At 42.6% G+C, this 41,086-nt stretch carries 37 protein-coding genes and 1 tRNA gene; 14 read left to right on the forward strand and 24 right to left on the reverse strand.

The genetic code is table 11. The features are described from left to right. Positions 1–256 precede the first annotated feature (256 nt). The 12 genes from P2W82_RS09155 to P2W82_RS09210 all read right to left on the reverse strand — a co-directional run bounded on the left by P2W82_RS09155 (position 257) and on the right by P2W82_RS09210 (position 11,422). Positions 257–1,258 carry a bestrophin family protein gene (locus tag P2W82_RS09155; protein ID WP_336515572.1) on the reverse strand — a complete coding sequence of 334 codons (1,002 nt, stop codon included), beginning with the start codon at positions 1,256–1,258 and terminating at the stop codon, positions 257–259. A gap of 73 nt (positions 1,259–1,331) precedes the next feature. Beyond that, the gene (locus P2W82_RS09160; protein WP_336515573.1) at positions 1,332–1,856 is read right to left on the reverse strand and encodes a class I SAM-dependent methyltransferase; all 525 of its coding nucleotides are present in this window, start codon (positions 1,854–1,856) and stop codon (positions 1,332–1,334) included. A gap of 52 nt (positions 1,857–1,908) precedes the next feature. Further along, positions 1,909–2,505: an MmcQ/YjbR family DNA-binding protein gene (locus tag P2W82_RS09165; RefSeq protein ID WP_336515574.1), complete on the reverse strand. Its 597-nt coding sequence runs from the start codon at positions 2,503–2,505 to the stop codon at positions 1,909–1,911. Next, complete coding sequence (locus P2W82_RS09170) at positions 2,495–3,046, reverse strand: GNAT family N-acetyltransferase (RefSeq protein ID WP_336515575.1); 552 nt, start codon at positions 3,044–3,046, stop codon at positions 2,495–2,497. Before P2W82_RS09170 ends, P2W82_RS09165 begins: the two co-directional genes overlap by 11 nt. A 45-nt stretch (positions 3,047–3,091) precedes the next feature. After that, on the reverse strand, positions 3,092–5,329 hold the full coding sequence (locus tag P2W82_RS09175) for a transferrin receptor-like dimerization domain-containing protein (protein ID WP_336515576.1): 2,238 nt from the start codon (positions 5,327–5,329) through the stop codon (positions 3,092–3,094). A 232-nt stretch (positions 5,330–5,561) separates the two neighbouring features. After that, positions 5,562–7,010, reverse strand: coding sequence for an NAD(P)(+) transhydrogenase (Re/Si-specific) subunit beta (locus P2W82_RS09180; RefSeq protein ID WP_336515577.1), 1,449 nt, complete (start codon positions 7,008–7,010; stop codon positions 5,562–5,564). A gap of 29 nt (positions 7,011–7,039) precedes the next feature. Then, positions 7,040–7,354, reverse strand: a complete 315-nt coding sequence (locus P2W82_RS09185) for an NAD(P) transhydrogenase subunit alpha part 2 (protein WP_336515578.1) — start codon at positions 7,352–7,354, stop codon at positions 7,040–7,042. Between the two features lie 3 nt (positions 7,355–7,357). Then, positions 7,358–8,428, reverse strand: coding sequence for an NAD(P) transhydrogenase subunit alpha (locus tag P2W82_RS09190; RefSeq protein WP_336515579.1), 1,071 nt, complete (start codon positions 8,426–8,428; stop codon positions 7,358–7,360). Between the two features lie 60 nt (positions 8,429–8,488). Then, complete coding sequence (locus tag P2W82_RS09195) at positions 8,489–9,286, reverse strand: O-methyltransferase (protein ID WP_336515580.1); 798 nt, start codon at positions 9,284–9,286, stop codon at positions 8,489–8,491. 28 nt (positions 9,287–9,314) lie between these two features. Further along, positions 9,315–9,830, reverse strand: a complete 516-nt coding sequence (locus tag P2W82_RS09200; protein WP_336515581.1) for a dihydrofolate reductase — start codon at positions 9,828–9,830, stop codon at positions 9,315–9,317. Between the two features lie 353 nt (positions 9,831–10,183). Then, the gene (locus P2W82_RS09205) at positions 10,184–10,978 is read right to left on the reverse strand and encodes a thymidylate synthase (protein ID WP_336515582.1); all 795 of its coding nucleotides are present in this window, start codon (positions 10,976–10,978) and stop codon (positions 10,184–10,186) included. 72 nt (positions 10,979–11,050) lie between these two features. Then, a complete protein-coding gene (locus P2W82_RS09210; RefSeq protein WP_336515583.1) occupies positions 11,051–11,422 on the reverse strand; it encodes a hypothetical protein in 372 nt (123 codons plus the stop codon). A gap of 179 nt (positions 11,423–11,601) precedes the next feature. Between P2W82_RS09210 and P2W82_RS09215 the strand changes: the two genes are divergently transcribed. After that, on the forward strand, positions 11,602–11,931 hold the full coding sequence (locus P2W82_RS09215) for a single-stranded DNA-binding protein (protein WP_336515584.1): 330 nt from the start codon (positions 11,602–11,604) through the stop codon (positions 11,929–11,931). A 542-nt stretch (positions 11,932–12,473) separates the two neighbouring features. Here P2W82_RS09215 and P2W82_RS09220 read toward each other — a convergent pair. The 3 genes from P2W82_RS09220 to pafA all read right to left on the reverse strand — a co-directional run bounded on the left by P2W82_RS09220 (position 12,474) and on the right by pafA (position 16,380). Continuing rightward, on the reverse strand, positions 12,474–12,938 hold the full coding sequence (locus P2W82_RS09220; RefSeq protein WP_336515585.1) for a RidA family protein: 465 nt from the start codon (positions 12,936–12,938) through the stop codon (positions 12,474–12,476). Between the two features lie 276 nt (positions 12,939–13,214). Further along, positions 13,215–14,699 (reverse strand): S41 family peptidase, encoded by a 1,485-nt coding sequence (locus tag P2W82_RS09225; RefSeq protein ID WP_336515586.1) that lies wholly within the window; start codon positions 14,697–14,699, stop codon positions 13,215–13,217. A 55-nt stretch (positions 14,700–14,754) separates the two neighbouring features. After that, complete coding sequence (gene pafA, locus P2W82_RS09230; protein WP_336515587.1) at positions 14,755–16,380, reverse strand: alkaline phosphatase PafA; 1,626 nt, start codon at positions 16,378–16,380, stop codon at positions 14,755–14,757. 165 nt (positions 16,381–16,545) lie between these two features. Here pafA and P2W82_RS09235 point away from each other — a divergent pair, with 165 nt between their 5' ends. Further along, on the forward strand, positions 16,546–17,802 hold the full coding sequence (locus tag P2W82_RS09235) for an aminotransferase class I/II-fold pyridoxal phosphate-dependent enzyme (RefSeq protein WP_336515588.1): 1,257 nt from the start codon (positions 16,546–16,548) through the stop codon (positions 17,800–17,802). Positions 17,803–18,132: 330 nt separating this feature from the next. On the opposite strand, the gene P2W82_RS09240 is transcribed toward P2W82_RS09235, so the two are convergent. Next, the gene (locus tag P2W82_RS09240; protein WP_336515589.1) at positions 18,133–18,669 is read right to left on the reverse strand and encodes a thioredoxin family protein; all 537 of its coding nucleotides are present in this window, start codon (positions 18,667–18,669) and stop codon (positions 18,133–18,135) included. A gap of 50 nt (positions 18,670–18,719) precedes the next feature. Here P2W82_RS09240 and P2W82_RS09245 point away from each other — a divergent pair, with 50 nt between their 5' ends. Next, on the forward strand, positions 18,720–19,280 hold the full coding sequence (locus tag P2W82_RS09245; RefSeq protein ID WP_336515590.1) for a UbiX family flavin prenyltransferase: 561 nt from the start codon (positions 18,720–18,722) through the stop codon (positions 19,278–19,280). Between the two features lie 178 nt (positions 19,281–19,458). Here the strand turns inward: P2W82_RS09245 and lolA1 are convergent, their stop codons facing one another. The 5 genes from lolA1 to P2W82_RS09270 all read right to left on the reverse strand — a co-directional run bounded on the left by lolA1 (position 19,459) and on the right by P2W82_RS09270 (position 24,973). Beyond that, complete coding sequence (gene lolA1 / locus P2W82_RS09250) at positions 19,459–20,127, reverse strand: outer membrane lipoprotein periplasmic chaperone LolA1 (protein WP_336515591.1); 669 nt, start codon at positions 20,125–20,127, stop codon at positions 19,459–19,461. A 100-nt stretch (positions 20,128–20,227) separates the two neighbouring features. Then, on the reverse strand, positions 20,228–22,762 hold the full coding sequence (locus tag P2W82_RS09255) for an FtsK/SpoIIIE family DNA translocase (RefSeq protein WP_336515592.1): 2,535 nt from the start codon (positions 22,760–22,762) through the stop codon (positions 20,228–20,230). 98 nt (positions 22,763–22,860) lie between these two features. Next, positions 22,861–23,268, reverse strand: coding sequence for a DUF423 domain-containing protein (locus P2W82_RS09260; RefSeq protein WP_336515593.1), 408 nt, complete (start codon positions 23,266–23,268; stop codon positions 22,861–22,863). Further along, positions 23,249–23,785 (reverse strand): shikimate kinase, encoded by a 537-nt coding sequence (locus P2W82_RS09265; RefSeq protein ID WP_336515594.1) that lies wholly within the window; start codon positions 23,783–23,785, stop codon positions 23,249–23,251. Before P2W82_RS09265 ends, P2W82_RS09260 begins: the two co-directional genes overlap by 20 nt. A 6-nt stretch (positions 23,786–23,791) precedes the next feature. Beyond that, positions 23,792–24,973 carry an acyl-CoA dehydrogenase family protein gene (locus P2W82_RS09270; RefSeq protein ID WP_336515595.1) on the reverse strand — a complete coding sequence of 394 codons (1,182 nt, stop codon included), beginning with the start codon at positions 24,971–24,973 and terminating at the stop codon, positions 23,792–23,794. Positions 24,974–25,067: 94 nt separating this feature from the next. On the opposite strand from P2W82_RS09270, the gene P2W82_RS09275 reads away from it, so the two are divergent. The 7 genes from P2W82_RS09275 (at position 25,068) to P2W82_RS09305 (ending at position 31,551) form a co-directional block, all read left to right on the forward strand. After that, positions 25,068–25,730 (forward strand): DNA alkylation repair protein, encoded by a 663-nt coding sequence (locus P2W82_RS09275; protein ID WP_336515596.1) that lies wholly within the window; start codon positions 25,068–25,070, stop codon positions 25,728–25,730. A gap of 166 nt (positions 25,731–25,896) precedes the next feature. Then, positions 25,897–27,261 (forward strand): amidohydrolase family protein, encoded by a 1,365-nt coding sequence (locus P2W82_RS09280; RefSeq protein ID WP_336515597.1) that lies wholly within the window; start codon positions 25,897–25,899, stop codon positions 27,259–27,261. A 385-nt stretch (positions 27,262–27,646) separates the two neighbouring features. Continuing rightward, a complete protein-coding gene (locus tag P2W82_RS09285) occupies positions 27,647–27,937 on the forward strand; it encodes a hypothetical protein (protein ID WP_336515598.1) in 291 nt (96 codons plus the stop codon). Further along, positions 27,937–28,818: a fructosamine kinase family protein gene (locus P2W82_RS09290; RefSeq protein WP_336515599.1), complete on the forward strand. Its 882-nt coding sequence runs from the start codon at positions 27,937–27,939 to the stop codon at positions 28,816–28,818. The genes P2W82_RS09285 and P2W82_RS09290 overlap by 1 nt, the downstream gene beginning before the upstream one ends. 97 nt (positions 28,819–28,915) lie before the next feature. Beyond that, on the forward strand, positions 28,916–29,494 hold the full coding sequence (locus P2W82_RS09295) for an RNA polymerase sigma factor (protein ID WP_336515600.1): 579 nt from the start codon (positions 28,916–28,918) through the stop codon (positions 29,492–29,494). Next, positions 29,487–30,944, forward strand: a complete 1,458-nt coding sequence (locus P2W82_RS09300) for a porin family protein (protein ID WP_336515601.1) — start codon at positions 29,487–29,489, stop codon at positions 30,942–30,944. Before P2W82_RS09295 ends, P2W82_RS09300 begins: the two co-directional genes overlap by 8 nt. Positions 30,945–30,957: 13 nt before the next feature. After that, the gene (locus P2W82_RS09305) at positions 30,958–31,551 is read left to right on the forward strand and encodes a c-type cytochrome (protein ID WP_336515602.1); all 594 of its coding nucleotides are present in this window, start codon (positions 30,958–30,960) and stop codon (positions 31,549–31,551) included. Between the two features lie 3 nt (positions 31,552–31,554). Here the strand turns inward: P2W82_RS09305 and P2W82_RS09310 are convergent, their stop codons facing one another. Continuing rightward, entirely contained in the window at positions 31,555–31,941 is a 387-nt protein-coding gene (locus P2W82_RS09310; protein ID WP_336515603.1) for an SET domain-containing protein, read from the reverse strand. Positions 31,942–31,991: 50 nt separating this feature from the next. Here P2W82_RS09310 and mgtE point away from each other — a divergent pair, with 50 nt between their 5' ends. From mgtE to P2W82_RS09325, 3 genes are all read left to right on the forward strand, one after another. Continuing rightward, positions 31,992–33,383: a magnesium transporter gene (mgtE, locus tag P2W82_RS09315; protein WP_336515604.1), complete on the forward strand. Its 1,392-nt coding sequence runs from the start codon at positions 31,992–31,994 to the stop codon at positions 33,381–33,383. A 109-nt stretch (positions 33,384–33,492) separates the two neighbouring features. Next, positions 33,493–35,328: a glutamine--fructose-6-phosphate transaminase (isomerizing) gene (gene glmS, locus P2W82_RS09320; RefSeq protein WP_336515605.1), complete on the forward strand. Its 1,836-nt coding sequence runs from the start codon at positions 33,493–33,495 to the stop codon at positions 35,326–35,328. A gap of 72 nt (positions 35,329–35,400) precedes the next feature. Next, on the forward strand, positions 35,401–37,620 hold the full coding sequence (locus P2W82_RS09325) for a DUF4954 family protein (protein ID WP_336515606.1): 2,220 nt from the start codon (positions 35,401–35,403) through the stop codon (positions 37,618–37,620). 890 nt (positions 37,621–38,510) lie between these two features. Here P2W82_RS09325 and der read toward each other — a convergent pair. Together der and era are read right to left on the reverse strand one after the other, a co-directional pair. Next, positions 38,511–39,815, reverse strand: coding sequence for a ribosome biogenesis GTPase Der (gene der / locus P2W82_RS09330; protein WP_336515607.1), 1,305 nt, complete (start codon positions 39,813–39,815; stop codon positions 38,511–38,513). Positions 39,816–39,852: 37 nt separating this feature from the next. Then, positions 39,853–40,722 (reverse strand): GTPase Era, encoded by an 870-nt coding sequence (gene era / locus P2W82_RS09335; protein ID WP_336515608.1) that lies wholly within the window; start codon positions 40,720–40,722, stop codon positions 39,853–39,855. A gap of 73 nt (positions 40,723–40,795) precedes the next feature. Here era and P2W82_RS09340 point away from each other — a divergent pair. Then, positions 40,796–40,867: transfer RNA gene (locus tag P2W82_RS09340), tRNA-Met, on the forward strand. The last annotated feature ends 219 nt before the right edge of the window (positions 40,868–41,086 follow it).

The following is a 41,086-nucleotide window of genomic DNA, read 5'->3' on the forward strand; positions in this document are numbered from 1 at the left end:
TCGTTGTTCGTTGTTCGTTGTTCGTTGTTCGTTGTTCGTTGTTCGTTGTTCGTTGTTCGTTGTTCGTTGTTCGTTGTTCGTTGTTCGTTGTTCGTTGTTCGTTGATTGCAGATCGTAGAGACGCGATGCATCGCGTCTCTACGATCTGCAATCAACATAGGGCATTTTCCGTTTCGCTTTATTCTGTATTCCCTTTTTCCTGTTTTCGGTTTTCAGTTCCAGTTTTCCTCCTGCATTCTGTATTCTCCTATTCTACTTACATCAAAATACTATTCACCGGCTGTATGGGTGGCGGCAATTCTGTTTCCCCCAGCATTTCACGCAGATCGATCTCAATGGTACGACTCATAGAAGTAATTGGAACATCGTTTGCACCGCCTTCAAAAGGATTTTCGGTAGCCTGTCCTACTCTCTCCAGTGTTGTAAATACCCAGGAAACAATTATACTGAAAGGTACTGCCATCCAGATCATTTTTTCGCCATGTTTACTGAACTCATTCAGCATTCCTAACGGCAACATAAACACGAAAAGACGGATAAAGAACCTGCTGATGGTAGAAAACTGACGGGGATATGGAAAGTTCTTGATTCGCTCACAACGGCCCTGGTGATCGTACAATTCTTTCAACACACTTTCAAGTTGAGTATACCTGAATTCTGAAACACTTCCTGCATCTGATAGTGCACGCAGCTGCGCTGACTGCATACTGATAATCTGCGCAGCTTTGTTTTTCCTGGCCATGATGAAATCTCTTTCCACTTTGGAAACGAAATTTAAAAGCACATCGGCCATTTCAGTCTCTTCTTCTTCCACTCTATAATTCCTGCGATAATCTTTGAATGCACCTATATCATGGTTCTCCCAGGTTTTCTTTTCGCGCAGCTGAAACCTTAAGGCAGTAAGCCATGCAATATGGCGATAGATCATCTGATGATGAATTTCCCGATCAGTAAGCGGATTATCTGTACTGATAAAATCCCTCGCCATAATTCCCCAGGTGCGACTGCTGTTGACAATACTGCCCCATATCTGTCTTGCCTCCCATAAACGATTATAAGTGGCATTATTTCTAAAGCCGGCGATAAATGCGGCTGCCGTACCCAACATGGTAATCGGGACCCACGGAATAGCAAGCCAATGCCATCCTGCAAAAACATATAAAGCTGTAGGAACAACGGCAAGGATTACCAGTCCGAGTATATCCCGCTTGGTCCATGCCAGGAACTCTCCAAGCCTGTAAGATTTACCTGCATGCATATTGAATACAGTTAGTTCAGATTCTGTGAAAATATCAACAAAAAACTAAAATGCAGCGATCGGGAAACATACATCAGGGGCGCAACAGCGCACTATAAATTCTCGAACGATTATAAACGGATGGTTTGTCGCCGATCATTTTTATCATATGATATCCAAATGGATGGAAAAGATCCGCAAGTTCTGATTGAGGCAACGGATACGGCACCCAACGGCTGGCAACATAAAGATCATATTCCACAATCACGAATGGAGCCCCTGGCTTCACCTGCTTCATCAGCTTTTCCAGGCAACTCATTTTATCACCGATAAAATGCAATGCATTTGCGATGATAACGCCGTCCAATGGCGGCAGATCCAGATCCTCTGATGCAAAATCTTTGTGTAACAGTTTTATTTCAACATTGTTCGATGGTTTTGCTTTCAGCAACGGCACATGGTTTTTTTCCACGGCATACACCACAGTTCCCGGTTTCTGCAATTCTGCAATGGCAAAACTAAACAGACCGGACCCAGCACCAAGGTCAGCCCATACACTGGGATGATTTATCCTGATTTCAGGTGTGTCGATGAGTTGTATAGCTTCGCTGAGTTCCAAAAGTTGAAAGTTGAATGTTGAAAATGAACGTTTCTTTTGTCAATTCCCCGTATTATTTTCCAGACCTGCCCTTCTTTTTTTGGATAGCTTTCAAAGTGCTTTTATCTATCGCCTTGACTTTTGTTTTACCGGGTTTTGCCTTTATACTTTCAACTTTCAACTTCGAACTTTTAACTTCCGGCTTTCGACTGGTGGCTTTTGACTTCTGACTTTTGCCAACAGACTTCTGATTCCCCATCTTATTCGGCTGTTCCCTATTGCCTCCTGGATTCTTACTATTGCCTCGCTGTTGATGCCCGACTGCTATCCCAGCTTCTGTTTTCGCCTTCGCTGTCATTTTTGAAACAACAAGCCCGTAAGATTTTGCAAGATGATTTTTCAATTGTGTTGCAGGCAATCCTTTCATGTTTTTATGCAACACCCAATGACTTTTTGCAAGATATGGAGCCGGAACAAAACCATCCTGGTGGATGAGTTCATCAAATTCAACAGGGTCGGTTTTGAAACCGATAGTCACTGGAACTGCATCAAGACTGATCATGCAAAAGATTTTTTCCCCTGCCATCAGGCAAAGATTGTCGCCCCATTTGATATCCTCGCGAATACCAGGAAAAGACTTGCAGAATTTTTGTATATCTTCAATTTCCATCTTTAGTTTTTTTTAGCAGACCGAAAATTTCAGTATCAAGAAATTGTCCGTCAAAAAAGAAACTCTCTTTAAAATATCCTTCACGCACAAAACCGGAACGCTCAAGAATCTTTCTTGAATTATCATTCGCAGGATTAATTCTCGCTTCGATACTATGTAATCCCATCTCTTCAAAACCATGTTTGATCACCACATCAATTAACTTTCGCATAATTCCTTTACCCCAGAAATCGGGATGTAACATATAACCAATCTCTCCGCGGAAATGCTCAGGTAACATCCGGTAATAACCTATCGTGCCAATCAAACGCCCATCAGGCTTATGGATGATTCCCCAGGCTTTTGTTCTGTTCATATGGAACTCCTGTTGCATTCCCCGGATCATCGCCATCACTTCATCTATGGAAACTGGTTTTGCCTTGTTGATGAATTTCATCGCCGCTTCATTTGTCCGGAGTTCGAACATTGCAGAGGCGTGATGTGGTTTAATTGCAGTTAAAAGGAATTCATCAAGCTCAATATCAGGAGGAAATTTTTCCAAGAGAATTAGTTTCAGGTGATTGTTCGTTGTTCGTTGTTCGTTGTCTTATTTCAGAACAGCATTTGCTTTCTCAATTTCTGCAGTAAATGCTTCGATCACTCCAGACAACAACCCGATTTGTTCCTGCGCTTCAGCCCAGTTTTTTTCTTCGATCGCTTCACGAACGCCCGGCAATGTTTTAACACCATAACCTGTAAAATAACCAGGCGCGTAAATCAGATGTCTGTACCACGGCCGGCGCGGAAGTCCTTTGTCCAGCAACAAACTCTTTTCAGCCTGGAAAAGAATATTATTCAATTCATTTCTTTTTGCTTCCGGTAGTTGTTCCGCTTTTGCAGATAACTTCTTATAACTGTCTGCTGCTGTTTTAAACTGTACCATTGCATTATCCAATCTGCTGAAATTGAAAAAAGGAACCTTCGCGGAAACTTCTGCAGCTACATAAGGTTCTTTCGGATCCCGGGCCAGGTCATATAATTTTTCCGCTGCCATGGCTATATCATGCTCCGCATCAATACGTATATTGTCTGCAAGCGTTTTTACTTCGCCGACATAACCATTGATAGTCGAATACAAAGTTGTAAAATCAGCAGGAATAATATCTGCATTAGCAAGGCGCAAAACCATTCTTCCCGCGGTTGACGCTAACGCTGCGCCATAGGCGAAACCTGGATCTTTGAAACGTACAAAATGATCATAGCTGTCGTAAATAGAATGATATTCACCACCGGATCCTTCACCACCAAATCCAATATTGAAAGAAGGTATTCCCAGGTGCTGAAAGAATGGCGAATAATCTGAGCCGGCACCTAACGCAGAAAGTTTTATTGTTTTATTGCCCATGATTCGGGTGCGTTTTGCTCTGTCGCCCAAAACCATTTCTACTGCATACCTGCGATCACGAATGCTTACTCCTGTTTGCGGATCCTTTACTACACTAATGATTTCATTAAAAAAAGGTTCGAACGCATGCGAGCCGCCTCCATGGATAAAACCACGACTGTTTCCATCGGAATTGATATAGGCCACTGCTTTCTTCTGCAATTCAGATGCATGATCTTCAACCCATTCCGTGCTACCCAGGAGTGCCTGCTCTTCACCATCCCATCCGCAGAAAATAATTGTACGTTTAGGCTTGAAACCTTGTTTTGCAAGAATGCCAATTGCTTTTGCTTCACTCATCACAGCCACCATTCCGCTGAGTGGATCAGCAGCTCCGTTTACCCATGCATCATGGTGGTTGCCGCGAATGATCCATTCATCCGGTAGCTCAGAACCTTTCAACGTTGCGATCACATTATAAACGGGTTTCAAATCCCAGTTGAAAGCCAGTTTCAAATGAACTTTTGCTACACTCGGGCCCATATGGTAAGTTATTGGTAATCCGCCACGCCATTCATCAGGTGCTACCGGGCCTTGCAATGATTCCAGTAAGGGTTTCGCATCTTCCCAGGAAATCGGCAACACCGGAATCTTCATGATCGTCGGAGATTCGGCAACGGACAGACGTTTCGCATCCGGTGTTGAAGCAAAGCCTGGTGTCGTGGGGTCACCTGGCGTTACAGGCATATCCATAACAGATCCGCGCTGCGCTCCATCTCCGGGACGATAAGGCCCTTTCGGGTAGGCATCACCGGCACCATATCCATCATCGAGAGGATCAGAATAAATCAGGCAACCGATAGCACCATGAAAAGCGGCTAGCTTCGGTTTAATTCCGCGCCACGATCCACCATATTTAGCTATCACAATTTTCCCTTTTACACTGATACCAGCTTTTCTCAAAACTTCATAATCAGCAGGAACTCCGCGATTCACAAATACCAGTTCAGCAGTTACATCGCCATCTGCCGAATAAGCATTATATGTCGGTAACTGTTCAGATTTCTGACCGCTGGTGCGATCTTCTTTTAATGTCGACTCTTCAAGTTTTGCAGTGAATTTTTTAGTGCCGAGCAATTCGAGCAATCTTGTTTTCGGAGTCGGAAATAAAACCTGGTAACTTGACAATTCAGTGTCATATCCCCATTCCCTGAAAAGTTTAGCCATGTAATCGGCATTGATCTTATCCTGCGATGAACCAAGATGATGAGGACGTGATGAAAGAAATTCCATCCACACCTGCTGATCTTTGGGACTGATCAGCGAGTCCATTGCTTTTTCGAGTTTTATTTCCGTGGACGCGGAAGTCGGATTAAAACCGGAAATTTTTTCCTGTGCGCTGACACTTGCAGGCGCCAGGCCGGATAAAGAAAATGCAGACAGCAAAATAAGTTTTCTCATTTTTCAGAAAGGTTTTGAATAGAAATTGAAAAGATGGCGAGCAATCGTTGAGTAAAGTTTCTGAGTACTGAACTGTTTCTTTTATGAAGCAGGACAAAAGTTCGGTGGCGACTTCCAATTTCCGGATTCGTTTTGGCCGGGCAGAAGTCAGTGGTAACCACACATCACCATGATGTCCGACATACACTACTGACTTTTAGCATCTGATTCACTTTTCCTGATATCGCTTACCTTATAAGTTTCTCACTTCCGCCAGCAGATCCTGCAGCACTTTCTTTGCATCACCGAACAACATTGAAGTCTTGGGTTGAAAAAACAGCTGGTTTTCTATACCTGCATATCCTGGTTTCATGCTTCTTTTATTGACGATCACGGTTTTTGCCTCCTCCACTTCAAGAATCGGCATTCCAAAAATTGGTGATCCGGGATCGGTTTTAGCTGCAGGATTGACAACATCGTTTGCACCCAGCACAAGTACAACATCTGTGGTTTTTAATTCGTCATTGGCCTGTTCCATTTCCAGCAGTTTATCATAGCTCACATCTGCTTCTGCAAGTAATACGTTCATATGACCGGGCATACGACCAGCCACCGGATGTATCGCATACTTTACTTCAACACCTTTTGCTTCCAGCGTTTTTTCGAGTTCATGACACACGTGTTGTGCCTGCGCTACCGCTAAACCATAACCGGGAACAATCATGATCCTGTTTGCATAGGCCATCACCATCGCCGTATCACTCAGTGAAATTTCTTTGTAAGCACCACCGCCCTGTTGTGCAGCACCTGCGCTTCCGTTTGCACTTCCGCCAAATGAACCGATTAATACATTCAATAAAGAACGATTCATCGCCTTACACATCAGGATCGTAAGCAAGGTTCCGGCTGCACCAACTAATATACCACCTGTAAGCATTACTTTATTGTCGTACAGGAAACCACCACAGGCGGCTGCAACACCGGTGAATGAATTCAACAGAGAAATTACCACGGGCATATCAGCACCGCCAATGGGCATCACAAATGAAATACCGTAGATGACTGACAAGGCAACAATCGCATAGAAATACAATACTGTTTCCTCCGGACTTGCAATAAGTATAAATGCTGCAAGACCAAAAATTAAAATGATCAGCAGGTTATTGATGATGTGCTGGCCTTTAAAATTGAAGTCTTTTATCCTGCCATTTAATTTTCCCCAGGCAATCATACTTCCGGAAAATGAAACAGAACCAATGATCAAGCCCAGCAGAATAATCAGCAAAGTGGTTTTATCAACGTTGCTGAAGAAAGAAAAGCCATCTGAAGCGTATGCTGCTTCTTTAAATCCATGGACGAGATGATTAAATTCGACAATAGATATCAACGCAGCACATGCACCGCCCATTCCATTGAAGAGGCTCACCATCTCCGGCATCGCGGTCATCTTCACTTTTTTCGCAGCAAATATCCCTATGATCGATCCGATGACGAGTCCACCAAAAATCCAACCGTAATTATGTAAACTGTTTCCATTTTCATCACGATAAAGAAATATCGTTCCGAAAATGGCCAGCGCCATACCAGCAGCAGCGATCGAATTACCGCGCCTCGCCGTAGCAGGATTCGACAATAACTTTAATCCGAAGATAAAACTCACGGATGCCAGCAGATAACAGACGGTCAGTATGTTCAATTCCATTTCTTAATTTTTATCGGCTGAAACTGAGGCTATGCTTTTTTCTTTTTCTTAAACATTTCCAGCATACGGTCTGTCACTACAAAACCACCCACTACATTCAGTGTGCCGAGAACAACAGCAATAAATCCAAGTATAATGGCTGCCCAGTTTCCAGGTTCTGCCTTTCCCATGACGATGATTGCACCAATGATCACGACTCCATGAATTGCATTTGCACCGCTCATCAATGGCGTATGCAATACACTCGGCACATGACCGATCACTTCAATTCCTACAAAAATCATCAGGATAACTATGTATATCATCTGCTGATGTCCGGCGATCCAATGAAGAAAATTTTCCATGGTTTATAATTTTGCCATTGCTCCTTTTACCAGGTCATCATCAACCGCGGTATTCAGTTTCCCTTCTTTGTCGATGATCAGTTGTAAAAAGTTCAGCACATTTTTCCCGTATAATTTACTTGCATCATAAGGCATTGTTGCAGCAAGGTTGCTGTTTCCAATGATGGTTACTCCCTGGTAGCGAACTGTCTCATCATTCTTTGTAAATGGTGTGTTGCCACCCGTTTTCGCGGCGAGATCAACAATCACAGAACCTGAGCGCATCTGTTTCAGCATATTTTCAGTGATCAGTATCGGCGCTTTCTTACCAGGAATTTGTGCAGTTGTAACAACTATATCCGATTTCGCAATGGCTTCGCCTATGCGTTGCTGTTGTTTCGCTTTGTATTCGTCTGACTGATCAACTGCGTATCCCCCGGCTTTGGTTGCATCTGCCGCCCCATCCACTTCCACAAAACGTGCACCCAGGCTCATCACTTCTTCTTTGACAGCCGGCCTTGTATCAAACACTTCCACCACTGCACCTAACCTGCGTGCAGTGGCGATTGCCTGCAAGCCGGCTACACCGGCACCGAGTATCAATACTTTTGCAGGAGGAATACTTCCAGCTGCAGTCATAAACATGGGGAAATAACGGGAATAGTTAGCCGCAGCTTCAATCACTGCTTTGTATCCGGCAATATTTGCCTGGCTGCTTAACACATCCATACTTTGCGCACGCGTGGTTCTTGGCAGCAGATCAAGACTGAAAACCGTAACTCCATTTCCGATCCAGCTACTAACATGTGTTTTATCAAACAATGCCTGGTAAACGCCAATAAGTACAGAACCTTTTGCCGGAAGTTGTGGTGGAGGGTTTATGGAGAGTATCACATTTGCACTGGAAGCAATTTCGGCGCCGGAATGAATGGTTGCGCCGGCTTTAAGATAGTCATCGTCACTGCAGAATGCACTGACGCCAGCGCCGTTTTCTACCCATACCGTAATTCCTTTTTTAACCAATGCAGCAACAGCCTCCGACAGCAGCGACACACGGGTTTCTGGTACAGATTCTTTCAGAACACCTATGATCATGAGGATATTTCGGGTTTAGAACGGAAGATAAGTAAAAATAAAAAAGCAGCCGCCATCAGATCAGTAACGGATTACGAAATGCTGCTTTTCCTTAAAATCCGGATTAAAAAATACCAGTCCTATAAAAAAAAGATCAATAGTACAGGTAACCGATGGAAAGCCTTTTATCTCTTCCCAGGCTTTTTCCATTCCTTCACTCCAGTGTATATCATCAAAAATAAAAATTGATTTTTCACTAAGATGGTCCAAAGCCTGGTTGAAATAATGCATTGTTGGCTGGTATCGATGGTTACCGTCAAAAAATACCAGCCCAGGATGACCTGCAGTTTTTAATGCTTCCGAAAATGTATCATCAAAATTACCCGTAATTATCTTAACGTTTTCTAATCCCAGCGCAGCCATATTTTTCCTGGCTACATCGGCAATGCGCGGAGCGCCTTCCAGACTGATTACATTTGACTTCTGCGATGCGCTGGCAAGATATGCCGTGGTAATTCCCAATGAAGTACCGAGCTCAACAACCGGTGTACTGTTATAATACCTTACAATTTTAAAAAGTAGCTGCGCATATTTTTTCGGCTTAGCAGCGAGTCTCGCGATCTCCGCAATTTTCCGCTTTTTTTTTGTTCCATTGACTGAACCCGCACCGAAATCGTCTACTTCAATAATTTCATTGGAAAGCAACAACTTTTTACGCAAAGATTCTATCGAACTGAACTCCGCATATTCACGCTTATCATTTAACAACTTTACAATGAAATTGTAAACAAAAGGAGAATGCGTTCCATGACCTTTCCCGTTGGAAGCACTAAGCCAATACCTGATATACTTTAAAGCGATAATAAAGGGAGGGTGCATGTTTACGTTTTACGTTGAACGTTATACGTTAAACGACCAAGGTTGAACGTTCCCAGGTTTCGAAACTATAATCGTATGCGTGTTTATCATCCTTATAGCAGTCGATTCTGGATTTGAGAGACCATTCTTTTTCAATAAACCCTTCGAAATGAGCATCGGCATCTGGGAACTTTGCATGAACACGTGTGAGATAGATTTTATCAGCTAACGGTAAGGCCTGCGTGTAAATTTCCCCTCCCCCAATTACATATACTTCATTGCAATTCGTTTCACGTGACCTTATTAATGCGGACTCTAATGTATTTGCCACCCAGACTCCCGGCCGGTTAGCCTGCCAGTCGCGTTGACGTGTCACCACAATATTAAATCTTCCCGGAAGTGGTTCTCCGGCAAGCGCTTCAAAAGTTTTACGACCCATGATCACGGGCATCCCCCAGGTCGTGTTTTTAAAGAAACGCATATCATTCGGCAGATGCCAGAGCAATTGGTTATTCTTGCCAATGGCATTGTCTTCGGATGCAGCTAATACTAAAGAAACAATCATTAAAAGGAATGATTAATCAACAAATATATTTTTTTTGGTTTAAATCGAGTCTGGAAACAGCAAGACAGGAGGCAGGCGTAATAAGGCAGGGGATTTGGGGAGGAGAAAGCAGTAACAAGCATTCTGTAACATATCACTGCAACTGAGCTTTGAGCAGGCTTTTTGAAAAATGTAAACCTTTTAATAAAATGTTTAGACGTCAGAAAGACAATCGCGAAACATTCTCCCCTGATCATTTTTTTTGCTCACCGAGTTATTTAAAGTGCCAGGCAGGTTTGCTGATGCTATGAAATTGACGCCTGTAACTAAAAATTACTACCTACATCTCCTGTTACCTCACTACGGCCTCCCCACTATACAGCAACTGGCGCCTTTATCGCCGGGTGACTCACATAATTTTCGATAGTAATATCCTCAAACTTAAAACCGAAAATATCTTTTATTTCAGGATTTAATTTTAATGTAGGGAGAGGGAGAGGTTCTCTTGAAAGCTGAAGGTTTGCCTGGTCCAGGTGATTATTATAAAGATGAACATCACCGAAACTATGAACAAAATCTCCTACGCCTAAATCGCAAACCTGCGCTACCATATGCGTGAGTAATGCATATGAGGCAATGTTGAAGGGAACTCCGAGAAATGAATCCGCAGAACGCTGATACAGTTGACAGGATAACTTTCCGTTGGCAACATAGAATTGAAATAACGAATGGCAAGGCATCAATGCCATTTGTGGAAGTTCACCGACATTCCATGCGCTCACAATCAATCGTCTGCTATCAGGATTTCTTTTTATTTCATTGATGAGCCAGCTGATCTGGTCGATTTTTTTACCATCTGCGCTTTCCCAGCTGCGCCACTGCTTACCATACACCGGCCCCAGTTCACCATTTTCATCAGCCCATTCGTCCCAGATACTAACGCCATTTTCTTTCAGGTACCTGATATTGGTTTCTCCTTTCAGAAACCAGAGAAGTTCGTGTATGATACTCCGGGTATGGAGCTTTTTCGTGGTAACCATTGGAAATCCTTCTGAAAGATTGAAACGCATCTGGTATCCAAAAATGCTTTTGGTACCCGTACCGGTGCGATCGGATTTTTCTGCTCCATGATCGATGATATCAGCCAGAAGTCTCAGATATTGCTCCATCCGGTAAAATTACCAAATTGGCAACGAATAGGGAAGTTGATAAAAATGAATGTGTAAAAGCGGTGGAGAAGATTAAGATACAGAATTCTCCTCTCTTTTCACCACCACGACTTCGTCACCCTGCAGTAATATTCCGTACTCATATGAAAAATAATAAAGAGCTCCCGACTTACTACTGAATTGATGTGTATGATAATTCAACCGAAAGCCATGATTGATCAGGGATTGTTTTCCCACTTTTGAGTGGGATTTATTCCTGTTGAAAATATTCTCGAGGATTCGACGGTTTTGTTTTAAGATGTTATTGATCTTCCGGATCGAGTTATTTGCTTTCCCATTCAATAGATTATTATAGGCATTGCGGCATTGGTCGTCACAGAATTTTTTGTCTGCGCGACCTTTTATTTTATCTCCGCAGTTAAGACACGACCTTTCTTCTTTCATAAATTGAAAATACTATACTGATTTTCCGTTTACAAGTTGTTTTCATCGTTTATGATCGGGAATAAATGGTTAAAAACCGGTTAAATACTCATGGATAATTCAACTTTGTTTCATCATCATCGGGGCCCTGGTGATGCTTTACAAAAGCGAATTATAAATGATGTAAGAAAATGAAAACGATGAAAGAGGCAGTGAACAAAGTGCAGTTAGCGGGGAATCTGGGGCGTGATCCGAGGATCAGCGAGTATGGCAACCAGAAAAAGATGGCGCGGTTTTCAATTACGACGGAAGAGTACAAGACGAATCAGTTGGGTGAAACCATTCGGGAACTACAGTGGCATAATGCGGTAGCCTGGGGAAAGACGGCATTGCTTGTTGAGCAGTCGTTGACGAAGGGGAAACATGTTGTGATCAATGGACGTTTATCGAGTAAAAGCTATGTTGCTAAAGATGGTACCAAAAAATACGCGACGGATATTGTCGTTAGCGATTTTGTTGTGCTGAGTTAATGAGTGTTCCCGACTGGTATTGAAGGAATTTGGAGTTTGAAATGTTTTGTAGGTAGATTGATGGCTGTGGGAAGGCTATATGCTGGTAGGATTCGGTGTGATTGACTGAAACTATAGTTGCAAAATAAAATCAGGTCTGCATTCTTTCAATTACCGGTCGGGTTCACTTTTTTAAAAGTATTTAATCTTTCAAAATGAAGGGTATTCAAGTGATGGAGTTGGCACTTAACGTCTGCTGTTTGTTGTGAATCCTGGTGGATATTGAATTACTTAAATATTTTGATGCCAGTGTCTGTATCAAGGTTAAAATCTAAGCGTAAAAAACCTTGGTTGGCTCCACATCAGATTTATTCGTCGAATTTTTTATACTACAATCCAGTAAATAACTCCTCTTCAATGGACAACGATGAACGAAAAACCTGCCTTTGCCTCCTGCCTGTCCGGTAGGCAGGGCAGGCAGACGAAAAACGCCGCCTGCCTCAATTAATCATCAAGATTACATAGAGATATTATGAACGATTTTTAATGAATTGAGGACCGATCTATTCTGGAACAATAAAAGTTGCTTCGATTTCAATCAATATGTCATCACGGAAAAGTCCGCTAACCTTTACAAGTGTGCTCGCAGGTGGCGTTGAGGTATTGATAAATTTGTTTCGCACTTCTCTGACAGGCTGGATTTCCTGTCCATGCAGAATAAAATAATTCAGCTTCACCAGCTGATTCATATTTCCACCTATTTCCGTAATCGAACTTTTGATATTTGCAAAAACCTGTTCAGTCTGTTTCGCAATATCTGCCTTGCCAACGAGATTGCCGTCCTTATCGAGAGCGACCTGGCCGGAAAGAATTACCATTTTGCTGTTCCCAAGATCAATGATGGCAGAATGCGAATAACCATTTGGTTTATGGATCGTGAGAGGATTTAAAAACCGAACTGACTGATTATTTTGCGCACTGGCAAAAAATGACAAACAAATCAGGAGACTGAAGACAATACATTTCATAACATAAAAATTGAATTACAAATTAAAAGCACGGTAGATTAAATAGGGAGAATTTAATCAGATTTTGGGGTCAAATTCAATTCGGAAATCCAACAGGATTATTCTGGAATTGAAAATTGGCGAAGTTTTTTGATGAAGGTATTTAGGTGGATCGGAACTCCGGAAAAGTGCTGAGCCTAACGATTGTGCAGCATATTGATCTATGAATTGAGCTTTCATTGCCTGGAAGCCATAAGATCTTTGACAAATTGGGACGAATCAGAGAATAATCCGAAATCAATTCAGATTTTTCTTAATCATTTTTTCTGCAAGATCCATCTCCGGATCCTTTCCCTTGATGATATCCCGGATTGTTTTTGATACGAATAGATCAGGTCGGACACATTGATCACGGACATTTGATTCCGGATCTGTGAGGTATAATCTGTATTGAGAAATCATTACCAGCATGCCGGTATTTGGAAGCCGAAAATACGAATAACCGCGACCGGATCCACCGTTAATAGTACCTGGTGCTTCTTCACCAATCAACACACCCCTTCTATTATTTTTTATCAGCGCAGCAAATTGTGGTGCTGCGGAAACTGTCAGCCCATCAATCAACACATAAACATTTCCCCTAAAATTATTTTCCTGCGGATGCTGAAAATCTAAACCGAAAAATCTTTGTTCACCAGCATTACTATCGCGTGTACGATATTTTTCAAGCTCTCGGACATATTCATATCTGACTCCTGCAATACTATCTATCCCGTAGTTAATCCTGTTGGTATCCATTGCGTACAAAAAGCGAAATGGCCGATCACTTAACCATGAGTACAAATACGCCGCATTTGCACTTTCACCACCTCCATTGTTACGAATATCTATGATAAGATTTTTAACTTTTACTTCGTTGATCCTGGAAAATGCCGAATCAATAAATTTTTTAAACATCAGCCCTGCTGATTCCAGTACATCGTTCTGAAACCATTTGATAGTGAGTACAGCATTTTTATTTTGATCATCTACAGAAAGAGATAAAAATGGCTCCTGTACAAAAAGGGATTTTATAGCAGGAAAATGCTTCTGGTTTTTTGCCCGGTTTTGCCGGATGACTGCAAATGGTAATGCATCAATATTTCGCGTGAATTTATTTTTGCTTTCGCTTAAAATTTCCAGCCTGATTTTCCTGGATTCCCCGTATGCAATGGAATGAAGAAATGCGAATCGTTGCTCTATCCGTTTGGTCTTAAAAGTCTGGTTGCTGCCTTCAGCCGAAAAATACTTTTTCATTTCGCCAATTACATCTGAGGCCTTCCTGTCATTGATTTTCAGAATTCTGTTTCCTAACCCGACTGAACTATCCTTGGTGTTATCGCTGACGACAAAAATCTTGTTATCTATTATTCTGATGTCAACAGGAATTAAAAGTGAATTGCTTGCCACTTCTGAATAGAATTCATCGGGCAATTCGATTGTTGTATGAAGGTCTCCAACGGAACTTAAAAGCGGAGAAACAAGGCTGTAAAAACCTGAAACCGAATTGACCTTGCTCAGATTTGAAGAGACAGTATTAAAACCCGTTTCAAACTGTTCCGAAGTTTGATAACGGTATAATGCGGGATGCACTAGTTGAAGACTATCTTTAATTATCGCCAGGTCTTGCAGTAATTCCTTTGTGGTAAATTTCTTATTTAATAGAGATGCATCAGAGTTCTGTGCACTTAGAAACTGCGCCTGAAATAACAAGAATGAAAAAAGTATAATCTTTATATACATCGTATTTCCATAGTGTTTTCGCAGAGCTGGTAAAAGTCAGGGATTGCGAAAAATACTATTTAATCACTTCAGGAATTACTTTTCCTATATTACCATTGGGCATCTGTATATGAAGCAGGGCTGCGATTGTCGGTGCAATGTCAGTCATATGTACTTCACGATATAACTTACCGCCACTGTTCACTCCCCAACCCATAAAGAGAAGAGGAATGTGAGAATCATAGGGATAAGGGGTTCCGTGAGTAGTACCTGTCTTTCCGCCATAGAAATATCCCGGTTTTAACAAGACCTGAATCTCACCACCCAGCTTCGCATTGTATCCTTTGGAAAACATTTCTTTTACTTCAACAGGAAGGCTTACTTCTCCCGCTTCCTGGTTATCGAATGCCAGTAATACGTCGGGCATTTTATTAAGCTCTGCGATAAAGGCAGATTTTACTTCAGCATAATTGAGTTTTGCACTATCGATAATTCTTCTGTCGAGATAGAACTGCATGTTTTCAAAAGCCTGAACCAGATTCTTTATCCCGTATTTTTTCTGCAATGCGATTTCAGCTTCTGTTTCAGCGTAAGGCAAAGCCTTTCCAGGAATTTTATGTTCCTGGAGGAATGTCGGCACATGTGCAACGGCATGATCAGCAGTGATGAAAAAAGTATATTGACCCTTTCCTACTTTGGCGTCAAGAAAACTGAAAAATGCTGCGAGATCTTTATCAAGGCGCAGGTACACATCTTCAACCTCAACAGAATTCGGACCGTACTGGTGACCGACATAATCCGGAGATGATATACTCACTGCTAAAAAATCCGTGATATCATCCGCGCCTAACTGTTCATTCACCAATGCAGATTTTGCAAACTCCAGCGTCATCGTTGAACCGTGAGGTGTTGCAGATATCAACCCATAATTTTTTCCCGCCAGAAGAGAAAGTTTATGCGGGAAAGCAGGTTTGGGTTCAAAACTGAATTTACCCTCTGAAGGACTATCATCTCTGTCACTCTGGACATAAGTTTCGACAGGATACAACGTATTCCATTCGAGTTTGTATAAGGAATCAACAATCTTTCTGCCATTAAAGCCTTTCACCCAATTTGGAATATCAGGCATATAAAAAGTACTGGAAACCCAGTTGCCGGTGGTGGGGTCATACCAGTAAGCGCCATTGGCGGAATGACCTGCAGGTAAAATACCGCCACGATCTTTTATCGCGACACCAATCACTTTCGATCTAAAATTAGTGGCCAGCCTGAGTTCGTCTGTTATTGTTGTTGTCCAAAGATTTTTTGGCGACATCGGCTGACTCTGCGGCCCGCCGCCCACGATTTTCACATCCTGATCCTCCACGCAGTACATCGATCTGCCCAGGCTGCGGTCATACCATTCGTTTCCAATAATACCATTGATTGCCGGTACTGATCCCGTGTATACTGAAGCATGACCCGCTGCGGTCAGGGTCTGCGCATAAGGAATCATCGTATTCTGGCAGTTAAAACCCTCACTCATCAATCTTTTAAAACCGTTTTCGCTGTAACGGTCATAATACCGGTACAAATAGTCCCACCGCATCTGGTCAACCATAAGACCCACAACGAGTTTTGGCCTGGCAATTTGTTGAGCATGCAATACAGTGATACTTAATATGAATGTGGAAAAACCAGCGAGGAAGAATTTGCTGCGCATAGTATTCGATTTGAAGCCCGATTATCATTCAAATTTATTGGAATTCCTGAAGCACTGCTAAAAAGAACTAAAACTGTTACTTACGCACATACATTCAGGAGTAGTAAAAGGTTGCCTTAAAAGCTTTACATTTGCGGCAATTTTTAATCGCAATTTGTCCGTTTTATGGCTGATATTTTTGAAAGATTACTAAAGAACTATGGTCCGATCGGACAGCACCGTCGTGCCGCACATGGATATTTTGCTTTCCCCAAACTGGAAGGCCCCATCGGAAGCCGGATGCTGTTCCGTGGCAAAGAAAAAATTGTCTGGAGTCTTAATAATTACCTTGGCCTGGCTAATCATCCTGAAGTGAGAAAAGCCGATGCCGAGGCTGCCGAAAAATTCGGCCTCGCATTACCCATGGGCGCCCGGATGATGAGCGGAAACTCCAATTACCACGAACAACTCGAACGCGAGCTGGCTGCATTCGAAATGAAAGAGGATGCTATCCTGTTGAATTTCGGTTACCAGGGCATGGTGAGCCTGATCGATGTTCTTTGTAATCGTCATGATGTAATCGTTTATGATGCGGAAAGTCATGCGTGTATTATCGACGGCTTGCGCATGCATCCAGGCCATCGTTATGTTTTTAAACATAATGATGTTGAGGATTTTGAAAAACAGCTTCAACGCGCGACTACGCTGATCGAGAGACAGCAGAGCGGCGGTATCCTGGTGATTACTGAAGGCGTTTTCGGAATGGCAGGAGATCAGGGTAAACTGAAAGAGATCTGCGCTTTAAAAGAAAAATATACTTTCCGTTTATTGGTGGATGATGCACACGGTTTTGGAACTCTTGGCAAAACAGGAGCCGGTGCCGGAGAAGCGCAGGGTGTACAGGACGAAATTGATTTGTATTTCTCCACGTTCGCTAAGTCAATGGCCTCTATCGGGGCATTTGTTGCGGGACCAAAAGATATCATCGATTATATCAGGTATAATATCCGAAGCCAGATTTTTGCGAAATCATTGCCTATGCCATTGGTACTGGGCAATCTGAAAAGACTGGACCTGCTCCGTACACAGCCTTCCCTCAAAGACAAACTTTGGGAAAATGCTACCAAGCTTCAACAGGGTTTAAGGGAAAAAGGATTTGATATCGGTAAAACCGATTCAGTGGTAACTCCGGTTTATATGAGCGGAGGTGTGGAAGAGGCAACCGTAATGGTTTCAGACCTGAGAGAGAATTATAACATATTCTGTTCAATAGTTGTATACCCGGTAATTCCGAAAGGACATATCATTTACAGACTGATTCCGACAGCTTCTCATACAGATGAAGATATCAGGCTCACGTTAATAGCGTTTGAGGAAACAAAACAGAAACTCGATGCCGGCACCTATAAAAGTGTGGAAATTCCACACATGGCCGAAGTTTAAGGTTGAACGTTAAAAGTGGATACGTTGAACGTAAGCGTTTGTGGGTGCTAACAGACATCCCCAAACGCTTTTTTATTTGCAATTGCTTTGTGAAAACGAAAATTACGAGAGAAAGAAAATGTGGCAGTCGAAACTTTTTTTGTGGTCATTCCTTCTGGCGAAAAGATCAGCGAATCACCTTGACCTGGCCGACTGTTCACTGCTGCCTCCTGCCTCCTGTCTTCTGCCTAAAAAAAAAGAGGCCAGGATAGAAATCCAGCCCCGTTTTAAATCCAATATCCTATGAAAAACCGAATCTATAACGGGGGCTGTTAACGTTTTATTGTATTTCTATTTCCAAACTGACACAAATTTTTTCTGATAGTCCATAAATGGAGTTTTTCCATAATGTCCGTCACCAAAATATTTCACCAGCATCTCCATATCTTTTACTTCAAGATAACCGGGAATTGCTTGTGGTGTACTTCCATCCGGGGGAAGAATGACCGTTGTTGGAAATGAAAGCTGACCTTGCGTCAATGCAAGTGCGAAGTCGTTGACGCGGACCTGTGAATTATAATTGAAACTTTTTCCGTTCCAAAGCAAAGTTTCTTTCGTTTCCGCATCGAGTTTTACCGCATAAAAATTTTCGTTGATATATTTTGCAACCTGTGCGTTGGAATATGTTTTTTTATCCATCACTTTACACCAGCCACACCAATCGGTATACAAATCGATCAAAATCGGTTTCTTACTGGTTTTTAATTTTGTTTGCGCCTGTTGAAGACTGATCCAATCCAGTTTCACTTTTTCTGCGGATGGGTTGTTGAATGAACTGTTCAGCACCACCACCACAATTACCAATATCACATGGGAAAGTTTTTGCATAGTATTTTGTTTATTTACATTGATTTCAACACAAAATTATAACGAATTTGATGCGCAAAATTGTAGTCGCAGTTACCGGTGCGAGCGGGGCAATTTATCCGAAATTACTTCTCGACAAGCTCCAGTTGATTCAGAATCAATGGAATGAGCTAAACCTGGTAGTTTCTGACAATGCCCGTGAAATCTGGAAACAGGAATTGCCTGAAGCTGATTTTTCGCAATATCCATGGAAACAGTTTGCCAAAACTGATTTTAACGCCCCTTTTGCTTCCGGATCAGGTCAGTTTGATACGATGATTGTTATTCCCTGCTCGATGGGCACCCTTGCCCGGATCGCAGGCGGCATCTCCAACGATCTCGTCACCAGGGCGGCAGATGTCATTCTAAAAGAAAGAAGAAGACTGATCTGCGTCATCCGCGAAACCCCTTACAGTCTCGTTCATATTAAAAATATGGAAGCAGTGACAATTGCCGGTGGAATTATATGCCCCGCAACACCTTCTTTCTACAGCAAACCTCAGACGCCGGAAGAAATCGCACAGACGGTTGTTGATCGCGTTATTGATTTGTGCGGATTTCAGCAGGAGACTTTTCGGTGGGGAGAGTTTTAACGTTCAACGTGGGACGTTGAACGTTAAAGGCAGTCGTTTGCGGAATTTTAGTGCTTCAAACCTTAAAGAGAAATTACTAAAAAAAACAGACCATGAATTTCTGCATTCATGATCTGTCCTTGAAAAAATATCTCCTTTTGTCAGGATATCACTTGCCGCTTAGGCTTACGTTTCACGTTTAACGTAAATCAATCACTTCCACGCCCGGAAATTTTTTCGCATCAAAAACAAAAGTTTCGTCAGCGATCGGAGCATTTGTACTCAAAGAATTAATGGTATAGATGTACCTGTTTCCATTTTTTTCGAATACCCTGGTTGACATAATCGTCTTGGTTGCCTTATCTACTTCCACCAGTACTTTGAAAAATGGTTTTGTTTTATCAATAGGAGTAAGCTCAACCACCTGGTACACTTTGTTGCCTCGTTTTACATCATCATTGGTGACATAGAGAAAATCGTTGTCGTAAAAATTAGAGAACAATTTCTGAGGTGTGATATTTCCTGCACTTTCGTCAAGTTTGGAAACCTGTACTTCGTTTGCACTTTTGTCCAGCGTCCATACATTTTTTGAATCACAGAAAATCTCCTGACCGGTGATATCTACTTTGTATTTCATTCCCTTCATCTGCAACACACCGGATTTTGACCCCTGGGTTTTACCAGCTGCGTTCTCGATTTTTAAGGCGAAATTGGCTTTAACTGTTTTATAACTTTTGAATTTAGTGCTCACCTCATCAAGGATTTTTTTCGCTTCGGGATCACTCTTGCCCATGCCTTTTGGAGTCTGCGCGAAAGATAAACTACTGATCAGTAACAGGATAAAGGATAAGATTGGGATTTTTTTCATTACGAGTTTTATTTATGATAAATAGCAAATTTCATATGACATACTATAGACGAAAATCAAACCAAAAGATTAATCAGGTACCCAATCTTAACATAAAATTTTAAGCCATCGTTTGAAGATACTGATCCAGCTCCATTTCGGATTTATACAGTACATCTCTTACTTTACTTCCCTGGCTTGGCCCTACAATACCTGCCGCTTCCAACTGATCCATCAACCTTCCGGCACGGTTATATCCCAACTTCATCCTGCGCTGCAATAATGAAGTTGATCCCATCTGGCTCTGCACAATTAAACGCGCTGCATCTTCAAACAGCGGATCTCTGTTCTGGATATCAAAATCCTTACCCTCCATTTCTTTCTCATCAACATATTCCGGTAACATAAACGCCTGCGGATATCCACGTTGTTCAGCGATATAATCAGCCACCTTTTCTACTTCCGGAGTATCAACGAAAACGCACTGCAACCTGGTGATTTCACCATTATAAGAAATCAACATATCTCCCCTTCCGATCAATTGTTCTGCACCACCGGTGTCAAGTATCGTTCGACTGTCAATCTTCGATGACACTTTAAACGCGATACGTGCAGGGAAATTGGCTTTGATCGTACCGGTGATGATATTTACTGAAGGACGCTGTGTTGCAATGATCAGGTGAATACCTACCGCACGCGCGAGCTGTGCAAGACGGGCAATGGGCATTTCCACCTCCTTACCCGCCGTCATGATCAGATCAGCGAACTCGTCAATCACGAGTACTATAAATGGCAAAAACTGATGCCCCTTTTCAGGATTCAGTTTTCTTGCTGCAAACTTTTCATTATACTCCCTGATATTACGACAACCCGCTTCTTTCAGCAGATCATATCGATTGTCCATTTCAATACACAGGGCGTTGAGCGTATGCACCACCTTTTTTGTGTCCGTGATGATCGCTTCCTCTTCGCCTGGAAGCTTGGCAAGAAAATGTCTTTCGATCGTACGGTATAAACTCAACTCTACTTTTTTCGGATCCACCAATACAAACTTGAGTTGTGAAGGATGTTTCTTATAAAGCAGCGAAACAAGAATTGCATTTACACCAACTGATTTACCCTGCCCGGTAGCACCGGCCATCAGCAAGTGCGGCATTGTTGCAAGATCAACAATGAAGTTTTCGTTGTCGATACGTTTGCCCAATGCAACCGGCAATGAGAAATTATTATGCTGAAATTTTTCCGAAGCGAGCAGTGTTTTCATGCTTACAATATTCTTCTTCACATTCGGAACTTCAATACCAATGGTACCTTTACCCGGAATAGGCGCGATAATCCTGATACCTAATGCAGAAAGACTTAGCGCGATATCATCTTCCAGGTTTTTGATACGTGAAATACGAACACCTGCAGCCGGAACAATTTCGTAGAGGGTAACGGTGGGGCCTACTGTCGCCAGGATTTTTTGAATGGCGATATCGTAATTCTTCAGCGTATTGATGATCTGATTTTTGTTGGCTTCCAGCTCTCCGGGATCCATTACTATTTTTTCACCGGAATACTGTTCAAGCAGATCAATCGGTGGATATTTATAATCACGCAGATCAAGCACAGGATCGTAAGGCTCCATCTTCACAGGTCTTGCAGGAAGAGCTATTTCATCATCTTCATCCTCTTCTTCTTCATGTGTGGGTTTTATTTCCAATGCAAGAATTCCCGGTTCTTCTTTTGGAACAAATGGTGTATGCTCAGCTGGCAAAACCGGTTCCGGTTTGAGTTTCTTTTTTGGAAGACCGATGATCGGTTCCCGCTCACTTTCTTTTTCAACAAGCAACATGGGACCTGATTCGGCTTCCGCTGGCTCCTCTTCTTCTTCTGGCCATTCTACAGGCTCTTCTGCTTTAGGTACAACCTTCAGTTTATTTTTCTTATTGGTGGCGGAAACTGGTGTTTTCAATAGATCTTCTTCTTCAGGTACCGCAGCAGGAACAGCAGGAGTTGCCGTTTTCTTCGTTGCCATCCAACCTGTAAATTTCTTTTTATCCGGTACATTGAACACCGGATTAAACCTCCATATGATATAAGAAAGCAATGCAACGAAAATCAATGCAGCTGTACCTACACTGCCAATAAATCCGGTCAGCCATTTGCTGATCATTTTTCCTATCTCACCGCCCCAGTTAAATGAAAATGAGCTCATAAAAAATGCTGCGCTCACGCTCACAATTAACAAACCCGTGATCAGGTATTTCAGATTCCGGGGAATGGAAAAAATCTTTTTATTGAATAAAAGATTGGCTCCCGTTACAAAGAAAAACGTGCAGAAAAAATATGATGCAACACCAAAGCCTTCGTACATGAACACATGCGAAATATATGCACCGAAGGCGCCAAGGAGATTTGCAATTTCAATTTTGTTGGGAAGAAGTATACTGATGCCGGAACTCGTCACTTTATCCTGGTCTTTTGCCCAGGTAAACAGGTATGATGTAAAGGCTACAAATAAAAAAAAGCTGAACAGAAGGAGAAACGCACCGACAATCTTCCTTGTCCTTTCGTCCTGAATGAAAGATCTCCACTCTACCTTTTCCAGTTCTTCATTGGTCAGTTTTCCTGGATCGGGTTTTTTCTTATCGGATTTTAAGCGATTGGCCATATGCAACAAACCTAGTTATTTTCAAGGAACTGGCTAAGACGCGCAGTACGAATGGCCAAAATTAGGATTTCTTTAGTGGGCTATAAAATTGACAGGCATTATTCTTTTTCCATATTCTTCACTTTCGGAATGCCGAGGAAAAAGGAGATCCAACCGGCTACAAGCAATATACCGCCAATGGGCGTCAGAAAGCCAAATCCACCCAGCCCTACTTTTTTTGTTGATTCAAGAAATGTAAGTAGATACAATGAACCGGAAAATAGAATCATACCTGAAACGAAAAAGTATCCCGCCCATTCCATCTTTTTATTCGGATAGCGTTTGTACAAAATACCAAGTGCAAGGAGAGCAAGACTATGATAAAACTGGTAAGTCACACCAGTCTGGTAGCTTGTAAGACTTTGACCTTCCGGTAGTAATTTTTTTAATTCATGAGCTCCGAATGCGCCGAGCAGCACACTCAATGCTGCGAAAACAGTTGCGGTTTTAATCAGGTTTCTGTGCATGTAAAATCAGGTTAATAAACGCGGGTACCGCAATATTCGTATTTTTTAATTCAAGTTTTGCCATGCTATAAAATTCTTGCCTTTCATCAATCTTTGACTTTATAAAGTCTTTTAATCCGTTGTCACTTAGGCTTTGGAGTAATGGCCGGTGAGCTCTTTCCGGTCTCAGTCTTGCTTCAAGCTCGTCGATGGAAGGGTTAAGCCAAACTGTAATTCCGTGCTGATTCATCCATTCCATATTATCATGAAAACATGGCGCCCCTCCACCTGTTGCAACAATTGAACTGAACCTGGTTGTGCCTTCATGCCGGTCACGACTAACCGATCTCAGCATGTCGGCTTCCAGTTGCCTGAAATACTCTTCGCCTTGCGCTGAAAAAATTTCCCTTATGGTACGCCCCTGTTTTCTTTCAATCTCACGATCAAGGTCAAGCCAGGGAATTCCCATTTCCTTTGAAAGCTTACCGGCCCAGTAGCTTTTCCCGGAACCCATAAAACCGATCAGGAAAATCTGCATCCCCGCTTATTTAAAAGCGTTAAAACCGGTGACGTCCATACCAGTAATCAGCAGGTGCACATCATGAGTACCTTCATAAGTGATCACACTTTCGATATTCATCATATGACGCATAACCGAATATTCACCAGTGATACCCATACCTCCCAACATCTGTCTCGCATCTCTTGCCGCATTCTGAGCAACTTCACAACCGTTTCTTTTTGCCATACTTACCTGCTGTGGTGTTGCTTTTCCCTGGTCCATTAAAACACCGACACGCCAGTTTAATAATTGTGCCTTCGTTATTTCGGTGATCATTTCGGCCAGCTTCTTCTGCTGCAACTGAAACCCTCCGATCGGCCGATCAAACTGTACACGCTCTTTCGAATATCTCAATGCAGTATCATAACAATCCATTGCAGCGCCAATGGTTCCCCAGGCAATACCATAACGCGCCTTTGTTAAGCATCCCAACGGCCCTTTCAATCCCTTCACAGTAGGAAATATATTTTCTTTCGGAACCTTCACGCGGTCAAAAACCAGCTCTCCGGTTGCAGATGCACGAAGACTCCATTTGCCATGGGTCGCAGGAGTGGTAAATCCCTCCATCCCCCGTTCTACAATCAACCCGCGAATATCTCCTGCTTCGTCTTTGGCCCAAACAACAGCCACCTGCGCATATGGAGCATTGCTGATCCACATCTTACTTCCATTCAACTCATAATGGTCACCCTTGTCCTTTATATTGGTAAGCATTCCCGCCGGGTTACTGCCATGATCAGGCTCAGTTAATCCAAAACAACCCAGCCATTCACCGCTTCCAAGCTTTGGCAGATATTTTTTCTTTTGTTCCTCACTTCCATATGCATATATCGGATACATCACTAAAGACCCCTGGACAGAAGCCGTGGAACGAACACCACTGTCTCCCCGCTCAAGTTCCTGCATCATCAATCCATAGCTGACATAGTCCAAACCGCCTCCACCATATTCCACTGGAATCGTCGGTCCAAACACACCCAGTTCTCCCATCTGCTTTATGATCTGCTCGGGAAACGCTGCACGCTGAGCATAATCTTCGATGATGGGTGAAATATCTTTCTTTACATAATTACGTACGGTTTCCCGGATGAGTTTTTGTTCGTCAGTGAATAAATCGTCAAGATTATAATAGTCCGGGCTCTGAAACTGATCTTTTAACGCCATGGGGTTCTGATTTGATTTATGGAAGCCCCGCAAAGATAAGCAACCGCCGATAGTGTTGATTTATCAGCTATTTTAGAGACTGGCTCCACCCGTTATGCATCCATATCTTTTATCAGCAGAGAATGCATTCAGTAAAAAAACAAATCCGGCAAATGCAGCCGCTGCAAAGGCTTATCTGCGCAATCAATTTGATTTTTTTGGGTTGAAAACCGATCTGCGAAGAGAAATCACCAAATCTTTATTCAAAAAAGAATTACCAGGTGCAGAAGAAATACCCAATATCCTTAGGCAGGCGTGGGAACACCCGATGCGCGAAATGCAGTATTTCGCGATCGAGCTCGCAGCCTGTTATAAAAAAGAATGGCCGGAAGAAATGATTGTCCATTTCGAAAAAATGATCCTTGGCAAAAGCTGGTGGGATTCTGTTGATGCCATCGCGTCCCAGCTTACGGGTCCGTATTTCAAAAGATATCCTGAACAGGTAATTCCGGTTACCTCTGTATGGAACAAATCAGGAGACATCTGGCTGCAAAGAAGCAGTCTGATTTTTCAGCTGTTGTACAAAAAAGAAACCGACACTACACTGTTGAAAAAATACATTCTGCAACTGAGGAAATCAGATGAATTTTTTGTCCAGAAAGCCATTGGCTGGGTACTTCGACAATATGCCCGAACCAACCCGGAATGGGTGAAAATGTTTGTTGAGCAAACACAACTACCTGCACTCAGCAGAAGAGAGGCATTAAAACATTTTTAGTTGTGCGTTTTTCGTTGATCGTTGAATGTTGTTCGTTTTTGTCGGATACAGGTTGTGTTGAAGAACCCAAGTTCAGTTGTTGAATCATAAAAACAGGCCGATCAATGGCATTGAAACCAGCATGATATTTTTAATCAGTAACTTTCTGAAACACAAATTCATCACTATGTACCGCCTGCTGATCATCACCTTGATATTTTTAAGCTGCCATATTCAGGCACAGGAATCACTCGTAGATTCAAAAGGGAAAACCATACTGATAAAAAATGTGAACCTGATCCCGATGGATAAAGAAACAGTGATTGCAGCACAGGATGTACTCGTGCGTGATGGAAAAATTGCAGCCATCGGAAAGACTGGTTCTTTGTCGGGGACCAATAATGCGTTTGTAGTGGACGGTTCGGGAAAATACCTCATGCCCGGATTAGCAGAAATGCATGCGCATGTACCACCGGAAGACAACATGCCTGCGATACAGGAAACCGGAATGCTGTTCGCATTGAAAGGTATCACCACGATCCGCGGAATGCTGGGTCACCCCACACATCTCGTTTACAGAGAAAAAATAAACTCCGGCGAAATAACCGGACCAAGATTTATTACATCAGGTCCCTCACTCAGCGGAGGCTCTGTGAAAACACCGGAAGAAGCAAGCGCAATGGTACGTGCCGAAAAACAGGCAGGATATGATTTTCTCAAACTCCATCCGGGACTTACGCCTGAAACTTTTGCAGCGCTGGTGAAAACGGCAAAAGAAGTCAATATTCCCTTCGCGGGCCACGTATCATATAAAGTTGGTGTTTGGCGCGCTATCGATGCCGGCTATGCGACAATTGACCATATGGATTGGTTTATCGAAAGTCTTGTTCCGGGCATAGATACTATACCAGAAGCAAGTGTTGGTTTCTTTGGATTGTACGTAGCAGATCGCGTTGATGAAAGCGGAATTCCAAAACTCATTTCAGGACTTAAATCGAAAAATATCTGGGTGGTACCAACAGAATGTCTTCCACGTCGGTGGTCCTCAACGGTAAGTGCAGATCAATTGAATAATTCTCCGGAAATGATGTATATGTCGCAGAAGACAAGAGAGAATTGGGTGAACGCGAAAAAGAATATGCTGCAGAATCCAAAATACAGTGCGGAAATTTCAGCAAAACAAATTGCAATACGTCAGAAGCTGCTTCGCGAGATGTATAAAAACGGAGTAGGTATTTTACTGGGGTCTGATGCCCCGCAGGTTTTTGATGTTCCCGGATTTTCCGCACACCAGGAACTCGAATACTATGTGGATGCTGGTTTAACTCCTTACCAGGCCCTCGTAACAGGTACGGTTAATGTTGGCCGTTATCTCAACAGAAATGATATTGGTACAATAAAAGTCGGATCTGCCGCTGATCTCATCCTTTTGAACTCAAATCCGCTTAAAAATATTAAAGCAACACAGGATATCAAAGGTGTAATGCTATCGGGAAAATGGATGTCAGAAAAATACATCAGCCAGGAGCTGAAAAAACTGGTTAAAAGCTGAGGGACAAGGCGAAGGACGAATAGCGGGGGATGAATTGAGTAAGTAGCAGGTAGTGGGGAGTAAGAAGGAGTGGAAAGTATAAAGTATAAAGCTTTAAGTTGAAGGTCGGCGCAGCCGATGGTTTTTTTGTGTGTCGGTTTTGATGAGATTATGCCTCCGGAAAACTCTGAACTATTAAATGTCTACATTAAAAGTATCAATTCATCTAAGTACTGACCCCACCGGCCTGCTGCCCGCTGCCTCCTATCAACTTTGAACTATTGACTGTAAACTCAAAACCAAATGGCCTTGTTTTTGCTGCTAAGTAAGCGTCTTCTTTTTCGCATGTTACGTGTATAGACCATGGTGCCGAAGACAAGCCCGGCTTTACTTTCAATAAAAATCTATGAATGAAGAAATTTTTACATCATCTTTAAAAAATACTGCGCCGCCTGAGGGTTTAAGTGTAATACTTGCTGCTCTCTGGTGGGAAAAAAAAGGCGACTGGCAAAAAGCGCATGATCTTGTGGAACATGAAAACAGCGCAGCTGGTGCATGGATCCATGCTTACCTGCACAGAGTAGAAGGCGATACCTGGAATGCGGATTACTGGTACCGGCATGCAGGCAAAGTAAGACCTTCGGTTAGTACATCTGAAGAATGGTCGCAACTCGTGAATAATTTTCTGCCGCGCTGATGCTTTCGAATAACATTAGCAATTTTCTGCAAGATAAAATCGCCGACTTAACAGGTAAAGCAACAACGTTATTAAACCTGACGCAGATTCACGGTGGCGATATCAATGAAACATACCAGGTAAAAACAAATACAGGTGATTTTTTTTTAAAGCTGAATAGCGATGCACGGAATACTGATTTTTTCGCAGCAGAGGCTGATGGGCTGGAAAGTCTTTCAGGAAAGAGTGAGCTCATCATTCCAAAACCATTGTTTCATGGTAATATAGATGGAAATCAGTTTTTATTGATGGAGTTCCTGCCAAAGGGAATCGTACGCGGAAATTTTTGGGAGAATTTTGGTCGCAATCTCGCTATACTTCATAAAAACGCGAATCCTCAATTCGGCTGGAGCGAACATAATTATATCGGTATGCTTCCGCAGAAAAACAATTTTCAACATTCCTGGAATCAGTTTTATGCTGAATCCCGGGTATTATTTCTGGTTTACTCCGCGGCTTCTCAAAACGATCATTATTCAGGGCTGATCCCTTTTGCGGAGAAATTCTGCTCAAGACTCGAAAACATAATTCCCGAAGAAACGCCCGCCCTGCTGCATGGAGATCTCTGGAGCGGCAATTTCATGGTTCATGAAACCGGTCAGGCTGCTGTTTTTGACCCTTCCGTTTATTTTGGACACCGGGAAATGGATCTTGCGATGACACGTTTATTCGGAGGGTTCCATACCCGGTTCTACCAGGCTTATGACGAAGAATTTCCATTAACTCCAGGCTGGGAAGAACGCATCCCGATCTTTCAACTCTACCCACTCCTTGTTCACATGGTCCTTTTTGGCGGGCATTATTACGATTCCGTAAAATCCATATTGAAAAAATTTTCCTGAGCATCCGTTTACTGGCAACCGGGAAAGATAATGTTTCGTACTGGCACATATACTGGGCAAAAAAGCATTGTACCTTTAATCCGCCAAAAAACCTTCATTGCCTGAACAGAAGAAAATACTGGTTATTCTGAAGGGTTGTGTCCGGAACGACCGTGGCAGTCAGAAAGCACTATACACTCTGCTTGCTGACTATGCTATGTCTATTTGTTTCAGGTATTCGGCTAACCATCAGGAAGCTGAAGAAATGATGAATGAAAGTTTTGTAAAGCTCTTTAAAAGCATTCACAAGTTTGAGAGCAACAGGTATACGGATACCTTAACCTCGCTGAAAGGATGGTTCAAACGCATCATCATCAATACCTGCATTGATCAGTTCCGGAAAAATAAACACAATGCCATGACCCATACGCTGCCGGAGGAATATGATGTTCCGTCAGAAAACCAGGCCACGGCAATAGACCAGATATCATATAAAGAAATTATCGATTCCATAAGTCAGTTATCTCCTGCCTACCGGAATGTGTTTAATCTTTTTGTAATAGATGGTTATTCACATGAAGATATTGCAGAGCAGTTAGGCATATCTGTGGGCACCTCAAAATCCAACCTTTCCAAAGCCAGAGAAAAGATGAAAAAATTAATCCTGAAACTAACCCGATACAAAGCATATGCATAACCTTTCAGATGAAGAACTGGATCGCCTGAGCAGAGAAGCTGCCGGCCAGAATCTGACTCTGGCAGGTGATGCAGCCTGGGAGAAGATCAAAAGCCGACTGGATGCAGAGATGCCGTCCGGTTCAGGATTTAATTTCCATATCATTCCTGATCTCGCACTGTTGTTGATCCTGTTTATCGGTTTACCGTTACTGTTATCCCGACCTGGTAAACAAAATACTTTCAGCATAAATCAAGCCGGACTGGCCATTACCAATGACACAAAAAACAAACTGAACGGTGCTGAAAATAAATTATCTGCAGAAGCCACTTCGCAGACACAACCCTTTACAACAAACAAACGTATCGCTGAGAATAGAGGAACAACTGATGACAATGGATCAGCAACAAATAACCCGGCCTCTGCTGTACCCTCCGAAGTTCAACCAGTCGACAATGTAACGGTAACGAAAGACCGAAAACAAAAATCCGGCGACAATTCCCTCACTGAAAACAATGACAATAATGTTATTGCTGCAACCAATAATACAAATTCAGCCGGCGGTAAAGAGAAATCCACGAATCCGGATACAAAGAAAAGTAATGATGTTACCGCTGGCAACATCCTGCCTGATGAATACACAGGTTCCGGAATTGTACCTATGATAGCTGTGCTGGAAGAACCCGTTGCCCTTCATGGTAAGTATAATCTTGAAAACAAGGAAAAGATACCAGCTTCAAAAATGAAGTCGTTTAACGGAGTTGGTATTGGCTCAGTGGCGAAAACGAATAAAACCACGGCAGAATCAGTTAAACAGTCGAAGAAATTGAAGCTCAAGGATGCCGACTCGAAAACGAGCAGAATGCTTGAGATTGGTGCTGTATGGTCACCGGACATCAGTAAAGTAGGAGCAGCATCACCCAAAAGCGTCGGTAATATTTTTGGAATGACGGTGGGCTATAATTTCAATAAACGCTGGTCAATTCAAACAGGGGTTCTTTATTCAAATAAATATTACACGGCTACGGGTGGCGAATACAAAAAGATCCCTGGCTACAATCCTTATGATCCCTGGGTAAAGATCACTAAAGTTCAAGCTGAATGTCTGATGTGGGATATCCCGATTAATGTAAGATACAACTGGTACTGGAGGCCGAAGCAACGGGCATTTGTGAGCACAGGTATGTCTTCTTATTTCATGAAGCAGGAAGATCTGCATTACTGGTACAAATATTATAATAATCCGAGGTACAAGAACTGGATAAATGAGGAAGGCAGCAGCTATTGGTTTTCTGTTGTGAATTTTTCTGCAGGATTTGAACAACAGATTATTGATGGTCTTACAATTCAGGCCGAACCATTTGTGAAATTATCTGTACGCCAGCTTGGATACGGCTATGTAAATTTAAAATCTTATGGAATTTTCCTGGGACTGAAGTACGTCCCGCCTCTCCATCGTTCAAAAAAATAAAAAATCATTCAGGATGAAAAGAACCGGTTTTCGGGGATCATATGTATCCCCTGGCATAGCCTTGCTTTTACTGATCGTTTCCTGTAGTAAAAGTGATAGTCCTTCGACACCCTCAAACCCCTGCGATGGTGTAAACATCACGGTGGAGACAGCAGCACAAAATGCTTCCGCGTGTAAATCTGACGGTAAGATAACGGTTACGGCCAGCGGCAGCAGCGGCCTGCAATACAGTATCAACGGTACAACCTTCCAGGCATCCAACGTTTTTGATAATGTGGCAGCAGGGAATTATACGGTAACTGTAAAAAACTCAGGCAACTGTTCCAAAACGGCATCTGTTTCTGTAACACAGAGCGGCGGGACTGCAGGCCCTTTGTTCACAGCAGCTAAATCTGTAATCGGAACGATTTGTGTAACATGTCATGCACCCGGCGGACAACAGCCTACACCCAATTTTACCATCGATTGTAATATCGTTGCCAATGCAGCCAACATAAAAAGGCGCGCAGTCGATGAAGGTACCATGCCTCCGACAGGTCCGCTTTCACAGGCGGATAAAGACAAAATTTCAGCATGGGTGAATGCGGGAGGGAGACTGACTGACTAACGTTCAACGTTGAACGTCAAACCACACCTTCTTTCCATCATTCCAATCCCCATTATAGTTGATAAAAAGTTCTTCCCCTTTTTTGATATCCCGCATAGTCGTGATAGTTATCGTCTGTTCATCAAAATCCATTTCATATTCGCAATTTGCCGTGTAGGAATGATTGTAAATGGGAATATATCCTAAAGCCATCGCTGACGATTTTGTTCCGGGATCCCATTCAAATATATAGTCATGTAACAAGGTCTGATCGATGACGGAACGATCTTTTTCCGGCAACACGATTACTGGAGAAATCTCAATAACAGTACCCTTATCAATGGGCTCGGTGGTAAAAACACCCCGGCCCATTTTTTTTGTTGGCGCAATGATGAGATAAGGCTGAAGCATAGTGCCATGTTTTAAAGAAAACAAAATTAAATTAGCGCAAATTCTGCGTAATGAGTATTGAATCGACGGAACTCACCCTACAGGAACAATTTGAAGAAGTGATCAGGGAAGATGACAAACTGAAAATCCAGGAGTTTCTGAACAGTCGCAATATCAGTGAAGTTGCAGAATTGATCAACGACAACGAAGAACAGGCTCCGTCCATTATTGCTTCACTATCCGTTCATCGTGCCGCGAGTACTTTCAAGATACTGGATGTCTCCATGCAAAAAGAGATCATTCATCATCTCCCCGCTTTAAAAACTGCGGAATTACTGAATGAACTTCCTGCCGATGACCGTACCGACTTTCTGGAGGAGCTAAATACAGAAGTCGTTCGTGAGCTCATTAAAATGCTTAACCCGGAGGAAAGAAAGATCACACTTTCCCTGCTGGGATATCCGGAAGATAGTGTCGGACGCCTGATGACACCGGATTATATCGCTGTAAGTGAAGACTGGACCGTAAAAAAAGTACTGGAGCATATCCGGCGTTATGGCCGCGATAGTGAAACGATCGATGTTATTTATGTGATCAATGAACATGGCCAACTGGTCGATGACGTGAGGATCCGTGAATTCCTTTTTGCACCGCCGGAAAAAACGGTGCGGGAACTTGCAGATGGCCGTTATATAGCTTTGCATGTAAATGACGACCAGGAGGCTGCGAGCCAGGTATTTAAAATGAATAATCGGGTGGCGCTTCCCGTAGTGGATGATCAGAAAATACTCGTGGGTATCGTTACGATTGATGACATGCTCTGGGTAGCCTCGGAGGAATTCAGTGAGGATATGCAAAAGATTGGGGGTACAGAAGCTCTTGATGAGCCCTACCTGGAAATCCCCTTGCTTCGTTTGTTTAAAAAAAGGATAGTCTGGCTGGTGGTACTCTTTCTCGGCGAAATGCTAACGGCCACGGCTATGGGGTATTATGAAAATGAAATTGAAAAAGCGGTTGTACTTGCACTTTTCATTCCACTGATCATCGCAAGTGGGGGAAACAGCGGCTCACAGGCATCGACATTAATCATCCAGGCTATGGCTGTACGTGAGGTTGAACTGAGTGACTGGTGGCGGGTGATGAGAAGGGAAATTATTTCAGGGGTGCTACTTGGTTCTGTGCTCGGTGTTATTGGTTTCGCACGCGTAGTAATCTGGTCGCAGTTTTTCCCGAATGTATATGGGGAGCATTATTTCCTGATTGGCCTTGCTGTTGGCCTGTCACTTATTGGTGTGGTACTTTTAGGGACGCTTACAGGCTCCATGTTGCCGATCGTGCTCAAAAAGCTGGGGGCCGATCCCGCCGTATCTTCTGCGCCATTTGTAGCTACACTCGTGGACGTCACCGGTTTGATTATCTATTTTTCGTGCGCATATATGTTCCTCAAAGGCAATTTATTATAAATTCTTTCCGTTACAACACTGCATGTCATGGCTTTAACGATCTGAATTGCCCTATGCCAGTTTTATTGAATAATTTGCTGCATCAAAAATTATATTATAACATTACTATATGTGTGGAATTGTTGCTTACGTTGGACCCAAAGAAGCTTATCCGGTCATTCTCAAAGGATTAAAACGACTTGAATACAGGGGGTATGACAGCTCTGGAGTTGCACTTCTCGACAAAGAACTAAAGATTTATAAGAAAAAAGGCAAGGTTGCAGAACTCGAAGAAAGCCTGGTAGGCAAAGACCTGCACGCCCATATTGGCATTGGTCATACACGCTGGGCCACGCATGGTGAACCCAATGACAGAAATGCTCATCCACATCTTTCTGCAAGTGGTAAACTGGCGATGATCCATAACGGTATCATCGAAAACTATGCGCAACTGAAGCAGGAATTGCTGAAGAAAGGGTATGAATTCAAAAGTGATACTGATACAGAAGTGCTTTTGAATTTCATCGATGATATCCGGGAAAATAACCAATGTTCCCTTGAAGAAGCTGTTCGCATTGCATTAAAACGCGTTGTGGGAGCTTATGTGATCATCATTGTGGACCAGGAGTCCCCGGATACATTAATTGCAGCCCGCAAAGGAAGTCCATTAGTTATTGGCATCGGTAAAGACGAGCATTTTCTTGCTTCTGATGCTTCCCCAATAATTGAGTATACCAAGGAAGTGGTGTATGTGAATGACTATGAACTGGCCATCATCAAGCCGGATGAGCTGGTGTTGAAGAATCTTGGAAATGAGAAACTCACCCCTTTTGTACAGAAGCTGGATATCGAACTGGCAGCAATCGAGAAAGGTGGTTACGAACACTTCATGCTGAAAGAAATATTCGAACAGCCGCATACAATTTATGATTGTCTTCGCGGTCGTCTTGATCTTTCCAACGGTCAGGTCAAAATGGCGGGCGTTCAACAGAACATTGAGCAGTTGAAGAATGCCAACCGGATCATCATGGTTGCCTGCGGAACCAGCTGGCATGCGGGATTGGTTGCTGAATATATTTTCGAAGAGCTCTGTCGTATTCCTGTTGAAGTGGAATATGCTTCAGAGTTCAGGTACAGGAACCCGGTTATCCATCCCGGTGATGTTATCGTCGCTATTTCACAAAGTGGTGAAACTGCAGATACCCTGGTAGCTATAGAAAAAGCAAAAGAGCAGGGCGCATTTATTTTCGGTGTACTCAATGTGGTAGGTTCATCCATTGCGCGAGCATCACATTCAGGTGCATACACACATGCAGGGCCGGAAATCGGTGTTGCCAGTACAAAAGCATTTACTGCTCAACTGGCGGTATTAACAATGATTGCTTTAAAACTGGCAAAAGAAAAAGGCACTATCGATGCTGCGAGATATAATAACCTTTTACATGAACTGCATGCAATTCCTGAAAAGGTGGAAGTGGTTTTGCAGCAGAAAGATAAAATCCAGGCCATTGCAGCGAAATACAGCAACGCCAATGATTTCCTTTACCTGGGTCGCGGATACAATTTCCCTGTTGCGCTGGAAGGCGCTTTAAAAACAAAAGAGATATCTTATATACACGCTGAAGGATATCCTGCAGCTGAAATGAAACACGGCCCTATTGCGCTTGTTGATGAAACGCTGCCAGTGGTTTTTGTAGCGACAAAAGATGCTTATCACGAAAAAATTGTCAGCAATATCCAGGAGATAAAAGCCCGCAAAGGAAAAGTGCTGGCAGTAATCACCGAAGGCGATGAAATCATTTCCCAGTTGTCTGATGATATAATGGTCGTTCCTGAAGCTGATGAAATTGTCGCACCCATGCTGAATGTGATCCCCATGCAATTGCTTGCCTATTATATCGGAGTAAGCAAAGGATTGGATGTTGACAAACCACGTAACCTGGCAAAAAGTGTTACAGTGGAATAAGGGATGTCTCAATGAAAGTTTTAGATTTGAAAACAGTTTTTTGCAGCTGAGCCTAAACCAAAATGCAGGCAGATGAACCTTATCCACAAAAGACCTCTGCAATCTCTCGGTTACCAGTTTATTGCTCCGGAATTTTTACCGCCGGGAAAAGATGAGTACCATCTTCGCAATACGCAAAACCGGAGCGGTATCCATTATCGTCACCTGAATGCAGCAGAACTTGAATCACTTGTTCGCAACAACAATACTTCCGACGACTGGAATAAAATCCTGGTTTCCGATGCGTTCAATCCGACACTTGTAAAGAATTGTAATTTTTTCGGACTGGTCAGGATCGGTAAGCTTGAATCTTATTACCTGGAGTTTCATAACCTGCGCATGCCGGTGGGTTTGTACAACAGCACGATTATCAGTACAGATATTGGCGATAATGTGGTAATCGACAATGTAAACTTTTTATCACACTACATCATTGGCAATGAAGTGATCATTGTCAATGTGAATGAACTGGCAACCACAAGCGCATCTAAGTTCGGGAATGGTATAATAAAAGACGGAGAGCCTGAAAACATTCGCATCTGGTTAGAAGTTTGTAATGAAAATGCAGGTCGTGGAATTCTTCCTTTTAATGGTATGTTACCCGGCGATGCTTATCTCTGGGCCAAATTCAGGGATGATGAAGTGATGATGGACAAGTTCAAAACTTTTACCGAAAAAATATTCGATCGGCAACGTGGGTATTACGGAAAAATTGGTGATCGCACCGTAATCAAAAATTGCAGGATTGTAAAAGATGTATGGATCGGTTCTGATGCGTATATCAAAGGCGCCAACAAAATAAAAAACGTAACCATCAACAGTTCTCCTGATGCCAAATCGCAGGTGGGGGAAGGTTGTGAATTGGTGAATGGAATCGTGGGATACGGATGTCGTATATTTTATGGCGTGAAGGCTGTGCGCTTTTTTATGGCTTCTCATTCGCAGTTGAAATATGGAGCTCGTTTGATCAATGCTTATCTCGGAAACAATTCCACCATCTCCTGTTGCGAGGTGTTGAACACATTGATTTATCCTTTTCATGAACAGCACCATAATAATTCATTTTTGTGCGCTGCACTCATTATGGGGCAGACGAACATGGCCGCAGGAGCCACCATCGGCTCCAATCACAATTCGAGAAGCCCTGACGGTGAAATCCAGGCGGGACGTGGCTTCTGGCCGGGCCTCTGCGTTAGTCTCAAACACAATTCCCGTTTTGCAACATTCACTATTCTTGCAAAAGGGGATTATCCATCGGAACTGAATATTCAGATCCCGTTTTCTCTCGTAAGTAATGATGAGAGCAAAAATGAACTGGTGATCATGCCGGCGTATTGGTTCATGTATAACCTGTATGCTTTGACGAGAAATGAATGGAAATACAATGCACGTGATGCACGTACTGAAAAAATTCAACTTCTTGAATTGAATTATCTCGCTCCTGATAGCGTAAATGAAATATTCCAGGCGCTGGATATTTTTTGTGTCGCTGCAGGCAAAGCATGGTCGCTAAATAAGAACGAGAAAACAAAAACAGAAACAGAATATCATGCTATCGGGAAAGCTTTATTAGAAGCTGATGATGCAGCCGTTGATGGACTTGAAATTCTTGTGAATGGTTTTGAGAACAGTGATCGTAAAGTAAAAATTATAAAGGTCAGAAAAGCTTACCAGGTTTTTAAGAGGATTGTACGTCATTATGGTATTGAAGCGATACTACAGAAGATTGCATCCAGCACAAATGATGATCCGGAAGCGGTGATTGCAGAACTTCCGTTTTCTGCAAAACGAAATGCATGGATGAATATCGGCGGACAATTAATACCAAAAGATAATTTTGAAAAGTTAAGGAGCGATATTCACGCTGGCAAAACAGCTTCGTGGTCCGCAATTCACAAATTTTACATTGACCAGGGCAAAGCGTACCAGGATCAAAAACTAAAGCATGCCCTCTCCTGCCTGATGGAAATTTCTGGTTTTAAGAAGAAAGATTTTACACCGGAATTGATCAACGACCTCATCCAGGAAAACATAGCCACCAAAACATGGATTTTTGAAGGCATAACTCTCTCACGTGAAAAAGACTATACCAATCCTTTCCGCAAAATGGTCTTTGAAAACGAAACCGAGATGAACAAGGTAATCGGTAAGTTTGAAGACAACAGCTTTATCAAACATAAAAAAGAGGAACTGGCGGATTACAAAAAGCAGGCGAAGAAGTTGACGGCGAAGTTTAAGTCATCGAAGGTGTAGATCACCTCCACCGTTTTTTTCTTTTTAACGGATGCCTTGAAGCATGTATTTAACGCCTTTTTTCTTGGGCCGGTTGAATACAAACTCGATAAAATCCGATCAAACCTGAATCTTTTGAATTAAACAGCGAGCCCCCATTAGGACCTGCTGTTTGATGGGCGAACCCTCATTCAATATTGAATTAGAAAGGAAATCTGCCGTCAGCGCCTACACGGAAGAAGTCAAAGCGTGAAATTCCTTGCACCGGATTTACTTCCGCTTTCGGAAAAAATTCTTATTACTTAATTCTTCGTTTCGGCAAAATTGCAGCAGTTCAACGAACAACGTACAACGATGAATCAAGAACGCAACCAGTTCTCACTGAATCAGCTGTCCCGAATTAAATGCAGAGGTTTCCAGGTTCTGCACTTCTGCTTTCATTTGCATTTCTCACCGCTCAAATCTTACGTCAGTTCCGCTATAAAGAAATGCTTCTACCGGAACATCGGCATAACCTTGCCGTAATATTGATGCATCGGGCTCTTACGAAAGCGAACTATATACTATGTACTAATAACTCCTGCTTACTACTTACTCACATCTTCCCTCATGCTAAAAAAAAAGCCCCACATTAAGCGGGGCCTGGTTTTCTCATGTGCCCAATAAATATCTTACGAATGCAAATGCATTGAATACTTTACGCTGAAACGGATGGCAATTGTGTTTTGGTTGATCCGGAAAAATTCCGGGCGTATACTGCAGATCGTTTGCAAGGATGCGGAACCGTCTTCTAAATACTGGTAATTTTCTCAGGGTACAGGAATACTTATTATGGCAGGCTCCGCGATTATTCGGGAACAAAAATATGGGAATCGTATAACCCGTGCAAAATACGGGACGGAATTTTGTACCTATTTCTTTCTAAAAAATACCCGGATCGGCACACCTTTAAAATTGAAGTTCGCGCGAAGCTGGTTTTCAAGATAGTTCCTGTAGGGTGTTTTTATATCATCAGGATAATTACTGAAGAATGCAAAACTGGGAACAACCGTCGGAATCTGTGTGATGTATTTGATCTTTACTGCATTTCCGCGAACAACCGGTGGATGATAAGATTCGATTGCTTTCAGCATCACTTCATTCAGTTTCGAAGTAGGAATTCTTCGTTGTCTGTTCTCATAAACTTCCAGCGCAACTTCAATTACTTTGAAAATTCTTGTTTTTTCAGTTGCTGAAATAAATACAATCGGAACATCAGAAAACGGCGCGATTCTTTCTTTTAATTCACGTTCATAATCACGCGCTGTATTGGTTTCCTTTTCCACCAGATCCCATTTGTTTACCAGTAGTACAATACCTTTCCCTTTTTTTGACGCAAGGGAGAATATGTTCAGATCCTGCTGGGTAATTCCTTTTTGTGCGTCGATCAGCATAAGGCAGATATCGGCTTCATCCACAGCTTTAATTGCACGTATTACAGAATAGAACTCCAGGTCCTCATCTACTTTTGATTTCCGGCGTATGCCAGCGGTATCGATAAGAATAAAATCTTTCTGGAATAACTGGTATCGTGTGTGAATAGTATCACGTGTAGTGCCCGCGATATCGCTCACGATGGTACGCTCCGAACCTACCAATGCGTTAAGCAAAGAAGATTTACCAACATTGGGCTGACCAATGATGGCAATCTTTGGAAGATTCTCTTCTTCCTTTTCCTCTGCTTCCGGAATAAGTTCGGCAACTGCATCCAGCAACTCACCAGTACCACTTCCGGAAATAGCACTCAGGAAAAACACATGTTCAAATCCAAGGCTGTAAAATTCAGTGGCCTCCAGCTGACGTTGGTGATTATCTACTTTATTTACCACCAGGAACACGGGTTTCGTTGAACGTCGCATTATTTCAGCCATGCTGTCGTCAAAAGCTGTGATACCCGTTGCAGCATCTACCATAAAAACAATAGCACTTGCTTCTTCTACTGCAATGAGCACCTGCTTACGAATTTCACGTTCGAATACATCTTCGCTATCTGGTACAAACCCACCGGTATCAATCACGTTAAATGTCTTGCCAGCCCATTCACTCTCACCATATTGGCGATCCCTTGTCACCCCTGGCGTATCCTGTACAATGGCTTTTCTTTCTTCAATCAACCTGTTGAAAAATGTACTCTTGCCAACATTGGGTCTTCCTACTATCGCTAATGTAAAACTCATACGTTATACGTGTTACGTTAAACGTTCAACGCAAGCGCTAAACGTATCCGAATTCTTTCAGGTGTAAATCATTGTCCCGCCACTTAGGCCTTACCTTGACAAAAAGTTCCAGAAAAACTTTTGAATCAAGAAATGCTTCGATCTCTTTCCTCGCAGTTGTTCCCAGTTCTTTAATCGACTGACCTCCCTGCCCCAGCAGAATCGCCTTTTGCGATTCTCTTTGAACAATAATCTCTGCAGTAATTTTAATCAGGGTACTCTTTTCTTTAAATTCCGTTACCTGCACAGCCGTCTGGTACGGAATCTCTTCATCGAAAAGATCATAGATTTTCTCGCGGATTATTTCAGCAACAAAAAAACGCTGTGGCATATCCGTGATATCATCTTCTGCAAAAAAAGCTTCTCCTTCAGGAAGATATTTCAAAATCGTATCAATCAGTTTATCCAGGCCGGTTCGCTTTAATGCTGAAACTGTAACTGCTTCGTTACAATAAGGTCTTTCAAGAAAAAACTGCACTGTCTTTTCCAATGCTTCCCTCTTTACCATTTCGGCTTTATTGATCACCACTATCGCCGGGACTTTTAATTTTAAACCCGCAAAAACTTCATCCGCAGAATCAGGTGCCTGTTTGGCATCTACGATTAATAAGGCAAGGTCGGCATCCTCCAGGCTCGTTTTTACTGCATGCATCATTCTTTCATGCAGTTTGTACTCTGGCTCAATAATTCCAGGTGTATCTGAGAAAATGATCTGGTAACCCGGTCCGTTCAAAAAAGCACGGATACGATGCCTGGTTGTCTGCACTTTTGGTGAAACAATTGCGAGCTTTTCGCCCACCAAAGCGTTCATTAATGTACTCTTACCAGCGTTAGGCTTTCCGAAAATGTTAACAAATCCCGATTTCATCCGAGGCGCAAAGGTAAAACAGTAAAATTTGTTTGGCAGATAAATTCATGAAGGCTACCTTTGCGCTCCACATCGCGAAGTAGAGCAGCGGTAGCTCGTCGGGCTCATAACCCGAAGGTCGGGAGTTCGATCCTCCCCTTCGCAACAAGAGAAAGTCAATCAGCAATGGTTGACTTCTTTATTTAAGTGAAAGTCAATCAGCAATGGTTGACTTTTTTATTTTCTCAACTCGTCGGCCTCATATCCGCCGCGGCGGACGGGAGTTCGATCCTCCCCTTCGCAACAACAGAAAGTCAATCAGCAATGGTTGACTTTTTTATTTTATCAACTCGTCGGGCTCATATCCGCCGCGGCGGACGGGAGT

It is taken from the genome of Pollutibacter soli, assembly GCA_029269725.1.
GTDB lineage: Bacteria > Bacteroidota > Bacteroidia > Chitinophagales > Chitinophagaceae > Pollutibacter > Pollutibacter soli.

Excerpts from the sequence above, each read along its gene's own strand:
- P2W82_RS09270 (WP_336515595.1), bottom strand. The coding sequence starts at position 24,973 with ATGGCGTTAAAAGATCAGTTTCAGAGCCCGGACTATTATAATCTTGAC.
- P2W82_RS09215 (WP_336515584.1), top strand. The coding sequence starts at position 11,602 with ATGAAAGAGGCAGTGAACAAAGTGCAGTTAGCGGGGAATCTGGGGCGT.
- P2W82_RS09205 (WP_336515582.1), bottom strand. The coding sequence starts at position 10,978 with ATGGAGCAATATCTGAGACTTCTGGCTGATATCATCGATCATGGAGCA.
- P2W82_RS09175 (WP_336515576.1), bottom strand. The coding sequence starts at position 5,329 with ATGAGAAAACTTATTTTGCTGTCTGCATTTTCTTTATCCGGCCTGGCG.
- der (WP_336515607.1), bottom strand. The coding sequence starts at position 39,815 with ATGAGTTTTACATTAGCGATAGTAGGAAGACCCAATGTTGGCAAGAGT.
- P2W82_RS09225 (WP_336515586.1), bottom strand. The coding sequence starts at position 14,699 with ATGTATATAAAGATTATACTTTTTTCATTCTTGTTATTTCAGGCGCAG.
- P2W82_RS09305 (WP_336515602.1), top strand. The coding sequence starts at position 30,958 with ATGAAAAGAACCGGTTTTCGGGGATCATATGTATCCCCTGGCATAGCC.
- P2W82_RS09285 (WP_336515598.1), top strand. The coding sequence starts at position 27,647 with ATGAATGAAGAAATTTTTACATCATCTTTAAAAAATACTGCGCCGCCT.
- pafA (WP_336515587.1), bottom strand. The coding sequence starts at position 16,380 with ATGCGCAGCAAATTCTTCCTCGCTGGTTTTTCCACATTCATATTAAGT.
- P2W82_RS09180 (WP_336515577.1), bottom strand. The coding sequence starts at position 7,010 with ATGGAATTGAACATACTGACCGTCTGTTATCTGCTGGCATCCGTGAGT.
- P2W82_RS09185 (WP_336515578.1), bottom strand. The coding sequence starts at position 7,354 with ATGGAAAATTTTCTTCATTGGATCGCCGGACATCAGCAGATGATATAC.
- P2W82_RS09260 (WP_336515593.1), bottom strand. The coding sequence starts at position 23,268 with ATGCACAGAAACCTGATTAAAACCGCAACTGTTTTCGCAGCATTGAGT.
- P2W82_RS09155 (WP_336515572.1), bottom strand. The coding sequence starts at position 1,258 with ATGCATGCAGGTAAATCTTACAGGCTTGGAGAGTTCCTGGCATGGACC.
- lolA1 (WP_336515591.1), bottom strand. The coding sequence starts at position 20,127 with ATGAAAAAAATCCCAATCTTATCCTTTATCCTGTTACTGATCAGTAGT.
- P2W82_RS09200 (WP_336515581.1), bottom strand. The coding sequence starts at position 9,830 with ATGATTGTTTCTTTAGTATTAGCTGCATCCGAAGACAATGCCATTGGC.
- P2W82_RS09280 (WP_336515597.1), top strand. The coding sequence starts at position 25,897 with ATGTACCGCCTGCTGATCATCACCTTGATATTTTTAAGCTGCCATATT.
- era (WP_336515608.1), bottom strand. The coding sequence starts at position 40,722 with ATGAAATCGGGATTTGTTAACATTTTCGGAAAGCCTAACGCTGGTAAG.
- P2W82_RS09275 (WP_336515596.1), top strand. The coding sequence starts at position 25,068 with ATGCATCCATATCTTTTATCAGCAGAGAATGCATTCAGTAAAAAAACA.
- P2W82_RS09195 (WP_336515580.1), bottom strand. The coding sequence starts at position 9,286 with ATGCACCCTCCCTTTATTATCGCTTTAAAGTATATCAGGTATTGGCTT.
- P2W82_RS09235 (WP_336515588.1), top strand. The coding sequence starts at position 16,546 with ATGGCTGATATTTTTGAAAGATTACTAAAGAACTATGGTCCGATCGGA.
- P2W82_RS09265 (WP_336515594.1), bottom strand. The coding sequence starts at position 23,785 with ATGCAGATTTTCCTGATCGGTTTTATGGGTTCCGGGAAAAGCTACTGG.
- P2W82_RS09210 (WP_336515583.1), bottom strand. The coding sequence starts at position 11,422 with ATGAAAGAAGAAAGGTCGTGTCTTAACTGCGGAGATAAAATAAAAGGT.
- P2W82_RS09325 (WP_336515606.1), top strand. The coding sequence starts at position 35,401 with ATGAACCTTATCCACAAAAGACCTCTGCAATCTCTCGGTTACCAGTTT.
- P2W82_RS09290 (WP_336515599.1), top strand. The coding sequence starts at position 27,937 with ATGCTTTCGAATAACATTAGCAATTTTCTGCAAGATAAAATCGCCGAC.
- P2W82_RS09245 (WP_336515590.1), top strand. The coding sequence starts at position 18,720 with ATGCGCAAAATTGTAGTCGCAGTTACCGGTGCGAGCGGGGCAATTTAT.
- P2W82_RS09220 (WP_336515585.1), bottom strand. The coding sequence starts at position 12,938 with ATGAAATGTATTGTCTTCAGTCTCCTGATTTGTTTGTCATTTTTTGCC.
- P2W82_RS09165 (WP_336515574.1), bottom strand. The coding sequence starts at position 2,505 with ATGGAAATTGAAGATATACAAAAATTCTGCAAGTCTTTTCCTGGTATT.
- P2W82_RS09190 (WP_336515579.1), bottom strand. The coding sequence starts at position 8,428 with ATGATCATAGGTGTTCTGAAAGAATCTGTACCAGAAACCCGTGTGTCG.
- P2W82_RS09240 (WP_336515589.1), bottom strand. The coding sequence starts at position 18,669 with ATGCAAAAACTTTCCCATGTGATATTGGTAATTGTGGTGGTGGTGCTG.
- P2W82_RS09310 (WP_336515603.1), bottom strand. The coding sequence starts at position 31,941 with ATGCTTCAGCCTTATCTCATCATTGCGCCAACAAAAAAAATGGGCCGG.
- mgtE (WP_336515604.1), top strand. The coding sequence starts at position 31,992 with ATGAGTATTGAATCGACGGAACTCACCCTACAGGAACAATTTGAAGAA.
- glmS (WP_336515605.1), top strand. The coding sequence starts at position 33,493 with ATGTGTGGAATTGTTGCTTACGTTGGACCCAAAGAAGCTTATCCGGTC.
- P2W82_RS09255 (WP_336515592.1), bottom strand. The coding sequence starts at position 22,762 with ATGGCCAATCGCTTAAAATCCGATAAGAAAAAACCCGATCCAGGAAAA.
- P2W82_RS09300 (WP_336515601.1), top strand. The coding sequence starts at position 29,487 with ATGCATAACCTTTCAGATGAAGAACTGGATCGCCTGAGCAGAGAAGCT.